The organism is Acinetobacter pittii (assembly GCF_022449185.1).
Lineage (GTDB): Bacteria > Pseudomonadota > Gammaproteobacteria > Pseudomonadales > Moraxellaceae > Acinetobacter > Acinetobacter pittii_I.
In genome coordinates this window covers 1-57,671 of the sequence record NZ_JAKUKO010000011.1, presented here as the reverse complement: position 1 = coordinate 57,671, position 57,671 = coordinate 1, and the positions used below count along the sequence as shown (strand labels likewise).

The 57,671-nt window shown below is 39.2% G+C and carries 53 protein-coding genes, 4 tRNA genes and 1 rRNA gene (1 of these 58 running past the window's edge); 14 read left to right on the top strand and 44 right to left on the bottom strand.

Annotated elements, in window-relative coordinates; genetic code table 11:
• On the top strand, nt 1-387 hold the 3' portion of the coding sequence (locus MKX14_RS17690) for a LysE family translocator (RefSeq protein ID WP_240283111.1). 222 nt of this gene lie to the left of the window's left edge; 387 of the gene's 609 nt are visible here — the last part of the coding sequence; its start codon lies off the left edge, out of view; its stop codon occupies nt 385-387.
• 102 nt (nt 388-489) lie between these two features.
• On the opposite strand, the gene MKX14_RS17685 is transcribed toward MKX14_RS17690, so the two are convergent.
• The 5 genes from MKX14_RS17685 to MKX14_RS17665 all read right to left on the bottom strand — a co-directional run bounded on the left by MKX14_RS17685 (nt 490) and on the right by MKX14_RS17665 (nt 5,953).
• Nucleotides 490-1,743, bottom strand: a complete 1,254-nt coding sequence (locus MKX14_RS17685; RefSeq protein WP_240283110.1) for a DcaP family trimeric outer membrane transporter — start codon at nt 1,741-1,743, stop codon at nt 490-492.
• A gap of 109 nt (nt 1,744-1,852) precedes the next feature.
• Nucleotides 1,853-2,899 carry an AbrB family transcriptional regulator gene (gene abrB, locus MKX14_RS17680; protein ID WP_240283109.1) on the bottom strand — a complete coding sequence of 349 codons (1,047 nt, stop codon included), beginning with the start codon at nt 2,897-2,899 and terminating at the stop codon, nt 1,853-1,855.
• 49 nt (nt 2,900-2,948) lie between these two features.
• Nucleotides 2,949-4,448 (bottom strand): tripartite tricarboxylate transporter permease, encoded by a 1,500-nt coding sequence (locus tag MKX14_RS17675; protein ID WP_240283108.1) that lies wholly within the window; start codon nt 4,446-4,448, stop codon nt 2,949-2,951.
• 12 nt (nt 4,449-4,460) lie between these two features.
• Nucleotides 4,461-4,907, bottom strand: coding sequence for a tripartite tricarboxylate transporter TctB family protein (tctB, locus tag MKX14_RS17670; protein ID WP_080947829.1), 447 nt, complete (start codon nt 4,905-4,907; stop codon nt 4,461-4,463).
• Between the two features lie 53 nt (nt 4,908-4,960).
• Nucleotides 4,961-5,953, bottom strand: a complete 993-nt coding sequence (locus tag MKX14_RS17665; protein WP_046813230.1) for a Bug family tripartite tricarboxylate transporter substrate binding protein — start codon at nt 5,951-5,953, stop codon at nt 4,961-4,963.
• Nucleotides 5,954-6,704: 751 nt separating this feature from the next.
• Between MKX14_RS17665 and MKX14_RS17660 the strand changes: the two genes are divergently transcribed.
• The 6 genes from MKX14_RS17660 (at nt 6,705) to tcuB (ending at nt 13,804) form a co-directional block, all read left to right on the top strand.
• A complete protein-coding gene (locus MKX14_RS17660; RefSeq protein WP_240283107.1) occupies nt 6,705-7,634 on the top strand; it encodes a LysR family transcriptional regulator in 930 nt (309 codons plus the stop codon).
• A 278-nt stretch (nt 7,635-7,912) separates the two neighbouring features.
• Nucleotides 7,913-9,223, top strand: a complete 1,311-nt coding sequence (gene citA, locus MKX14_RS17655) for an MFS transporter (protein WP_240283106.1) — start codon at nt 7,913-7,915, stop codon at nt 9,221-9,223.
• Nucleotides 9,224-9,314: 91 nt separating this feature from the next.
• A complete protein-coding gene (locus MKX14_RS17650) occupies nt 9,315-10,109 on the top strand; it encodes a substrate-binding domain-containing protein (RefSeq protein ID WP_046813226.1) in 795 nt (264 codons plus the stop codon).
• 132 nt (nt 10,110-10,241) lie between these two features.
• A complete protein-coding gene (locus MKX14_RS17645) occupies nt 10,242-11,171 on the top strand; it encodes a LysR family transcriptional regulator (protein WP_240283105.1) in 930 nt (309 codons plus the stop codon).
• Nucleotides 11,172-11,274: 103 nt separating this feature from the next.
• Nucleotides 11,275-12,681: an FAD-dependent tricarballylate dehydrogenase TcuA gene (gene tcuA, locus MKX14_RS17640; RefSeq protein WP_240283104.1), complete on the top strand. Its 1,407-nt coding sequence runs from the start codon at nt 11,275-11,277 to the stop codon at nt 12,679-12,681.
• A complete protein-coding gene (gene tcuB / locus MKX14_RS17635) occupies nt 12,671-13,804 on the top strand; it encodes a tricarballylate utilization 4Fe-4S protein TcuB (protein WP_240283103.1) in 1,134 nt (377 codons plus the stop codon). The genes tcuA and tcuB overlap by 11 nt, the downstream gene beginning before the upstream one ends.
• A 78-nt stretch (nt 13,805-13,882) precedes the next feature.
• Here tcuB and MKX14_RS17630 read toward each other — a convergent pair whose 3' ends face one another.
• The gene (locus MKX14_RS17630) at nt 13,883-14,416 is read right to left on the bottom strand and encodes an HPP family protein (protein ID WP_005042963.1); all 534 of its coding nucleotides are present in this window, start codon (nt 14,414-14,416) and stop codon (nt 13,883-13,885) included.
• A gap of 97 nt (nt 14,417-14,513) precedes the next feature.
• Here MKX14_RS17630 and MKX14_RS17625 point away from each other — a divergent pair, with 97 nt between their 5' ends.
• Together MKX14_RS17625 and MKX14_RS17620 are read left to right on the top strand one after the other, a co-directional pair.
• Nucleotides 14,514-15,062 (top strand): TetR/AcrR family transcriptional regulator, encoded by a 549-nt coding sequence (locus MKX14_RS17625; RefSeq protein WP_240283102.1) that lies wholly within the window; start codon nt 14,514-14,516, stop codon nt 15,060-15,062.
• A gap of 14 nt (nt 15,063-15,076) precedes the next feature.
• Nucleotides 15,077-15,736 carry a VOC family protein gene (locus tag MKX14_RS17620; protein WP_240283101.1) on the top strand — a complete coding sequence of 220 codons (660 nt, stop codon included), beginning with the start codon at nt 15,077-15,079 and terminating at the stop codon, nt 15,734-15,736.
• A gap of 86 nt (nt 15,737-15,822) precedes the next feature.
• Here the strand turns inward: MKX14_RS17620 and MKX14_RS17615 are convergent, their stop codons facing one another.
• From MKX14_RS17615 to gcdH, 3 genes are all read right to left on the bottom strand, one after another.
• The gene (locus MKX14_RS17615) at nt 15,823-17,052 is read right to left on the bottom strand and encodes a CaiB/BaiF CoA transferase family protein (protein ID WP_240283100.1); all 1,230 of its coding nucleotides are present in this window, start codon (nt 17,050-17,052) and stop codon (nt 15,823-15,825) included.
• Nucleotides 17,053-17,104: 52 nt separating this feature from the next.
• Entirely contained in the window at nt 17,105-18,427 is a 1,323-nt protein-coding gene (locus tag MKX14_RS17610; protein ID WP_240283099.1) for an MFS transporter, read from the bottom strand.
• A 226-nt stretch (nt 18,428-18,653) separates the two neighbouring features.
• Nucleotides 18,654-19,874, bottom strand: a complete 1,221-nt coding sequence (gene gcdH / locus MKX14_RS17605; protein WP_005111988.1) for an acyl-CoA dehydrogenase — start codon at nt 19,872-19,874, stop codon at nt 18,654-18,656.
• Nucleotides 19,875-20,119: 245 nt separating this feature from the next.
• Between gcdH and gcvA the strand changes: the two genes are divergently transcribed.
• Nucleotides 20,120-21,067, top strand: coding sequence for a LysR substrate-binding domain-containing protein (gcvA, locus tag MKX14_RS17600; RefSeq protein WP_240283098.1), 948 nt, complete (start codon nt 20,120-20,122; stop codon nt 21,065-21,067).
• A gap of 104 nt (nt 21,068-21,171) precedes the next feature.
• Here gcvA and MKX14_RS17595 read toward each other — a convergent pair whose 3' ends face one another.
• On the bottom strand, nt 21,172-22,347 hold the full coding sequence (locus MKX14_RS17595) for a zinc-binding dehydrogenase (protein WP_240283097.1): 1,176 nt from the start codon (nt 22,345-22,347) through the stop codon (nt 21,172-21,174).
• A gap of 403 nt (nt 22,348-22,750) precedes the next feature.
• Here MKX14_RS17595 and add point away from each other — a divergent pair, with 403 nt between their 5' ends.
• On the top strand, nt 22,751-23,746 hold the full coding sequence (gene add, locus MKX14_RS17590) for an adenosine deaminase (RefSeq protein ID WP_240283096.1): 996 nt from the start codon (nt 22,751-22,753) through the stop codon (nt 23,744-23,746).
• Nucleotides 23,747-23,958: 212 nt separating this feature from the next.
• Here add and MKX14_RS17585 read toward each other — a convergent pair.
• From MKX14_RS17585 to rpe, 14 genes are all read right to left on the bottom strand, one after another.
• Nucleotides 23,959-24,035 (bottom strand) — tRNA-Pro (locus MKX14_RS17585).
• 4 nt (nt 24,036-24,039) lie between these two features.
• Nucleotides 24,040-24,115 (bottom strand) — tRNA-His (locus tag MKX14_RS17580).
• Nucleotides 24,116-24,148: 33 nt separating this feature from the next.
• A tRNA-Arg gene (locus MKX14_RS17575) sits at nt 24,149-24,225 on the bottom strand.
• A 56-nt stretch (nt 24,226-24,281) separates the two neighbouring features.
• Nucleotides 24,282-24,358 (bottom strand) — tRNA-Pro (locus MKX14_RS17570).
• A gap of 142 nt (nt 24,359-24,500) precedes the next feature.
• The gene (gene nadA, locus MKX14_RS17565; protein ID WP_002115913.1) at nt 24,501-25,565 is read right to left on the bottom strand and encodes a quinolinate synthase NadA; all 1,065 of its coding nucleotides are present in this window, start codon (nt 25,563-25,565) and stop codon (nt 24,501-24,503) included.
• A gap of 144 nt (nt 25,566-25,709) precedes the next feature.
• Nucleotides 25,710-26,930: a bifunctional glutamate N-acetyltransferase/amino-acid acetyltransferase ArgJ gene (gene argJ / locus MKX14_RS17560; RefSeq protein ID WP_068529833.1), complete on the bottom strand. Its 1,221-nt coding sequence runs from the start codon at nt 26,928-26,930 to the stop codon at nt 25,710-25,712.
• A 133-nt stretch (nt 26,931-27,063) separates the two neighbouring features.
• A complete protein-coding gene (gene ogt / locus MKX14_RS17555; protein ID WP_068529835.1) occupies nt 27,064-27,543 on the bottom strand; it encodes a methylated-DNA--[protein]-cysteine S-methyltransferase in 480 nt (159 codons plus the stop codon).
• A 12-nt stretch (nt 27,544-27,555) separates the two neighbouring features.
• On the bottom strand, nt 27,556-27,876 hold the full coding sequence (gene sugE, locus MKX14_RS17550) for a DMT family transporter (protein WP_013198888.1): 321 nt from the start codon (nt 27,874-27,876) through the stop codon (nt 27,556-27,558).
• 150 nt (nt 27,877-28,026) lie between these two features.
• Nucleotides 28,027-29,022: a cation transporter gene (locus tag MKX14_RS17545; RefSeq protein ID WP_240283095.1), complete on the bottom strand. Its 996-nt coding sequence runs from the start codon at nt 29,020-29,022 to the stop codon at nt 28,027-28,029.
• A gap of 28 nt (nt 29,023-29,050) precedes the next feature.
• Nucleotides 29,051-29,806 (bottom strand): copper resistance protein B, encoded by a 756-nt coding sequence (gene pcoB, locus MKX14_RS17540; RefSeq protein ID WP_046813423.1) that lies wholly within the window; start codon nt 29,804-29,806, stop codon nt 29,051-29,053.
• Nucleotides 29,793-31,727 carry a copper resistance system multicopper oxidase gene (pcoA, locus tag MKX14_RS17535; RefSeq protein ID WP_240283094.1) on the bottom strand — a complete coding sequence of 645 codons (1,935 nt, stop codon included), beginning with the start codon at nt 31,725-31,727 and terminating at the stop codon, nt 29,793-29,795. Before pcoA ends, pcoB begins: the two co-directional genes overlap by 14 nt.
• A 41-nt stretch (nt 31,728-31,768) precedes the next feature.
• Nucleotides 31,769-32,164 (bottom strand): hypothetical protein, encoded by a 396-nt coding sequence (locus MKX14_RS17530; protein ID WP_108008845.1) that lies wholly within the window; start codon nt 32,162-32,164, stop codon nt 31,769-31,771.
• 103 nt (nt 32,165-32,267) lie between these two features.
• The gene (gene supH, locus MKX14_RS17525) at nt 32,268-33,089 is read right to left on the bottom strand and encodes a Cof-type HAD-IIB family hydrolase (RefSeq protein WP_046813420.1); all 822 of its coding nucleotides are present in this window, start codon (nt 33,087-33,089) and stop codon (nt 32,268-32,270) included.
• Nucleotides 33,090-33,445: 356 nt separating this feature from the next.
• A complete protein-coding gene (gene rpe, locus MKX14_RS17520) occupies nt 33,446-34,132 on the bottom strand; it encodes a ribulose-phosphate 3-epimerase (protein ID WP_046813419.1) in 687 nt (228 codons plus the stop codon).
• Between the two features lie 184 nt (nt 34,133-34,316).
• Here rpe and MKX14_RS17515 point away from each other — a divergent pair, with 184 nt between their 5' ends.
• Nucleotides 34,317-34,589: a DUF2218 domain-containing protein gene (locus MKX14_RS17515; protein WP_004703774.1), complete on the top strand. Its 273-nt coding sequence runs from the start codon at nt 34,317-34,319 to the stop codon at nt 34,587-34,589.
• Here MKX14_RS17515 and fghA read toward each other — a convergent pair whose 3' ends face one another.
• The 6 genes from fghA to nudL form a co-directional block, all read right to left on the bottom strand.
• Entirely contained in the window at nt 34,590-35,435 is an 846-nt protein-coding gene (fghA, locus tag MKX14_RS17510) for an S-formylglutathione hydrolase (protein ID WP_240283093.1), read from the bottom strand.
• Nucleotides 35,404-36,855: a C13 family peptidase gene (locus MKX14_RS17505; RefSeq protein ID WP_240283092.1), complete on the bottom strand. Its 1,452-nt coding sequence runs from the start codon at nt 36,853-36,855 to the stop codon at nt 35,404-35,406. The genes fghA and MKX14_RS17505 overlap by 32 nt, the downstream gene beginning before the upstream one ends.
• A gap of 136 nt (nt 36,856-36,991) precedes the next feature.
• The gene (locus MKX14_RS17500) at nt 36,992-37,783 is read right to left on the bottom strand and encodes a class I SAM-dependent methyltransferase (RefSeq protein WP_240283091.1); all 792 of its coding nucleotides are present in this window, start codon (nt 37,781-37,783) and stop codon (nt 36,992-36,994) included.
• 11 nt (nt 37,784-37,794) lie between these two features.
• The gene (gene tsaB, locus MKX14_RS17495) at nt 37,795-38,460 is read right to left on the bottom strand and encodes a tRNA (adenosine(37)-N6)-threonylcarbamoyltransferase complex dimerization subunit type 1 TsaB (RefSeq protein WP_240283090.1); all 666 of its coding nucleotides are present in this window, start codon (nt 38,458-38,460) and stop codon (nt 37,795-37,797) included.
• A 134-nt stretch (nt 38,461-38,594) separates the two neighbouring features.
• Nucleotides 38,595-39,122 (bottom strand): gamma carbonic anhydrase family protein, encoded by a 528-nt coding sequence (locus MKX14_RS17490; protein WP_078210186.1) that lies wholly within the window; start codon nt 39,120-39,122, stop codon nt 38,595-38,597.
• Nucleotides 39,123-39,144: 22 nt separating this feature from the next.
• The gene (nudL, locus tag MKX14_RS17485) at nt 39,145-39,771 is read right to left on the bottom strand and encodes a CoA pyrophosphatase (protein WP_079284346.1); all 627 of its coding nucleotides are present in this window, start codon (nt 39,769-39,771) and stop codon (nt 39,145-39,147) included.
• A 114-nt stretch (nt 39,772-39,885) separates the two neighbouring features.
• On the opposite strand from nudL, the gene MKX14_RS17480 reads away from it, so the two are divergent.
• Entirely contained in the window at nt 39,886-40,434 is a 549-nt protein-coding gene (locus MKX14_RS17480; RefSeq protein ID WP_002115876.1) for an NUDIX hydrolase, read from the top strand.
• 56 nt (nt 40,435-40,490) lie between these two features.
• Here MKX14_RS17480 and filF read toward each other — a convergent pair whose 3' ends face one another.
• From filF to filA, 6 genes are all read right to left on the bottom strand, one after another.
• On the bottom strand, nt 40,491-42,500 hold the full coding sequence (gene filF / locus MKX14_RS17475; protein WP_240283089.1) for a putative pilus system protein FilF: 2,010 nt from the start codon (nt 42,498-42,500) through the stop codon (nt 40,491-40,493).
• Between the two features lie 13 nt (nt 42,501-42,513).
• Entirely contained in the window at nt 42,514-43,746 is a 1,233-nt protein-coding gene (gene filE, locus MKX14_RS17470; protein ID WP_240283088.1) for a putative pilus assembly protein FilE, read from the bottom strand.
• Between the two features lie 17 nt (nt 43,747-43,763).
• The gene (gene filD / locus MKX14_RS17465) at nt 43,764-45,428 is read right to left on the bottom strand and encodes a putative pilus system OmpP1/FadL family transporter FilD (protein WP_133482202.1); all 1,665 of its coding nucleotides are present in this window, start codon (nt 45,426-45,428) and stop codon (nt 43,764-43,766) included.
• 12 nt (nt 45,429-45,440) lie between these two features.
• On the bottom strand, nt 45,441-46,619 hold the full coding sequence (gene filC / locus MKX14_RS17460) for a putative pilus system protein FilC (RefSeq protein WP_240283087.1): 1,179 nt from the start codon (nt 46,617-46,619) through the stop codon (nt 45,441-45,443).
• A gap of 45 nt (nt 46,620-46,664) precedes the next feature.
• Complete coding sequence (gene filB / locus MKX14_RS17455) at nt 46,665-47,498, bottom strand: putative pilus system C39 family peptidase FilB (protein WP_014208424.1); 834 nt, start codon at nt 47,496-47,498, stop codon at nt 46,665-46,667.
• A gap of 299 nt (nt 47,499-47,797) precedes the next feature.
• Nucleotides 47,798-48,649 (bottom strand): putative pilus system protein FilA, encoded by an 852-nt coding sequence (filA, locus tag MKX14_RS17450; protein WP_240283086.1) that lies wholly within the window; start codon nt 48,647-48,649, stop codon nt 47,798-47,800.
• 357 nt (nt 48,650-49,006) lie between these two features.
• On the opposite strand from filA, the gene pabB reads away from it, so the two are divergent.
• Nucleotides 49,007-50,359, top strand: coding sequence for an anthranilate synthase component I family protein (gene pabB / locus MKX14_RS17445; RefSeq protein WP_046813604.1), 1,353 nt, complete (start codon nt 49,007-49,009; stop codon nt 50,357-50,359).
• Between the two features lie 3 nt (nt 50,360-50,362).
• Here pabB and hisC read toward each other — a convergent pair whose 3' ends face one another.
• The 8 genes from hisC to rrf form a co-directional block, all read right to left on the bottom strand.
• Complete coding sequence (gene hisC, locus MKX14_RS17440) at nt 50,363-51,448, bottom strand: histidinol-phosphate transaminase (protein WP_108008829.1); 1,086 nt, start codon at nt 51,446-51,448, stop codon at nt 50,363-50,365.
• A 70-nt stretch (nt 51,449-51,518) separates the two neighbouring features.
• Nucleotides 51,519-52,808, bottom strand: coding sequence for a histidinol dehydrogenase (hisD, locus tag MKX14_RS17435; RefSeq protein WP_240283085.1), 1,290 nt, complete (start codon nt 52,806-52,808; stop codon nt 51,519-51,521).
• A gap of 106 nt (nt 52,809-52,914) precedes the next feature.
• A complete protein-coding gene (gene hisG, locus MKX14_RS17430; RefSeq protein WP_005071248.1) occupies nt 52,915-53,598 on the bottom strand; it encodes an ATP phosphoribosyltransferase in 684 nt (227 codons plus the stop codon).
• On the bottom strand, nt 53,598-54,854 hold the full coding sequence (gene murA / locus MKX14_RS17425) for a UDP-N-acetylglucosamine 1-carboxyvinyltransferase (RefSeq protein ID WP_046813606.1): 1,257 nt from the start codon (nt 54,852-54,854) through the stop codon (nt 53,598-53,600). The genes hisG and murA overlap by 1 nt, the downstream gene beginning before the upstream one ends.
• Nucleotides 54,855-54,860: 6 nt before the next feature.
• Nucleotides 54,861-55,112 (bottom strand): BolA family iron metabolism protein IbaG, encoded by a 252-nt coding sequence (gene ibaG, locus MKX14_RS17420; RefSeq protein WP_002115399.1) that lies wholly within the window; start codon nt 55,110-55,112, stop codon nt 54,861-54,863.
• Nucleotides 55,113-55,250: 138 nt separating this feature from the next.
• Nucleotides 55,251-55,589: a ribosome hibernation-promoting factor, HPF/YfiA family gene (gene hpf, locus MKX14_RS17415; protein ID WP_046813607.1), complete on the bottom strand. Its 339-nt coding sequence runs from the start codon at nt 55,587-55,589 to the stop codon at nt 55,251-55,253.
• A gap of 167 nt (nt 55,590-55,756) precedes the next feature.
• A complete protein-coding gene (rpoN, locus tag MKX14_RS17410; protein ID WP_240283084.1) occupies nt 55,757-57,205 on the bottom strand; it encodes an RNA polymerase factor sigma-54 in 1,449 nt (482 codons plus the stop codon).
• 391 nt (nt 57,206-57,596) lie between these two features.
• A 5S ribosomal RNA gene (rrf, locus tag MKX14_RS18355) occupies nt 57,597-57,671 on the bottom strand; the annotation flags it as partial.

The following is a 57,671-nucleotide window of genomic DNA, read 5'->3' as shown; positions in this document are numbered from 1 at the left end:
TATATTGGCGCGCTTTACCTGATCTACATTGGCTATAAAACTTTTACTCAAAAACCAGTTTTAGACACTGCGGCTTTAAATTCTATAGGTACTTTTCAAGCCATAAAATACGGCTTTTTTACCAACGCCCTGAACCCAAAAACCACGCTATTTGTGATTAGCACCTATACGCAAATTGTGAGCTTAACCACGCCTAAAACCATTCTTTTGGCTTATGGCTTTTTTATGTCATTTGCCCATTTTGTATGGTTTTCACTGGTCGCTGTGCTGTTTTCATCCATGCTACTGAGACAGAAAATGTTAGCCAAGCAAGTACAGATTAATAGGGTCATTGGCTCAATTTTATGTGTATTAGGCGTGATTCTAATTTTTACTAAGTTTCAGTAAAGGCACTTGATTGCTAAAGCGATAATAAATACAGAGCATCGCTTTAGCTTATTTTGTTCAATAGATTAAGACATTACATGACTTAACCATATAATCGCTGATCTAAAATTCATATTTTGCCATCATTTCTATACGCTTATCTTTTCCTACTTGCTGGCTGACAGTGTTACGCTCACCATAGACATATTCAACCCCAAAAGTTATTGGTTTATTGGGTTTAAACATCAGATTCGCCCAACTCTGTTGTAACTTTTTATTGGCATCTTTTGTTATTAGGTCTTTATCTTCATAGATCAATGCACCATGACCTATTGTGCCCCTTAGCTTTTCATTAAATTGATAAGTAAGACCCAATTGAAATGCATCAAAATCAATTAATTCGACATCATCCCCGTTTTGAATATGACGGACATTATCTGAAGTTGCCAGTAATAACTTATTGTCTCCAGAAACATGCGAATAGTTGCTATTAAATAATAAGGATGGCGTGATTTTATAGCGAAGACCTAATGCAGCACCCCATCCCGTTTTAGTTTCATCATTTTCATTGCGTAGACGGACTTCTTGGATCAAACCACGTGCGGTCATTACACCTTTGTCCGTAGCAAATTCATATTTCAATTTACTCGCCAGTAAAGGCAGACGGTTCTCGTCATTGCCTTTTTCTAAGCTGAAGAAATAAGAGGTTGATGCATTAATTGGCCCAGAATAACGCACCATTGGATTACGATTAGTACCACCACCTAATGCGGTATTTGAATCTAGCATTTCTGGTGCTGTTTCAGTTGAAAGAAAAGTAGACGTCGTTTGACCAATCAACCACCGATCATAGTTTAAATACACATGTCGCAGACGGGCATTGTCTTTATTTGTCCCACCACGGAAATCTATTTCAATTTTCCCTTTTAACGTCTTTTTCCCTACGCCAGTATTAAAATCTAAACCAATACGAGAGGCATTGACGGTCGAATCCAAGCGATCTTCAGTCGATTTTTTATCAGGATCACCTTCTAGTAACACACCATTAATGCGGTTAAACATACCTTTCCCACCTTCAAACTGATAGGCAGTATCAGCACGAACAAAGCCATACAAATTAACATTGGCACCGGATTTTGTTTGCCATTTGAATATAGCTTGAGTATTTTTTTCAGGCGGCGTGATAACACTTGCCGTAGGTACGTGTGGAACCTGTACGCTATTTGTAGGTATTGCTTGCTGAGCCTGAAGCATTTGTCGGAGTTCATTCACTTCTGCACGTAACTGTTCAAGTTCACTACTCTGATTGGCATGGGTAAATGTAGTAATCGTCGTCAAGCTAACGATTAGTACTGTCTTAGGTGAGTTAAATTTCATTTTGCATTCCTTTGTTTTATTTCAATAAAGCGTGCTGTTCATCCATTTATAAAAATTCTAGATATAGTCTCCCCTTAAATAGCTTTTCAGCTCTTTAAAAATGTCTTACTTACTTTTTAGATTTAAAAAACAATTGCAGACTGTATTGATAAAAAAAGCGTGTAGTGAGAATGACGAAAATTAATCTTGAGAGTTGAAAGGAAACGACGATGGGTACTGCGAGTCCGAGAGCTTTAGCCATCAGTGACATTTCTGCGATGCCTCCAGGTGAAAGCCCTAAAATCAAGATTTGCTTTTCTGTATGACTTAAATTAACCAGTAATAAAGCAACGCTGATCGATAACGCTAAAGCCAACAAATTGAATATGACTGTGATTCCGATAAATTTTTTATTTTTCCTTAAAAAGCTAAATGGAAATTTGCTACCGAGTGACCAGCCGATACAGACTTGACCAAAGGCAGTAAACCACTCAGGCAATTTCATCTGAAGTATTCCACAAAATGACAATAACCCAATAATGGCGAGTGGCCCCAAAATCCATGCATTTAGAATATTAAAAAATTGAAAAACCTTACCCACAAATAGAGCCAGACAAAACAGTAAGACGACCTGAAAAAAGCTAAATTGATCCGACACCGGTATCTTTAAACCAGTCCATTCGACATGAAAATAAAGCTCCATAAAAATTGGAACCAGCACAACCAAAATCACAATTCTCAAACTATGGGCAGCAACGACTTTCTCAACTTGAGCTTGATAGCGTTCTGCAATATTCACCATTTCACTAGCACTGCCAATTGCAGAAGAAAACCATGCGGTGGCCCAATCCACCCCATTGATTCGATATTGTAATCCGGCCAGTAATGTACCCAACACAAGTGACCATACCAACCCGATTAAGATAAAGCCCCAATATGCCGCCACTGCCTGTACCAAAGCTGGTGAAAAGTATAGGCCTAAGGCCATACCAATAATGGCCTGCCCTATAAGTCGCCAGCGCGGGTCACACACTAATGGGTGTCCAACGCTACCGAACAATAAGGCCGTCAATAAAGGTCCAAGCAACCAAGGTAAAGGAACGTGCAAGTATTTGGCAATTAAAGCTCCGAGTAGAGCAATTGCTAAACCTTTTATATTTAAGCTTATTTTTTCCATAATTTTGAGCAAAGATAGTAAACATCTGCTTACTATTTTTGCTATCCCGTTAAGCTTTATGTTTTTTGATATATAAGTACTTACGAACAATTGGCAAGATCAATAATAATCCTGACATAATCCAAAGACCCATACTGATATTCCCGCTCCATAAGATGCCAAGATCACCTTGAGAAATTGACAAAGCACGGCGCAGATTCGATTCCATCAACTCTCCAAGTACAAAACCTAAGATTAATGGTGCCAACGGGAAATCAAATTTTCTTAGAATATATCCAAACACCCCCAAGCCGATACATAACAGCAAGTCAAAGATGTTGGTATGAATAGCGTATACTCCCACAAAGCTGACACTTGCAATAATCGGGATCAAAATATAATTAGGAATACTTAGCATACGTGCAAAGAAACCTACTAATGGTAAATTCAATACCAACAGAATGATATTTCCCACCATAAGTGATGCAATCAGTGACCAGACCAGTACAGGTTCTTGAGCAAATAACTGGGGACCTGGCGTTATGTTGTACATAAGCAATGCGCCCATCATTACCGCAGTCGTCCCAGAGCCAGGTACACCTAGTGTCAACATGGGTACAAATGAACCACAAGCCGCAGCATTGTTAGCACTTTCTGGTGCAGCAAGCCCACGTAAGTCACCTTTCCCAAACTTGCTACTATCGCTTGCGATCTTCCGTTCAGTGGTATAAGCCATCGCACTTGCAACCGTTGCTCCTGCACCCGGTAAAATTCCTGAGAAGAAACCGATCAATGCACCACGGATAATAGTAGCCAGTGAACTGAGGAATTCTTTTAGATTAAATAAGGTACGTTTGCCTTGTTTTAATGCAACTTTACCAATTGTGGTACGTTCAAGTAGTAATAAAATTTCACTTACACTAAATAAACCAATCACTAAAGTCGTAAAAGCAATTCCATCACTTAACCCCACACTGTTAAAGGTAAAGCGATATACCCCTGTAATTGCATCCATACCTACAGTTGAAAGTGCTAGGCCCATGAGTGCCATAATTAAAGTTTTAAAAGGTTGCGTACTGACCAGACCCGTTAAACAAACAATAGCAAAGACCATCAGCGCAAAATATTCAGCAGGACCAAATGCAATTGCCCATTTCGCCAATATAGGAGCAAACAATACAATTCCAATAAAGGCGACAGTACTCCCAACAAAGGAACTGACCGATGACAAAGACAATGCAATTCCTGCCTTTCCTTGCTGGGCCAAAGGATAACCATCTAACGTGGTCATAATGGCTCCAGCATCTCCTGGCACATTTAACAGAATCGCTGAAATACGCCCGCCATATTCACAGCCCAAATACACTGCTGCCAATAAAATCAATGCACTATCTACGGGTAAACCTAGGGCATAAGCAAACGGTAGTAAAATTGCTACCCCATTAATAGGACCTAAACCTGGTAATAAACCAACAATCGTTCCAATAAATGCACCAATAAAGGCAATTAAAAGATTCTGTGGTTGCAAGGCAACCCCAAAGCCTGTCATTAAAAAACTTAATACATCCATATCGGGTCATCCTTAACCAAAAAATCCAAGAGGTAATGGCACATCCAAGAAACGGTCAAACATATAGTAGGTGCTCATACTGAGTACCAAGCCTGTCACCAAAACTGGTATGGTCTTGCCATGGAAAAGTTTGCCCACCGCAATCGTCATCAATAGAGTGGCAACAATAAAGCCTAGCCATTCAAAAACTAATGCATATAGCGTTAAAGCCACCACACACAACGCTAATTTAAAGATTAGATGCCTTGTCCAACCCAACTCAACGGGTTCAAACATAATGGCAGGACGTACTGTTAGATATATTGCACTCGCTGTAATTAATCCCATTAATAAAATAGGAAAGGCTTTAGGTCCTACAGGATCGTAGGAAATAGGAGCTTCAAAACCGCTTGCATAGATCAACAAAAATAATCCGCAAACTGCAATAATGGCCGTAAGAATCCGTTCAGATTTCATCATCTATCCTCAAAAAAAACTGAGCTGAGAAACAGCTTCTCAACTCAGTCTATTTATTAATTTGATAATTTATATTCTTGCGACAACTGGCGCATTTCCTCAGTCTGCTTATATACATAAGCAGAGAGTTCTTCGCCTGTTAATTGAAACGGAAGTAAATCTTGTTTTTCACGGACTGCGTTAAATTTCTGGTTAGCCATCATTTTATCGAAGGCATTTTTCCACCAACCATAGGCTTCATCACTGACCTTTGGCCCCATATAAAAACCACGGATGACTGGCCACTCAATGTCATAACCCTGCTCTTTTGCAGTAGGTAATTTTGAGAACTTCCCGTCTAAACGCTTATTTGCAAAAACTGCTAAAACTCGAATATCACCAGACTCTAGATGTGAACCAATTTCACTGACATTACCTACCCCAACTTGAATATGCTGCCCCAGTAAGGAAGTCAGTACTTCGCCTCCCCCTTCAAGAGCTACAAATCTTAAATCGGCTGGTTTGATACCGGCTTTTTTTGCCAACATTGCTGTTTGCATCCAGTCTTGACCACCTACACTTCCAGCTCCCCCAAAAGTAATTGTCTTTGGGTTTTCACGTAGTACTTTCACTAAATCATCAAGATTTTTCAGTGGTGAGTCTTTGTGTACCGAAACCAAACCATAATCGACAGCGACGCCAGACAACCATTTCACATCTTTTTCAGTGAAGTGTCCGAATTTTCCTTGTGCCAAGTTCAAGAGCGAACCAGTAGAAAATGCAACCACGGCATTATTATTAGCAGGATCACTGTTTACGATTTTATTATAGGCTACAGCACCTACTCCACCTGGCATATAAGTTACGCGTATTGGATCTTTGAGCTGATCTGTTTGTTTAAAGCCAGATTGAATCAATTTACAGGTCATATCAAACCCGCCCCCCGGCTTGGCTGGGGCTATACATTCCGGACGTTTTGGCTGACCAGCTTCTTTAGAGGCATTTCCTGAACCACACCCAACCATGGTCACACTGACACATGCTAATGTGAGTAATTTTAAATTTTTCATATTAACTACATCCTTATACCGTATTTCATCTATTCATCTTTTGGTTTTACCCATACGCATTCTCGGCCTCCTTGGCACGAACATGTTTATGGGAATGAGTTTTTGACAAAGTTCGCGGTCGCTTTGTTACAACGAACGTATTAATGCTGCGTTACAGTAAAAAAATTATGAGTAAAGCGATTAAAAGAAATAACTAAGCAATGGAAAAATCATGACAATCAACAAATATACAGCCAGCAATTAAATCTATTTACCCACCAACCAAACCGTCCTAATAATCAAATGAGTCAGATCTTCATTTGTTTTGACCAATAGTTATCAAGTCTTTTTCTTTACTCGCGAACCTAATGCATCATGCATTTAATATTCTCCCTTTCGAATTTGAGAAAATTAAAGCACAGAATAAGAAATTATCGTGATACCAATAATTTAAAGGGGGCATTAGTAAAATTAAATAGGTTAGAAATTCTAGAATATGAATTTATGAGTAGATTGACTGTGACATTAGGTTCAAAGAGGTGTGATTACTTTTAGACTACTCATCAACTCGGGTTCTTTCATAATTCAAAATAAATATTCAATCTTTAAATGTTAATCAGTAACTAAAATGAAAATTTTATTGTGTTTAGATGCTCAAACTGAAAATGATTATGATAAGAATGGGTGATCATTTATAAGAGAATATACAACTGTTAATATACAAAGAATTTATGAAGTTTGATGCTTATTAAAATTAATATGGAATTTACATATGGAAATCAAGCAAATAAAGTATTTTTTGACGGTTGTTGAAGCAGGCAGTATTGGTAAGGCTGCCCAAAAACTTGATGTTGGCGCTTCTGCGATTAGTCAGCAAATTAGTAAGTTAGAACAAGAGTTGAGCATTCGCTTATTACAGCGTAATGCTTTTGGTGTGACCCCAACTCCCGCTGGCCTTGCTTTTTTAAAGCACTCTCAACTTATTTTGCGTCAAGTAAACTTCGCAATAGATGCTGCGCATTCAGCACGGCTTTCTGGTCATGTCAGTCTTGGTTTTCCGCCAACTATTACTGCTTTAATTGGCATCCCTTTAATGAAACTAATGTCTGAACGCTATCCGGATATTCGTTTAGAAATTGTGGAAACGCTGTCAGGTAACCTGATTCAGTCTATTAACTCACGCCAGCTTGATATTGCCATTATTTTTACCAATGAAATTGATAAACAGTGGTCGATCCAACCTTTAGTACGCGAGCAAATGTATTTAATGGCACGAAAGGAAGTGCTAGAAGAACATGGCCTTGCCGAATGCATCAAAAGTGGCGTTATTCAGTCTCAACAAATTGGAGACCTTCCTTTAGTATTACCACGCCAGCGTCATAGTTTAAGAAAGTTGCTTGAGCACAAGATTGGTCAGCTTAATGTCGTCTATGAAATTGATGGCCTACACTTACTCATGGACAGTCTAATTCACCTCGACCTTGCCAGTGTCCGCCCAGGTAGCGCTTGTCTACAAGAGTACAAACATAAGCTTCAATTACTCAAGTTAGTAGAACCCGAAGTTGAGCGAATCAATTATCTGGTCAGCCTTGCCGAAGAAGAATTATCACCTGCTGCACTTGCTGCAAAGTCAGCCATTAAGGCCTGTGTGAAAGATTTGATTCAAAACCAGATTTGGCCATGTTCTGAAATTATTTTATAAAGAGTCATTAATTTTATTAAATACCTAATTAATTTTGCCCTCTCACTCCCTCCTTATTTTTGAGATTACATTTTCGTCCGAATGATAAGTGGTTTTCTGCTTATCGAAATATAGATGTGTAGTTTGAACTGGAAACAAGGCATCACATTTTCCAACAAGGTCGTCTGTAAATCTCCTGCCAAACTCATTTGCTCTTTAGATTTATTGATTGAATCGATTTTAGGTTCGACCTCGAAAATCGTGAATGTTTCCATTCTGTCAGGCCAAGGAGGTCTCCAATGGATGTCGTGAATAACCGTAGGGCTACTTTTAAAAAAATATTAAATGTAACGAGTGGCAACTTTTTAGAGCAGTACGACTTTTTTCTTTTTGGTTTCTATGCCACTTATATTGCAGCAAAATTCTTCCACTCTGAAAATGAATATGTCTCTTTAATGATGACATTTACCGTATTTGCTGCGGGCTTTCTGATGCGTCCTCTCGGCGCTATTTTTTTAGGTGCTTATGTCGATAGAGTGGGCCGTCGTAAAGGTCTTATTGTTACCTTAAGCCTTATGGCAATGGGAACCATCTTAATTACCTTTATCCCAGGTTATGAAACCATTGGTATTATCGCACCAATTTTGGTGGTCATTGGACGTCTATTACAAGGCTTCTCGGCAGGTGTTGAATCTGGCGGTGTTTCTATTTATCTAGCAGAGATTGCAACGGATAAAAATCGTGGATTTATCACAAGCTGGCAGTCTGGCAGCCAACAAGTTGCTGTTGTGTTTGCCGCATTACTTGGCTACTGGCTCAACACCATTTTAACTACGGCTCAAGTGGGTGAATGGGGCTGGCGTATTCCGTTCTTAATTGGTTGTTTGATTATTCCTTTAATCTTCTTGTTCCGTCGTACCTTAGAGGAAACTGAAGACTTTAAATCGCAAAAGACTCATCCTTCAACAAAAGAAATTTTCAGCACATTGGCGAGCAACTGGCGCATCGTCCTTGCGGGTATGATGATGAGTGCAATGACCACAACCACGTTCTACTTTATTACGGTTTACACCACAGTGTATGCAAAACGTACTTTAGAAATGTCAGTAACAGACAGCCTTTTAGCAACCGTGTTTGTTGGTTTGTCTAATTTCTTCTGGTTACCAATGGGTGGTTTGCTTTCAGACAAAATTGGTCGCCGTCCAGTACTAGTCGGTATTACCACACTTGCTCTCTTTACAAGTTATCCAGTTCTAAGTTGGTTAGTGAGCAACATTAGTTTTTCAAACCTTCTAATTACGCTTGCTTACTTCTCGTTCTTCTTTGGTATGTACAACGGAACCATGGTCGCAACACTTGCAGAAGTGATGCCGAAACGTGTGCGTACAGTTGGTTTCTCTTTAGCATTCAGCCTTGCAGCCGCTATTTTTGGTGGTATGACACCAATGGCGTGTACCTTCCTTGTAGAAAACACAGGAAACCCAAGTACCCCTGCTTTCTGGCTCATGCTTGCTGCGGTCTGTAGCCTCATCTCAAGCTTGTATCTATGCCGCGGTTCTAAACAGAAAAATACTGACGCGATTGCTGAACCTGCAAAAATTAGCGCTTAAAACAAACTAAAACTTAACCTGAAATTTTAATGAACAGTACGGCAGATCTTCAGTTTCCGTACTGCGTCTCTTGCAACTAAAGTGAGGCATTATGAAAAAATCCCCTATCTTCATGACTATTTGCCTAGCTAGTGCGGGCTTAGGATCAACACTTGCTAATGCAGATACAATCGAAGTGATTAGCTCAGGTGGTTTTTATTCATCTATGGAAAAACTCATTCCAATATTTGAAAAGCAAACTGGTCACACGGTTCACCTCTCATCTGGTTCATCCATGGGTGCGTCACCAACTGCAATCCCAAACCGTCTTGACCGTGGTGAACGTTTTGACATGGTGGTATTGGCTGCTCCAGAACTAAAAAAGCTTGCAGAAAAAGGTTTTGTAGACCCAAATTCACAAAGTGCATTAGTGAATTCAAGCATTGGTATGGCTGTGCCTAAAGGTGCACCAAAGCCAGATATCAGCTCTGCAGAAAAATTTGAAAAAGTTTTATTAAATGCCAAGCACATAGGCTATTCAGCAAGTGCGAGCGGTACACATCTTGAAAAAGATGTTTTCCCAAGCTTCCCGCCTGTCGAGTACAAAGTAATTTCGAGTAAGGCAGAAAAAGTAGTGGGTGACCGCGTTGCAAAACGTATCGCCGAAGGCCAGTTTGATATTGGTTTCCAGCAAATAAGTGAAATCAAACCTTTTACAGGCAAATATGGTCAAGTTGAATTAGTCGGTCCAATTCCTGCACCGTATCAAAAAGTGACAGTATTTGCGGCAGGCATTGGTAAAAACTCGGAACATGCAAAAGTCGCAAAAGAGTTAATTAAATTTGTGAAATCGCCACAAGCAACACAAATTATTGAAGAACAGGGTCTTGAGCAGGTTAAAGAATAAAAGCTCTAAAAGGTAACATCTTGAGGTGATGTTGCCTTTACTCTATTGCAAGTTTACTCAAAGCAATAGAACAAAAACTATAGCGATAAACCAGTGTAGAATTAATCCATAAAGGTTAATGTAGTATTTGCCGTGGAACTTAAACAATTAAAGTATTTTATTGCAGTGATCGAGTCAGGAAGCTTGGGTAAAGCTGCAAAAAATCTCGATATTGGAACTTCTGCATTAAGCCAGCAAATCTCAAAATTAGAAAGCGAGCTTTCTATTCGCCTTTTACAACGTACCGCTTTGGGTACGGTTCCCACCCCTGCGGGTTTAGCTTTTTTTCAACAAGTACAACTGGCACTTAGACACCTAGACCATGCTATAGATTCTGCGCATTCTTCGCGTTTAAGTGGTCATGTCACCGTCGGTTTTTCGCCGAGTGTCGCGTCGGTTATCGGCACCCACTTTTTAAAACTCATGAGAAACCGTTATCCCGACATTAAAGTCCGTTTAATTGAAGGCTTATCGGGTGACTTAAAAGCTTTAGTTAATGCAAGGCAACTCGATGTTGCCATCATCTTTAGTGACGATGTCGACCCACAGTGGGCCATACAACCTTTAGTCAAAGAACAGATGTTTTTAATCTCACCTAAAGAAGTGTTGAGTCAGTACCACCTTGAAAGCTGTATCGACACTCAGACCATTAACCATTCAGAGCTTAAAGAACTCCCTCTGATTTTACCAAGTCAACGACATGGACTGCGTTTACTGCTCGAACAGAAAATTCATCAGCTTAAAGTGGCCTATGAAATTGATGGACTGCATTTGTTAATGGAAAGCATTAGCCAACTCGAAATGGCAACGATTCAACCTGCGGGTGCATCGTTAAACTCACGGCAAGACTTATGTTTACTGCGCGTTGTAGAACCTTCTATTGAACGTATTAACTATTTAATTAGTCTCTCTGAAGAAGAGCTCTCGCCTGCCACCTTAGCCACGAAGGTGGTGATTCGTGCCTGTGTAGCAAACTTGATTAATGAAAAGCGCTGGCCCGGTGCGGAACTCATAAACACTTAAGCCATTAGTGTTTATTTTTACTAAACACCCATTCAAGCTTAGCCTCTCACTTCACCTTTCCTTTTAAAGCTACATTAGCCCTAGCTGAGAAAGGGAGAAATCCATGCATGATGTGATTGTAATTGGTGGTGGGAATGCCGCACTGTGTGCCGCGCTCATGGCAAAAGAAAGTGGCGCTTCTGTACTGGTAATAGAAGCAGCGCCCAAAGAGTGGCGTGGTGGTAACTCACAACACACTCGTAACCTCCGTTGCATGCATGACGCTCCTCAAGATGTATTGGTTGACGCCTATCCCGAAGAAGAATATTGGCAAGACCTACTTAAAGTGACTGCGGGGAAAACCAATGAGCACTTAGCCCGTCTGGTCATTCGTAGCACGGCGACCTGCCGCGACTGGATGCGTAAACATGGTGTGAATTTTCAGCCACCGCTATCGGGTGCTTTGCATGTTGCACGTACTAATGCTTTTTTTATGGGTGGTGGTAAAGCCCTCATTAATGCGTACTACCGTAGTGCCCAAGAACTTGGTATTGAAATTTTATACAACACAAAAATTAAAGATCTAAAGTTAAACCAAGGACATTTTGAAGCTGCAATTGCTGAAGATGGCCGTGTGTTTAAAGCAAAAAGCTGTGTCTTGGCCGCAGGTGGTTTTGAGTCAAATTTAGAATGGTTAAGAGAAGCATGGGGACAAAATGAAAACGGCGAATGGCCTGCCGATAATTTCATTATTCGCGGAACCCGCTTTAATCAAGGCAACTTGCTCAAATTTATGATAGATCAAGGTGCCGATATTATTGGTGACCCATCGCAATCGCACTGTGTCGCCGTAGATGCACGCGCACCGTTATATGACGGTGGTATTTGTACTCGTATTGACTGCGTTTCCTTGGGAATTGTGGTCAATAACAAAGCTGAACGTTTTTATGATGAAGGCGAAGACTTCTGGCCAAAACGTTATGCGATTTGGGGCCGCCTTGTTGCTAAACAACCCCAGCAAATTGCTTATTCGATTATTGATTCAAAAGCCATTGGTCGTTTTATGCCACCTGTATTTGCTGGCGTAAAAGCAAATAGCATTCAAGAGTTAGCCGAAAAAATCGGGCTAGATGCCAAAACCTTATGCCATACCGTAGAAGAATTTAATCAAGCCTGTGTGCAAGGCACCTTTAATCATACCGTTTTAGATGACTGCACCACCGAAAATATTGTTCCCAACAAAACCCACTGGGCCGTTCCTCTCGATCAACCACCTTTCTATGCCTATGCCCTTAAACCTGGCATTACCTTTACCTATTTAGGTTTAAAAGTCGAAGACGATGCTGCTGTGCGTTTTAACAATAAGCCAAGCCGCAACCTGTTTGTCGCAGGTGAAATGATGGCAGGTAACGTACTTGGTCAGGGTTATACCGCAGGTGTTGGTATGTCGATTGGCACAACCTTTGGACGCATTGCCGGAAAAAATGCAGCCCACTATGCACTTTCACAAGGAGTTGAACATGAATGCTAATAGCAAAGCCCTAATTCCAGTTGTTCAGCTCTCTGACCATGAGCAAGAAGTCCAAAGAGCCCTACAGATTTGTAATGCTTGTCGCTACTGTGAGTCTTTTTGTGCTGTATTTGCGGCCATGACCAAACGTCTTGAGTTTAACCAAGCCGATATTCATTACCTCGCAAACCTGTGCCATAACTGTGGTGCGTGTTTACACGCTTGCCAATATGCCCCACCGCATGAGTTTGGCGTAAACATTCCAAAAGCGATGGCGCAAGTACGTTTACAAACTTATCAAGAATTTGCGACCCCTCAGCCTTTAGGTCGACTTTATAAATCTGTGGGTATTCCTTTTGTTTCAGTGTTAACACTTATTTTCTTTTTTTGCATGTTAGCCGTAGTGTGGTACAAAGGCACCGACCTGTTTGCAGGCTATCAAGGTAATTTCTATGCGATTTTCCCGCATAACTTTTTAGCACTATTGTTTGGAGCGACCTTTACAGTTGCGATTGTTTTGCTCGGTATCGGGATTAGTAAATTCTGGCGACAAACCTCAAAAGTCATTCATGGCAAAGTTGAAAAACCAGACCTAGTTCAAGCCACCCAAAATGTATTAACACTTAAATATTTAGATGGTGGACATGGCAAAGGCTGTAATGAGCAAGATGACCGTTACACACAAATCCGCCGAGTGTTCCATCACCTGACGTTTTATGGCTTTATGCTCTGCTTTGCAGCTACAGGTGTAGCGACTTTATATCATTATTTTCTTGACCTACATGCACCTTATCCTTACCTAAGCTTGCCTGTCATTTTAGGAACTTTGGGTGGAATCGGCTTAGTTGTTGGACCATCCGGTTTGCTCTATTTAAATCTTAAACGTCATCCGTTGCATGGTGACCGTGAGCAAAAACCTGTAGATCGAGGCTTTATTTTCCTTCTACTTATCGTTAGCGCTTCAGGGCTAGCACTTATGGCATTTCGCAATACCCCTTACATGGCACTTTTACTGATTTTCCATTTAGCCACGGTCATGACGTTCTTTATTACCATGCCATTTGGAAAGTTCGCACATGGTTTTTACCGCAGTGCTTCTTTACTCAAATTTGCCATCGAAGAACGTATTTCCAAGAAGTCATAATTTCATTCAAAAGTATTCACTATCTTGGCGTAGTGAATACTTTTATTATTTTTAAGCTTAAAACACTTCATACCTTGCCTATTTTTTACTATTTAAAATTCCCAAGCCATACATTGGCCACTTCGTACTCGCTTTAATATTATTAATCAGCATCGCTACCAAAACCAAAGACACTGCGCCGACCAAAACAGGGAAAATTAAGAAACTCCACTGGTAATGTATGCTGCTCGCGGTCAACAAAATAACCAAAGGATTGGCCCCAGCAGGTGGATGAACGCACTTAAATACTTGCATGAGTGCAATGGCACAGCCCACTGAAAAAGCAATTGTAAAAATGGAAACACCGACAAATTTTAGAAAAAACAAACCCACAAAAGCCGAGATAAGATGCCCAAATATGATATTTCTCGGCTGTGCCAAAGGTGACTGCGACACTGTATAAAGCAGTACACAAGTCGCACCAAACGGCGCCATGATAAAAATATTGTGTGTGAGCTTACTCAACCACAACAGTATAAAAATACTGAGCGTACCTCCAACAAGGCTTCTTAAGACATCAACTTTAGTGGGCGATGGAGCCAGTTTTTCTTTGCCATAAAAAATAGAGAACATGGTTTTTTCCTCAAACAAAAAGTTGCTTTTTAAAAAGCATATAGATAAAATTCTAAATAGTACAGATCTGTACTATTTTATTTTTTGGAAAAGTTTTATGTCAAAATCTGCCTTAAAAATATTAGATACAGCCGAGAAGTTATTTAATGAAAATAGTTTTGTCGGGGTTGGCGTTGACTTGATTCGCGATGAATCCGGTTGTTCCAAAACCACCATGTACACGTACTATAAAAATAAAAATCAACTGGTTCAGTCTGTGCTCGTTGCACGTGATGAAAGGTTTAAGCAAAGTCTTTTAGGCTATGTGGGAGATGCAACGGGGTTAGAGGCCATCAATAAAATTCTTGACTGGCATACCAATTGGTTTAGGCAAGATTTTTTTAAAGGCTGTTTATTTGTAAGAGCGGTCGCTGAATCTAACCAAAATGATCAAGACATTATTTCTATTTCTAAAGCCCATAAACAATGGATTAAAGTATTGATTGCACAAAACTGCAATATACCCAATGGTGAAGCTTTATCTGAGCTGATCTATACGGTGATTGAAGGGCTAATTAGCCGCTTTTTAGTCGATGGTTTCGATGAAACACTTGCGACAAACATGAAAAACTCTATTAATCAATTATTTAATATTCATCAACATTAGCATGAGAACTTAAAATGGAAGTGGACCATATTTTTATTTGTGTACAATCAGGCGCTCCCGAAGCTGAAACTTTAAAAAAATTCGGTCTAACAGAAGGTTCATCCAATAAGCACCCAGGTCAAGGTACCGAAAACAGACGATTTTTCTTTAAAAACAGTTTTATCGAGTTAATCTTTTTAAATAATCCAGAAGAAGCCTCAAGCGATCTCACCAAACCAACTCTGCTTTTTGAACGACTGAGTGCTCAAGATAATATCGCGTCCCCTTTTGGTATTTGCTTTAGACCTAAAGATAAAGATGATAACGGCGCAAAATTTCCTAATTGGGTTTACAAGCCAAGCTATTTACCAGCCAGCTTAGAAGTAAATGTTGCCAAAGACTCTGTTGTATCTGAGCCAATGTGGTTCTTTCTCTCATTTGCTTCACGACCAGACCTTGCTGCGAAAGAAAAACAACAACCACTTGTGCATAGCAAAGATTTATCAGAAATAACCGCAATCAAAGTTTCTATTCCAAACCTCGAACAGCACCCTACTTCGTTACTGTTCAATACGCTTGATGATTTTGAAATCACCGATGGAACGGAGCATTTAATGGAAATCAGTTTTGATCATGAACCTCAAGGAATAATTCATGATTTCAGACCAGAGCTGCCACTTATTTTTAAATATTAAGGCTCTTATTTTCCAATAAAAAAACTGTGATTTATTGCAAATCACAGTTTTCATTAAAATTGAATAACATTAAAAGCGGCAATAGCTTAAGCAATTTTTCCATCAATAATGCCTTTCTCTTTTAATGCAACAAGCTCTTCTGCTGTTTTAAATCTCGATAAGATTTGAGCAGTATGTTCACCAAGTTCTGGCGGCGCATGATGATATTCAACTGGAGTATCAGATAACTTGATTGGTGAGCCAATGGTTTGGAAGTTTTCATTTAAACGATGAGGAATATTGACCACCAAATTGCGATGTACGATTTGTGGTTCAGCCAAAGCATCTTCAATAGAGTTGATTACACCTACGGGAACTTTAAGCGCATGAATCATGTCGACCCATTCTTTGGCAGTTTTCTGCAAAAAGTGCTCGGACAATAAAGGAATCAGTTCATCTCGATATTTGACACGGTCTTGGTTGCGTATAAACTTTTCATTTTCGAGCAACTCTGGATAACCAATCGCAATACACAAATCTTTAAACTGTTTGTCATTACCGCAAGCAATAATAAATTCTTTATCTTTAGCCTTAAAAGTTTGATACGGCACAATACTTGGGTGTTGATTGCCCATGCGCTGTGGGGCTTTACCCGAAGCTAAATAGTTCATTCCCTGATTTGCCAGTGCCGCGACCTGCACATCAAGGAGTGACATATCAATATACTGACCGCGTCCCGTGTGCGAACGTGCAATCAAGGCAGCTTGAATGGCAATGGTGGAATATAGACCAGTTTGAATATCTACAACAGCCACTCCAACCTTTTGTGCACCACCGCCTGCCACATCATCAGGCTCACCAGTAATGCTCATTAAGCCAGACATACCCTGAATAATAAAATCATAACCGGGTTCTTCTGCACGTGGGCCATCTTGCCCAAAACCAGTAATCGAGCAATAAATAATATTTGGGTTCAACTCACTTAATGACGCGTAGTCCAAACCATATTTAGCCAAAGACCCTGTCTTATAATTTTCAATGACAACATCGGCAGTCTTGGCAATTTCATAAATTAAGGCCTGACCTTCGGGTGTGGTTATGTCTACCGCAACCGAATATTTATTACGGTTGGTACACTGGAAATAACCAGATTCACGGGTCATGTTTCCATCTTGATCGGGCATCCATGGTGGACCCCACATACGGGTATCATCACCTACTCGAGGACGTTCAATTTTAATCACTTCTGCGCCAAGGTCTGCCAAGATTTGCCCACACCAAGGTCCTGCAAGTACACGACTTAAATCTAAAACCCGAATTCCTTGTAATGCACCCATAACGATACCCTTATCTTTTTAGAAGGTGCTCAATGCACCTCCCTGTCATTGTTTATGATTGTCTTTGTGGGTCGTACTGACGATCTTTAATAAATAAGCCCGGCAATACACCCGCAACAAAATACGCAGCGCCCATCACAATAAAGGCCATGGTAAACGTACCGCCCGATGCTAAGAAACCAATGGTAGCTGGTGCAATAGCGGCCCCGACACGACCAATGTTATAAGCACCGCCAATGGCTGTTCCGCGTACATCAGTTGAAAAACTTTCAGCCATATAAGTCGCGTTCACACCGTATGGAATGCCATATAAGAAGCCAAAGGTAATTAATAAATACAAAATATTGTCAGGGGTATTGAAGAAAATAATGATTGGCAAGAACACGGCGCTGGCTATTGTTCCAAACACAAAAACAGCACGGCGGTTAAATTTGTCAGCAAGATAACCCGCTAAAATTTTTCCTAGAATCATTGCAGTATATGAACCCACCATGTAACTGGTTAAGTTTTTAAAGTTCATATGCACTTCTGTTTCTAAATAACTTGGCATCCAGTTGTTAATGCCGTAATAACCAAACTGTAAGAAGAATGCCGTAGTCATCCACAACAAAAACATCTTGCGGTGCTTAAAGTTATTAAAAATTTGCTTATAGATACTGCCACTTTTCGGCTTTTCAGCCACCACTCTTTCTTTAGGCTGTCTGTTGCCTTGCAAACTTTCAATTTTGGTGAGCTGCCAAGATTTTGGCTCTGGCACAAATCGTTGTAGGAAAATATTTACAAAAGCAGGCACCACGGTCAGGAAGAACAAAACACGCCAGCCATGATCTGGAATAATCGCGCCAGCTAATAGCGTCGCAGCAATATAACCTACAGTCTGGCCCGTCTGTAATGTGCCCAAGACCGTTGTACGGTAAGTGGTGGGCACATATTCAGCCATTAAGGTATTACATGCCATATAGAGTGCTCCAATACCCAAAGCACCTATAAAACGTAAAGCCATAAATTGCTCGAAGCTTTGTGTAAAGCCCAATAAACAGGTCGCTACCGAAAAAAAGGTTACCGAGTTCGCAATGGTTCTTACACGGCCAAACTTGTCACATGCCCAGCCACCCAAAATTCCGCCAATACCCATACCTGCTAAAGAAGCACTACCTAAGGCACCCGCTTGAAAGGTACTTAAACCAAACTCTGCCTTTAAACTGGTCAAGCTATAAGACAACAGCATAATATCTATGCCATCGACTACCATTGCAAAATAGGCAAATAACAACGCCCATTTCCATGTATTTGGTCCAATCTTTTCATATGTTCCAAGGTTACTTGGAAATGTATTTCTTAATTCTTTCGATATTACTTGAACGTCATTGTTCATCTTTAGTTCCTCATTTTCCCAAATGAGTCATCGATAGCTTACTTATGTTTTCTGTATGACTTAATCTTCTATATTTTCATAATCTTACGTTTATTTTTAAGTACACAGAGGCACATCTTTACATGAGTATCCTTACGATGAATCTTGTCATTTTCCATAAATTTTTGCGTAAAAATCCCTAAAGGTGCTCTCGAAAGAACACCTCGATCTGTTACAAATGAATGAGTTAGTTACTAAATGCGGCTATGCCTGTTTGTGCACGACCTAAAATCAAGGCATGAACATCATGTGTACCTTCATAGGTATTTACGACTTCAAGATTAACCAAATGACGTGCTACGCCAAACTCGTCACTAATACCATTTCCACCCATCATGTCGCGCGCCATACGAGCGATATCAAGCGCCTTTCCACAGTTATTACGCTTAATTAAAGATGTCCCTTCAACTGATGCAATACCTTCATCTTTCATACGGCCAAAACGTAAAGCTGCCTGTAAACCCAAAGCAATTTCAGTTTGCATATCTGCCAGTTTCTTTTGAATCAACTGATTTGCAGCCAACGGACGGCCAAATTGTTTGCGGTCCATGGTGTATTGATGTGCAGTATGCCAGCAGAACTCGGCAGCACCCATTGCGCCCCATGCAATACCATAACGGGCACTATTTAGACAGGTAAATGGGCCTTTTAAACCTCGAATTTCAGGGAACGCATTCTCTTCAGGTACAAATACGTTATCCATCACGATTTCACCTGTAATCGATGCACGTAAACCAACCTTGCCATGAATGGCAGGTGCAGATAGACCTTCCCAGCCCTTTTCTAAAATAAAGCCGCGAATATCACCCACGTTACCTTCAGCAGAAACTTCTTTTGCCCAAACGACAAATACATCGGCAATTGGACTATTGGTAATCCACATTTTTGCGCCAGTCAAACGATAACCACCGTCAACTTTTTTAGCACGTGTAATCATACTGCCTGGGTCTGAACCATGGTCAGGTTCAGTCAAGCCAAAACAACCAATGTATTCACCAGTAGCAAGTTTAGGTAAGTACTTCTGCTTTTGCTCTTCGGTACCAAATTCATGAATCGGAACCATGACCAATGAGCTTTGCACGCTCGCCATAGAGCGGTAACCCGAATCGACATATTCAATTTCACGTGCAACCAAACCGTAACTCACATAGTTCAAACCCGCGCCGCCATATTGCTCAGGAATGGTTGGACCCAGTAAGCCTAGCTCTCCCATTTCACGGAAAATAGATGGATCTGTTGTTTCATGACGAAATTGTTCAAGTACACGTGGTTGCAAACGTTCTTGGCAATAGGCGTGAGCAGCATCACGAATCATGCGCTCATCTTCGGTAAGCTGTTGCTCAATTAAAAATGGGTCTTGCCAGTTAAATTGAACTTTTGCTTTTTTTGTTGTCACCATGTGATTCATCGCATCCTCTGCTTGATTTGATCTTCTTTATTTAACTCGATGTTATGCGTGAAAAATGCAGTAATCAAACGATAAATGTTCATGCAGATATGCGACTTACGCATATTTAAAATAAGATGCATTAAATTTAGATATTTAATTCGTTGTATTTAATTAAAAATGGCTTATTTTTATACTAAACTCTGCTCTCTGCATTTAGGTCATATGCTGTTTTGAAATATGACGACAAATAAAAGGATTTATTTATGCGAAGAAGCATCCCGTCCATTCAGGGTCTAATTTGCTTTGAAAGTGCAGCAAAACATCTAAGTTATACCTATGCTGCACAAGAGTTATGTATTACCCAAAGTGCAGTCTCGCGCCAAATTCAGCAGTTAGAAGATTTTTTGGGCGTTGAACTCTTTATACGTACTCGGCATGGTGTTGAACTCACCATTGCTGGTCAGCAGTATTTTAAAAGCATTAAACCCTACTTATTAGGCTTAGAGAAATGTACGGCCGATGTGATTTCTCATAAAGGTTTAGGTGGAACATTAAAGTTAGGTGTAGTTCCTACCTTTGCAACGCGCTGGCTGTTACCCAAGCTTCATCTTTTAAATCAAAAACATCCTGAAATTACGGTTCATTTAGAAACCAGTACTAAACCTTTTTTATTTAATGACAACATTTTTGATGCTGCGATTTTTGCAGGTACCCAGCAGCAAATTGACCACTGGCCCGGCATACAAGCACATTATTTAATGGATGAAGAAATTGTACCTGTATGCTCACCAAAACTCATCGAAAAGTATTTTCCAGATGCAGTGATGATCAATGAAAATACCTATGATCTAAGCTCTGAAGATTTACTGAAAATTCCCCTGCTACAACAAACCACTCGACCTAGTATTTGGCAAGAATGGTTTCTGACCCATCACATGCAGCACCCGAAACCTTTTGATGGACAACGCCATGAGTTATTTTCAATGCTTGCGGTTGCTGCCAGTCATGACATGGGAATGGCACTAATTCCGCAAATGTTGATTGAGTCTGAACTACAAAAAAAGGAACTGGTGATTGTTTCTAATAAAAAACTAAAAGGTAGTCGAAAATACTATCTTATTCACTCAAGCCAAGATGTATCACCAACCATCCAGAAATTTGTTGACTGGATTTACCAAGAACTAGAACAACTAAAGAGCAATACAAATTAGCTCAGCAGCTTTGATTTGTGCCAAATATTGCGATCTATAAAAATAAAAAAAAGATTGTGATTAATCAAATCACAATCTTTTAGTTAAGCATAAATGACTTTGAATTAATGACTCATCAATTGAATATCTGAACCGCTACGTTTAGGGTCAATCAAAATTTTGGCATGCTGTTCAGGATCACGTAATGCTTCAAATGCATTAGTAACACCTTCTAAGCCAACAACACCGGTAATGAGCGGTGAACAGTTCACTTTACCTTCTGCAATCATGTGTAGCGCATCTCGGAACTCAAGCGGTGTATAGCCCAACACAAACTGAATTTCTAACTCTTTATTAATTGCAAGTGCGGGTTCGATTTTGTCACTTTGCATGCAGACGCCCACCCCAACAATTCGGGAAAATAAAGGCGCCCCTTCAATAATCTGCTGTAAAACACCCGGTACGCCCACACATTCAAAAATAACAGGACGTTTTGGCAGAGCACCCAATTTATCAATCATGCGCCATCCATGCCACCAAGGTAAGCGTGTCGCTTGCAACTTATCAAACAGTCCCATGCCCATGTTAATGGCATCAGAAACATTGCCAAGCAAACCAAACTCTTTCCAGTTGGCAAATGGTGATGTCTCTTTAGGGTCTACCACAATATCCGCACCACATTGCTCGGCAAGCTTACGACGGTTTGGAGAAAAGTCACTGGCAACTACAGTTTTAACACCAGCCGCTTTAAGCATTAATATGACACCTAGCCCAACAGGTCCACAGCCAATCACAATCGCAGGTTCACTAGTTTTTACACGGCTACGGCGAACAGCATGCAATGCAACCGCCATAGGTTCAGTCATGGCAGCACTATCTGCATCTAGACCGTTGGGTACTTCAAACATCAAGCTTGATTGAGCCAATACTTGCTCGGCATAGCCACCCGAAGCATTTGGGGAAAGCCCTGTAGATAAATAACCATGCTGATCAACGTTTAAAAGCGGCATTGCACAAACGAGTGTATCCGCTTTAAATTTATGACGTGTTTTTGGACCATAATCTAAAACCTTGCCACAGAACTCATGTCCCAATACAAACGGATCTGTAGACTTAGCTAAACCATTAAACCCGACACGTGCCGCTAAATCATGCATGTGGTCGCAGTGATGCTGCATATGTAAATCTGAACCACAAATCCCACATCGAATCACTTCCAATAAAACCTGCCCTTTTGCAGGAATTAAGTTCGGTTGGTCCACGACTTGCAACGTTGCTTGATGACAAAGTACCGACTTCATTTGAGCGCTTCCTATTTCTTCTTTTTCATTTACTTGCCAGAAATAGATTTCTACAGATAAATTAATCGCTTTATCAGTTTGGTCTTTAGCAAGCCTTTATTCATCTTTACAAGTAAAAGGCAAAATACCAATGACCATTCTTCAGCCAATCCACTCTTGAAGAGTCAACAAAAAAACAGGCTCAGCGAAATTAAAAACAATAAAAATCTTGGTGCTTGTATCTTACACAGACTGCGTTGTCTTCTTAGGCCAGAACAATGTCATCAAAATTAAAACTTATACAAATATAGTAAGTTCAAAAAACTCAACTCAACGCTTTTCACAAAAACATAGCAAATCCAAACTTTTATCAGCAGTCTTAAACAGGCATGATGAATTAATAGTAACAGACAAGAAGAAATCCATGATTACAAAAACACTTCCACTTACAGATATACACCGCCATCTTGATGGCAACATCCGCATTCAAACCATTTTAGAATTGGGGCAACAATACAATCTAGATTTGCCTGCTTACGACATTGAATCTTTACGACCACACGTACAAGTTATGGATAACCAACCTGACTTATTAAGTTTTTTATCTAAGCTCGATTGGGGCGTAAAAGTATTAGCCAGTTTAGATGCCTGTAAGCGTATTGCATTTGAAAATATGCAGGATGCTGCCCAACAAGGCCTAGACTATGTAGAGCTGCGTTTTTCACCGGGTTATATGGGAATGTCACATCAACTTCCCCTTGAAGGTGTTGTTGAAGCAGTTATTGCTGGTGTGAAAGAAGGCAGTCAGGTGTACGGAGTAAAAGCGAATTTAATTGGCATTATGAGCCGTACTTTTGGTCAAGAAGCCTGTGAAAAAGAATTAAATGCCCTACTCGCCCATAAAAATGATATTAAAGCACTGGATCTTGCTGGAGATGAACTTGGTTTCCCGGGCAATTTATTTATTGATCACTTTAAAAAAGCGCGTGATGCAGGTTGGCACATTACGGTACATGCAGGTGAAGCTGCTGGCCCAGAAAGTATTTGGCAAGCTATTGAAGAATTAGGTGCCGAACGAATTGGACATGGCGTTAAAGCAGTTCAAGATTTAAAACTTTTAGATTATTTAGCTAAACATGAGATTGGTATTGAATCTTGCCTTACCTCAAATATTCAAACCAACACAGTGCCTTCTTTAGCAGAGCACCCATTAAAGACTTTTTTAGAACATGGTGTGCTTGCTACCATTAATACGGATGACCCAGCGGTAGAAGGCATTGAAATACAGCATGAATATTTAACTGCCGCCCCATTAGCGGGTTTAAGCCCTGAGCAAATTTATACAGCTCAAGAAAACGGCCTAAAAATCGCATTTCTATCAGATCAAGAAAAAGATGAGTTAAGGCAGAAATATCAGTAACAGAGAACAGAGAACAGAGAACAGAGAACAGAGAACAGAGAACAGAGAACAGAGAACAGAGAACAGAGCTTATATAAATAAGTTCAAATATTGGAGTGTGTATGAATTAAAATTTAAATATATAAAAACAAAAAAATTCCTTCTACCTGTAAGACTAGAAGAAATTCTTTTCAATATTTGGGATATTTTTAAAGCTTGAACACTTTTAAATATGGTCGGAGCAGTAGGATTCGAACCTACGACCCCCTGGTCCCAAACCAGGTGCACTACCAGGCTGTGCTATGCTCCGAAATTGGGGTGAATGACGGGATTCGAACCCGCGACAACTGGAATCACAATCCAGGGCTCTACCAACTGAGCTACATCCACCATCAAATAAGTTCTATGTACCAAGCTACCAAATGGCGCGCCTGACAGGATTCGAACCTGTGACCATCCGCTTAGAAGGCGGATGCTCTATCCAACTGAGCTACAGGCGCTTAACCGATGATGCTTATCATGCGATACTTCGCCGATCTTAAAATATTATTTTAAGTGGTCGGAGCAGTAGGATTCGAACCTACGACCCCCTGGTCCCAAACCAGGTGCACTACCAGGCTGTGCTATGCTCCGATCTATCTCAGCTTTTGCTGTATCGCACATCGTGCGGTACGGTGTGCATTCTAGGCGCGACGCCCTCAGACGTCAACACCTATTCTCAAAAAAAGTTAAAAATCCTTATCAAATGTATATTTAACAAGCATTTTGAGGTTTTTTAACGTTTTAACGATGCACTAAAGGCTAACATTCGATCTAAAGGCATTTTGGCACGTTCAGCAAGCGCTGGATCGACGTGTATTTCCTGATCACCTTTTTGTAAAACTTCTAAAATTCCGTCAAGTTCATTCATTGCCATCCACGGACAGTGAGCACATGAACGACAAGTTGCCCCCTCACCCGCTGTTGGCGCTTCAACTAAAATCTTATTGGGTACTGCTTGCTGCATTTTGTAGAAAATACCGCGGTCTGTTGCCACAATGAGTCTTTCGTTTGGCAAAGTCTGCGCAGCTTTAATGAGTTGAGACGTACTACCTACCGCGTCTGCAATTTCTACAACTGACTCTGGTGACTCAGGATGTACCAATACAGCAGCATCTGGATACAGTGCTTTCATGTTGGCAATACCACGCGCACGGAATTCTTCATGCACAATACATGCGCCATCCCAAAGCAACATATCTGCACCAGTTTTCTTCTGAATATAGCGACCTAAGTGCTGATCTGGTGCCCAAATAATTTTTTCACCCAAGCTGTCTAGATGCTCAACAATTTCGACCGCGCAGCTTGAAGTCACGACCCAATCTGCACGTGCTTTAACAGCAGCAGATGTATTAGCATAAACAACTACGGTGTGGTCTGGGTGCTGATCACAAAATGCCGTGAACTCATCAACTGGGCAACCCAAGTCGAGTGAGCAGGTTGCTTCAAGTGTCGGCATTAAAATTGTTTTTTCAGGAGACAGAATTTTAGCTGTTTCTCCCATAAATTTGACCCCAGCAACAACTAGTGTTGAGGCAGCATGATCTCGTCCAAAACGGGCCATTTCTAAAGAGTCAGAAACGCATCCACCTGTTTTTTCTGCAAGTTCTTGTACTTCAGGGTCGCAATAGTAATGAGCAACAAGGACAGCATCACGTTTTTTGAGCTCTGCTTCGATCTGTGCAAACTTTTGTTGTTTTGCTTCTTCACTTAAGCGATTGTCTTTTGGCTCACCTAAACGGTCTAAATGCGCTTGTACAATGTTTTTTGCATCGTTGGCAATTAAAGTCGCATCACTCATAAAACGTCTTCTCTATCCTTCATGCTGGCATACCTGCTCGCATATAACGTTACTGCTTAAATGATTTATGGATTGAATCATTTAATATCAAAAGATGGGGCTAATAAAAAAGCCTCTTTGTCGAGGCTTGATTATAACTGATATTTAAGAACGGTAATCAGCATTAATTTTGACATAGTCGTAAGATAAGTCACAGGTATATACCGTGTCTTTGGCCTGACCACGTCCTAAATCAACACGGATGGTAATTTCGGTTTGAGCCATAACACGCGCGCCCGCTTCTTCGGTATAGTCCTCAGCTGCGCCACCATCTTTACAGATTTGTACATCGTCTAACCACACTTGAATTTTAGACACGTCTAAGTCTTTAACCCCTGCATAGCCAATCGCAGCTAAAATACGTCCCCAGTTCGGGTCCGATGCAAAGAGTGCAGTTTTGACAAGTGGTGAATGGGCAATGCTATAAGCAATATCACAACATTCTTGAGTATTTGCGCCGCCTTCTACAGCAACAGTAATAAATTTCGTCGCACCTTCACCATCACGGACAATTAACTGTGCTAAACGATTCATTACACGAGCAAGAACTTCTAACACTTTAGCGTAGCGTGCATCACTGTCTAATGTGATTTCAGTACCACCTGCCTGACCTGTTGCTACGAAAATACAAGAGTCATTTGTTGAGGTATCACCATCAATCGTAATACGATTAAATGAATGCTCAACCGTGGTCTTTAATAGCTTTTGTACTAAATCACGGCTAATAGGTGCATCTGTTGCCACAAAACTTAACATGGTTGCCATGTTCGGGCGGATCATGCCAGCGCCTTTACTAATACCTGTCATGGTATAAGTAATGCCATCAAGCTCAAATTGTTCAGATGCGCCTTTAGGTACAGTGTCTGTGGTCATAATGCCAGATGCAGCATCATTCCAAGCCGCGTCTTGCAGGGTATTTAACGCAGGCTGAAGACCGGCAAGTAAGCGCTCCATTGGAAGCTGCTCACCAATCACACCTGTAGAAAACGGAAGTACTTCAAAACTGTTAACTCCTGCAAGCTCAGCTAACTTCGCGCAAGTATCCTGAGCATTTTTCAAACCTGTAGGTCCAGTACCTGCATTGGCATTACCCGTGTTAATTACTAAATAGCGCGGATTACCTTCGGCAAGATGAGCTTTAGAGACATGAACAGGCGCTGCACAAAATGCATTTTGAGTAAATACACCAGCAACATTTGAACCTTCTGCAAACTCAAAAATGACTAAATCTCGTCGGTTTTGGTAACGTACATATGCTTCTGTTGAGCCAATTTTTACACCTTTTACCACATGCATTTGTGGCATTGTTACGTCACCGACAGCCATTTTTAGAACATCCAAAGTTTGTTGAATAAGATCAATATTTCAAAAAAAGCGATGCAGTAAAGCACCGACCTTATGAAATATCATAGTGGACAGCTTAGTAGAAAAGTCTAAAAAAATCGAGCGCAAAAACGGCTCATTGTTGCTCTAGTTTTAATAAAATATCTTTCTTATCAAGCCCACCAGCAAAACCAACTAATGCCCCACCCGCACCAATGACTCGATGACAAGGTGCAATAATGGAAATCGGGTTTTTGCCATTTGCCGCGCCAACTGCTCTCACCGCTTTTTCATTGCCAATTTGAACAGCAATATCTTTATAACTTCTTGTTTCACCATAAGGGATGGTCAGTAAAGCAGCCCATACTTGTTTTTGAAATGCAGTCCCTTCGAAATCTAACGACAATGTAAATTCACGGCGTTTGCCTTCAAAATATTCTTTTAATTGTTGTTCCGTCTTTAATAAAACTGGATGCTCAAGTTGTTCGACCAGCTCGGCCAGTCGAACACGTTTTGGATTTTCATTGTCCCAGAGTATTGCCACCAAAGCATTTTCATTCGCAACTAGTTTTAATTGCCCAACAGGCGAATTGATATACTTATAAGACAGCAACATAGTTTTATTCTCTTAGGAAGGCGATGAAATTTTCATTAAAACCAAGCCTGACACAATCAATACAGCGGCAATCATTCTCATAGCGCCAACAGGCTCATGAAGAAAGAAAATACCGACTAGAAATGACCCGATTGCGCCAATTCCTGTCCAAACCGTATAAGCAGTACCAAGCGGTAAAGTTTTCATTGACATTGAAAGCAGAATTACGCTCAAAATCATAAAAACTACGGTAATAACACTAGGGGTTAAACGTGTAAAACCTTCAGACATTTTCATAGAATATGCCCAAATGATTTCAAATACACCTGCTAAAATTAAAATAGCCCAAGCCATAACATTCACTAATTTTTATAGTGTCAGGTCGTCCCGACATGATTACCCATTATGGGGGAGGTCGTTCCTCCTTTATGTGAGGACTCAGTTTACTTTAAAATAAAAAATGAAGGCAAACCCCTATCTAAAGCTTGCCTGTTTTAGAAAATATTATTCGTTTTTTAACTTTAAAATTTTTCGTGCACCATTTAAAACAAACAAAACAATAATTAATCCAATCATTAAATCAGGATAACGCGAACCAGTAATGGCAACCAATATCCCTGCAATAATGACACCTAAGTTAACGATGACATCATTTGCAGAAAAGATATAACTCGCCTTCATATGTGCCCCGCTCTCCTTATGGTCTCTCATTAAATAAAGGCAACTAATATTGGCCGCAAGAGCTAATCCGCCAATTAAAATCATGAGAATTGAAACAGGTTCACTGCCATAAATAAAACGGCGCAATACATCAATTAACACAATCATGGCTAAGCCAAACTGAAACCATCCTGAAAGATGGGCAGCCTTTAATTGCGCATTTAGATTTTTACCCACCACAAATAAAGCAATGCCATAAATTGCAGCATCAGCAAACATATCGAGCGAATCGGCAATTAATCCTGTAGAGGAAGCGATGATGCCGGCCATAAACTCAATGACAAACATGACGCCATTAATCAGTAACAACCATTGTAAAACTTGCTTTTGTGCTGAATTCGTTGAAGAGCTAGCTTGAACCTTTTTAGGTTTTTCAACAGGTTCATAATGTGGCTGTGTTTGTTGTAACTCGGCTCCTAATCCTAAACGCTGTAAACTTTGAGTAATCATTTCAGCTGGAAGACTGTGATAAATCGCTAAATGACGCGCTGGTAAATCAAAATGAAGTTCTTGAATATCGTCATTGTAAGAGGCCAAAGCCATCCGCACCATTTGCTCCTCGGCTGCACAGTCCATGCGAGGAATATGGTAATAACTTACCCATTGGCTCTTTTTAGCCACAGGTTCACTAGGCGTGAAACACTCCTGAGACAACATGCTTGAGCATCCGCAGTTAGAGCTATTTTTACTTAAATGTATTTGATTCTCTTGTTTTTCTAAAGCCATCTTTGCACCATAACTGACACAAAAAACAATGCCATTAGTATAAACCAATGGCATATGTTTAAGCTTACTTTTTGTTCAGCAATTAGAATTTTAGTGTTAACCCAGCTCCATAATACCAACCATGTTCGGAGTCGGTTCCAGTTTGCCAAGCAGTTTGTTTTAAACCTTTTTCATAGCCGTAACCAACATCAACAAATGGCATGACCTTTTTGTTGATTTCATAACGGGTTTGAAAACCAGCTTGTAAACTTGATAAACCTGTTTTACTTGCATAGCGAGATTCGTCTTGCAAAACGACATCTGCTTTTAAATAAGGTTTACCAATTAACTTTTGGGTAAAGAGCAAGTCCCTTTCCGTTTCTAAACTTAACTTCCATAGCTGGTCTTCACCTGCATAAAGATATGCATCGGTTTCAAAAAAGTAAGGCGCCATGCCATGTAAGCCCACTACACCAGCCCAGCGTTCTTGCTTTTCATCTTCGCGTTGCAAACGTTCGTAGTTTACACCGGCCTGTACATCCCAATAGTCAGCTACATTTCGACTATAAAGTACTGAACCGCCATAATTGGCATCTTCTGACTCTGCTTTTTCAACGTGGGCTTTAATGAACAATTTATTTTCATCCGTTCCCACCCAAGTTTCTAATTCAGAAGAAAAACTACCTTCTCCTTCTTCATTTTGAGTCCAGCCAGTATCAATTTTTGTTGCTTGATAAACCTGTCCGCCATGTTCACGTAAATGATCATGAGTTAAAGGCTCTTGAGCAAAAGTAAATACTGATATGCTCGAGAAAGCACCGCAATATAACATTTGAGAAAATAACTTAGTGATGCGCATGACTAGCTCCTTTCTCATTTTCAGATTGAACAGGTGATTGAGCTTGAGCAGGTTGTTGTCCATCATTCACTTGAGCAACAATCAATTTATTCATCATTCCCGCGCTCATGTGGTAGAGCAAATGGCAATGAATTGCCCATTCGCCTAATGCATCGGCTGTCAATAACGCAGTAACGGTTTTTCCAGGTGGAACAATAAGGGTATGTTTATTTGGTAAGTTTTCAGCTTGCTGACCATTTTCCAACTGCATAAACATGCCATGTAAATGCATTGGGTGAGCCATCATACTGTCATTCACGAACTTCAAGCGAATACGTTCGCCATACTTAACTTGTAATGGCTCAGCTTCATTAAATTTCTTGCCATTAATGGTCCAGATATAACGCTCCATGTTGCCACCTAAACGAATAACTAATTCACGTTCTGGTGCACGCGTGTCTGGCTGAGGTGTTAAAGATTGCAAATCACTATATTGCAGTGCCTTCATACCCGCTGGTGTTGAAGCATTTGCCCAGCCATAAACTGGCTCATCCTTTTTAGTCTTATTGTCAGCTTGAATCGGCATCTCATGATTCATATTCATCATAGCGTGGTCATGCTCGCTAGCTGACATTGCCTGCATATCATGCTTCATTTCAGACATCGCTGACATGTCGTGCTTCATTTGCATCATAGAATGATCATGTCCGTCAGATGACATATTTTTCATGTCATGATCCATTTTCATCATCGTAGAATCATGATTAGGATGGCTCGCCTCTTGTTTCATTTCAGGCATGGACGACATGTCATGCTGCATGTTCATTTGATGGCCAGCATGTTCACCATTTCCATCCCCATGACTCATGCCCATATCATCCATAGTTAACAAAGCGCGTGGACGTGGTTCTGGCATTTGAACTGGGCCTAGAGACTGTGCATTTTCATTATGCAAAGTACCGATAGCAAAACCACTACGGTCAATAGACTCTGCTTCAATCTGATAATTTTCTTGTTTAGGCTCTACAATGACATCATAGGTTTCAGCTGTACCAATACGAAACTCGTCAATTGCAACAGGTTTGACTGGCTGCCCATCTGCACTCACGACAGTCATTTTTAAATTTGGAATTCTGACATCAAAAAAAGACATTGCTGAAGCATTAATAAATCGTAATCGAACCTTATCGCCAGCTTTAAAATTAGCTGTCCAGTTTTGCTCTGGTGTCTTGCCGTTAACTAAGAAGGTATAACCCGTCACATCAGACATATCGGTTTTTAACATCCGCATCTGATTCCACATGGAACGATCTTGCCAAGTTGCCTTTAAGCCTTGTGTTTTAACTTGCTTCAAAACATCAGATACGGTTTCACGGCGGTTTTGATAATACTCAGCAGATTTCTTTAAATTCTTTAAAATACTATCGCTAGAAGAGTTATGAAAATCTGAAAGCATCACCACATAATCACGGTCAGTTTTTTCATGCGCCGCTACGGGTATTTTTCCTTTTGGATAAATCACGAGTGGTCCATATAAACCATCTTGCTCTTGGCCTTTACTATGCGCGTGATACCAATAAGTGCCGTTTTGTTTCACCTTAAAGCGGTAAACAAAATCTCCGTTTGGCGCGATTCCTTTAAAACCATTGAAACCAGGCACACCATCCATTAACCCTGGCAGTAACAACCCATGCCAGTGCAAAGATGTATCCTGATTCTTTAACTGATTATGAACATGAATAACAGCATCATCCCCTTCTTCAAACTCAAGGAGTGGTGCTGTAAATTTTCCATTTACGGTAATTCGTTTAAGGGGTTTGCCCGTAACATTGACCAGTTGTTCATTAATATTAAGGTGATATTCCTTAATTGCTGCGAGTGACCATGGTGAAACCAATAGTCCAAATACAGCGACTAAGCTGCTAATCGTTTTATGAGACATTGCTGTGATCCTTTTTAATTAAAAAAATAAGTAAATAAGGATCAAGCTTTAGGAGGACGTAAAATCTCTTGCCAGTATCCGGCTAAATGCTGAGCCTGATAAATACTGCTAAATTGATATGAAATAGGAATAAATGGGGATTGAACGTCAGGTACAGCTTGCTGCAGAGCCAAATTTACCATTTGGCAATGGACTGGGTTACAGTCCTGACAATGCTCACCATGCGAATGAAGAGACTGAGTCATCTTTTGATGACATACGGTCTGATCATTTGCTTGAGTATGCATATTGTTATGCGAAGATTTTTCACTATGACACGGCATAGTATGAAGATCATGTTGCATAGGCGTCTGTGCAATAGACACACCACTCCACCCAATGACCAAAGCCATTAGGAACACAAACCAAGCATACTTGCGTAAGTGTTGTAGAGCCATTGTGGTTTATCGCCTAGAGCCGATGAGTGATCTTAATGCCATTAGCATAACGAAGTTTTAAAAGAGATACAATTTTCTATCTTAAATGCTTGTTATAGGGCAATTAAGCAAATGGAGGTTGATGTTGAAGGACTAAATCAATCACCTCTAATGCACCTTCTTGCTCATTACTTACAGTGATATAAGGTGCCACAGCTTTTAATGCTTCAATAGCATTTTCAACCGCAAACCCATAACCTGCTGCTTTGATCATCTGGATATCATTATTGTTATCGCCAATCGCAACCACTTGATTGGCTTCAATCTGCCATTTTTGTAGTAATAGCTTCAAACCATGCGCTTTATGTTGATCTGGAAGAATCAAATCAATAAAACCAAAGCCACTAGAAACAGGCACTAAAACCTTATCTGCTACGAAGCTTTGCTTCTGAAAATGTTCAAAAATTGCAAAACTTTCGTTTTCCTGAGCAGTAAAAGTAATTTTACACACCAGATCATCTAACGCATAAAAGTCATCGATAACTGTCAGTTTTTCAAAATATCGGGCAACTTTGGCATAGTCTTCTGCATTCATGCTTCTATGCACGTAAGCACTTTGTTTTCCACAGATCACCATTGTTGAGGTATATGAAGGGTCAATCACTTTTAGAATCTTACTAAATTGTTCTTTGCTTAAATGGGCAAAAGCGAGTTCTTGCCCCGCATCTACAACATGTGCGCCATTTTCTGCAATAAAAGCAATCTCATGATTAATTTCTGGAAAATAGGTAACAAGTTTTGCAAGTTGATTACCACTGGCAACCACGAAATGAATATTATTTTGTTTTAGTTGTTCGTACTGTTTTAAAAAACGTGCTTTGTTGTACTGCTTCTTAGAATTAAGAAAAGTCCCATCCATATCTACCGCTAAAATTTTTATCGTCATTAATTATCTAAATCTCTTACTAAAATCTTATTAAACCAAATTTAGCTTTATTTTTCATGACACTTTTACAGTTTTATACTTATCTATCTCTAAAAAATTTTCACACAGAGCCGTATCGTTTTTTGCACAGGTTATTTTTTAGCAAAGCTCAATAAAAAATCAGATAATAAAATATTCAACACGCATAAAAAAAGAACGCCAAAACGTTCTTTTTTCATACATTTCGCTTAGAGAATAAACGGTTGATCTAATTTTGTTTATTTTACCAACATCTTATCCATACGGTTATCAACACAGTTATCCATACAGTTATAAACAAAGTTATCCACAATCTTATTCTCAGTTCGACAAACTTTTTAAGCGTCTACACTACCTACTTTAGCAAGCTCTGCACGCATTTGATCAATTACAACTTTATAATCTGGTTGACCAAAAATAGCTGAACCAGCAACAAACATATCTGCACCCGCTTCTGCAATTTCACGGATATTTGCAGGGCCAACACCACCATCAATTTCTAAACGGATATCACGACCACTTGCATCAATAATTTTACGCGCCTCACGTAATTTTTCTAAAGCCATTGGAATGAACTTTTGTCCACCAAAACCAGGGTTTACGCTCATAATTAAAATCTGGTCAACTTTATCAAGTACATAATCTAAATGGTGTAATGGCGTTGCTGGGTTGAAAACCAAACCTGCTTTAGCACCACCAGACTTAATCAGCTGTAATGAACGGTCAATATGGTGAGATGCTTCTGGGTGGAATGTAATAATATCTGCGCCTGCTTCTAGAAAATCACCAATAATACGATCAACTGGAGATACCATTAGATGCACATCGACAGGAGCTGTAATCCCATAGTTTTTTAAAGCCTTACATACACCTGCACCAAAAGTTAAATTTGGAACATAGTGGTTATCCATCACGTCAAAATGCACTACATCTGCACCTGCGGCTAACACTTTGTCTACATCTTCGCCTAAACGAGCAAAATCGGCAGATAAAATAGAAGGAGCAATCAAATAAGGCTTGGACATAGGTGGATGACCTGGCTAGAAATTTAAGGAGAGGCTGAAAATTATAACAAAAAAGAACCTCCTTGACCCGCTCTTCCTTGCCTAAATCACAACATTTCAAGCTTGCAACGTAACGTTGCTATTATAGAATGCCAAGTGCCATACGAATTTGTTAAGGTACATTAAACCAATGTGAGGATTGATAATGAAAAGTACGACTCATCTATTAACAAATGATGGAAAACGCATTGCAAAACGTCTCGTTAACCATTGGAAACATAAGTTTGAAGTACAAGAAACTGAGCAAGACTTTAAAATCTTAATGCCTACAGCAACCATTACACTTGCACCTCAAACAGAGCAGTTAAATGTTGCTATTGATAGTCAGTTAGATGACCACGACCACTTGGAAAAAGTTGTCCTTGATCATCTAAACCGCATGGCTCAACAAGAATTTGAGGTGGAATGGCAACACTAATTAGCCAGCGACCTTTTCTAATTGGATCGCATGGAACTGTAAGTGCTCATCCATAAAGGTCTGGATAAAGTAATAACCATGATCATAGCCAGCATGTTGTCTTAAAGTTAAAGGCTGTCCTACTTTTAAACATGCTTGCTTAAATTTTACAGGGTGAAGTTGTTCATAAAATTGATCATCTAATCCCTGATCAACCAAAATTTCGCTAAAAACTGCACCATTTTTTAAGACTAAAGCTGTGGCATCATGAGCCAACCAGCTCTCACGATCTGCGCCTAAATAATGGTTAAATGCTTTTTCGCCCCATGCACATTCGCTTGGTGCACAGATCGGTGCAAAAGCAGATACCGACTTAAACTTGTCAGGATATTTAAAAGCCAAAGTTAATGCGCCGTGGCCGCCCATTGAATGTCCAAAGATACCAACTTGTTGAGCGTTTACAGGAAAGCTTTTTAAAATGAGTGGATATAACTCATCAATTAAATAACTTTCCATTTGATAATGCTCAGACCAAGGTGTTTGTGTAGCATTAATATAAAAACCTGCGCCTTGACCTATATCCCAATGATCCCCAGCTGCGACTTGTTCTCCACGAGGAGAAGTGTCTGGGGTAATCAATATTAGGCTCAGTTGTGCTGCCATATGCTGTGCATGTGCTTTAATGGCAAAGGTTTCTTCAGTACACGTTAACCCAGCTAAGTAAAACAGAGTTGAGCAAGCTTTACCCTCTAAAGCTGCTGGTGGTAAATAAACACCAAACTTCGCTGGTCCTTTTAAATAAGAAGATTCAAATTGGTATATACGCTGCTCGCCCTCAAAGCAGCGGTTTTTTTGCAGGAGTTGCATCGTTTTTAGCCTCTGTTTTTGTTTGAGCAATATCTACACTACCCGTACTTTGCTGTGGGAAAAGATATTTTTCCAACTGAGGTAGCATAAGTTCCATATTTTTACCGATCATCCACTGAGGTTCTGAAGGTTCTACACCTTGAGCCACTTCCCATTTGGTTACTGTTTGCTTAGCTGTGTTAAACGAATCTTTCATCGACGATTCCTCTCGCATAGCCAAATCAAAGAAAGCTCGACCAAAATAGGTATAGTCAGCTTCGTTATTACACCCAAAAGAAGTTTTATCAGCGGCAGATGCAGTAATAATTAAAGTATCAGGAGACTGTAAAGCAGGAATAAAGCTTCCTGAATAGCAGGCTGAGATAACAATCACACGCCAGCGAATACCAGATTTATCAAGTGTTTCACGCAACCATTTCGGGTCTACTTGCCCTAAATCTAATGGTGCATTTTCAATTTCGAAGTGATTCTGTTCACCGTGTGAAGTCATATATAGAAATAGGACATCACTATCACGGTTCATTTGCTGCCCCATACGGCGTAGGGCTAACTCGATACTAGTTTTCGAGGCAATCGGAATTTCTGTGCGGGTATCTGGGTTATTGACCAACATCATCGAACGACCAATCGTTCCAAAACGTGTGTCAAACTGTTCTTTAATACGGACCACTTCCGATTTAAAAACATCTTGGTAACTATCGCCAGCAACTCCTAAAAAGTACCAATGGCTTTTGGCGAGCTCACCATATTGAACTTGCTCTAAAGAATCATTTAATAGTTTACTTTGCGCATAAAAAGCATCTTCAGTAAACGTTGGGGCCGTATCTTCTACTTTCCAAATCGGTTGATCTTTTACAGAAAGTTGCCAAACCACCATCGTTGCAATAGTCGCAACCATAACCAGTGCACGTTCCCACCATGGCCACTTAAGCTCACGTGAGAAAACCCAAATGACCGCTAAACTTTGCCACACAAAAAGTGCGACAAACAGCCCCGGTAAAATACCGTTATAAATAGCATCAGGAATAAAGTTTAGATAACCATTAGATCCCAAATATTGAATTAGACATTGGATTAATAAAATATTGGTATCTAAAACCAACCACAGTAAGGCTGGAACCAACATTAAACGAGGCTGATTAATACGCTGCGATAAGAAAATACCAACAATCAGCGCAATAAAAGGCCAGAGTGCATATCCAATTAGGCCTTGTGAGTTGAAGTCGCCGATTTGACCAGCTACAAGCCAGCTGTAAAGAGAGTTAGTACACCCCCCTAAAATTCCCCAAACAATAAGCTGAAGAATAGATGGATGTACAATCTGTAAAGAACGTCTTGACCCCAAAAACAGCCACATTCCGGCAATTTGGTTGCTTTTAAAATCATGCCAAAAATTAATGGAGGGTTTAAGATCAATCATAGAAGGTTTTCAAAAATTTCGTTTTTGACAGGCATCTTAAGTGTATGCCTGCTAAGAATTTTAGCAATCATGCTTTTGAACTATATCACATATATTTGTACATTATTCAAGCAATAAAACCTAACCTTACATAAGCCTACTGAAAATACGCATCAAAACGACAAGCATCTCCTTGCCATTGATGAGCTGGCTCTTGATTCGCCAAGAAAATAGCATGGCGCGGTCGTTTAACGACTACACGTTTAGCAACTTTCTGTGCCAAAACCAGCAAATTATCCCCCAAATCCATCTCACCATCTTCGGGTAAAAGAAGATGTAAAAGCTGCATTTGTTTTTTGACTTGAGCTTGTTTTTTTATTGCTTGTTGATTCTGGTCGCGCTGTGGGAACATCGGGTCAAGATAGACTACATCAACCGTTTTTGCTTCTTGATGTAATTGCTGTAAATAGCTTCCAGAGTCAGCAAAGATCAATTGAATACGATCCATAAATTGACTTAAGAATGGATCACGTTCCGCCTGAGCTTTCGAATCTTCAAGTAAAGTAAATAAAATCGGATGGCGCTCAACGAGCTGGATTTGGGCACCTAGATAAGCCATAAGTAAGCTGTCATGGCCTAAACCCGCTGTTGCATCAACCAGTACCGGCTTTTCACCTAACTGACAAGCACGGGCAATCATTTCCGATTTAAGACTTGCACGTTTTAAACGTGGAATTTCTGCTTTCCAGTCGGGCTGCATTTTCATGCCATTAGCAGATAACCAAAGTCCGTTTTCATCTACAGAAAGGGCAATTTCAGGATTAAAGCGTAAAAATCGCGCATTCAGCTTTTCAATTGGCTGTAAATCGACAGTCACACCTCTAGAACAAAGCACAACTTGGTAGTGCTGTGCTTGTTCTTGAAAATCTTCTTCAAAATATATATGCATGAGTACTGCCTTTATTTTGCTTTACCCTGATCCGCTATCTTTTTCCACACATCATCACGTAAATAAACTGGCAAAGCATGTTCGGCATCCACCCATTGCTTTTGTGCAGCATAGACACGTGCAATAGAAGCAATATCCTGTGCAGTTGCAGTGATTGTTTGATGCTCTGCATCAGCTTGAAGTAACTTTGCGCCCGAACCAATTAAGCAATGTTTTGCATAAGCTGCTGCTGGCTCGTAGCCCATTAATTTTTCTTCATCAATACACTGCATAATTCCTTGTTCATCTAGAACAAAACTTGCAATGTAAACTTCGTTCATACGTGCATCGAGCACCGCAGTCACCTGCTCCAAACCTTCAAGTCGGTATGCCGCTTGTGCTAAAGCTTGCAATGTAGAAACTGGAACCACAGGTAAATCTTGTGACCAAGCTAAAGCTTGGGCAACAGCAGCATTAATTCGAACACCACTAAAAGAACCGGGCCCACGGCTAAAGGCAATCGCATCCAAACCAGCAACTTCAAGACCTGTTTGTTGTAGCCCTTGCTCAATCATAGGCAAAATGGTCTGGGTTTGTGCTTTCGCCCGCGTATCGAGTTGAAAAAACAGTTCTTGGGTTTCATCGACTAATGAAATAGAACACTGCTCATTTGCAGTTTCCAACGCCAGCAATTTCATGCACAACCTTAGTATTAAATCAGATTAAAAACGAGGGTTATGATACTCCACTCGGCTCTGATAGGCGAGTTGTTCTCTTTCTAAATAAAAATGCCAAGCTTGTGCTTGGCATAAAATATTTTGCTAAAAAAGAGTTAAAAGTGGAATTCTTTTAAATCTGCATAGCTTTTAAAGTGCTCAGCATAATGCAATGCACTCAAACGTATTTTTGCAGCGCCATCTTCATCTAAAGTTTTGACAATTTTGCCAGGTGAACCCATCACCACTGAATTATCTGGAATCACCTTTCCTTCAGGAATTAAAGCATTAGCACCGATAATACAATTTTTACCAATCACCGCCCGATTTAAAATTACGGCGTTCATACCAATCAAACTATTATCACCAATCGTACAACCATGCAGCATGACTTTATGCCCAACCGTGACATATTCACCAATGTTTAGCTCAAGTCCAGCATCGGTATGCAAGACAGAATTTTCTTGAATATTAGAGAAATCACCAATCCGAACGACACAGTTATCAGCACGAACTACCGCACCAAACCAAATACTGACCTGACGACCTAGTTCCACCTGCCCAATAAGCGTTGCAGTTGGAGCAACCCAGCCATCCCATGGCTCATGTAATGCTTTTGGGTGCTGTCCTTGATAGCTATACATCATAATTTATCAATCCTGATCTTTATTTTTTATGAGAAAACTTTGGCATTCCAAAGGTTGGTGAGTTAAGTAAAAATGGCCAATCTTTTTGATAACCCAATCCATATTTAAACAGAGCAACCAACATACGAGCAGTTAAACCCCAGATAATTTCATTATCAATCTGTAAGCTTGGGAAATATAAAGACTGATGAGCATACCGTACTTCATAGGGTGTCGGACGTGTTTCAATAAGTTGCTGTAACGGGACAAAGAAAATTCGATCAATTTCGGTAGGCTGAGGTATTAAAGTCACCTCAGGGGGAATAAGCCCAACGATGGGTTTTACAGACAAACCACTTCTTGCACGCTGCATCGGTAAATCACCTAACAACTGTACATCAAACGGATTTAAAGCCGTCTCTTCTTGAGCTTCTCTTAGCGCTACAACAATATTACTCGTATCACTGGGGTCACGCTTTCCACCAGGAAAAGAAACTTCCCCCGCATGGTTGTTCATATGTATTGAACGGCGTGTAAGCAGTACCTTTGGATCATTCTCATTTGTAATTGCAATGAGTACTGCTGCTTGTGCTTCTTGTATGCGGGTGGAAAAGCGCAATCTTTGCTGTAACTTTTGTGTTAGCAAGTGCTCTTCCATACCTTTCACCTATTATTCTGTCTCTCTTTTCATCATATCTGAAAATCAAAGTTAAGGAATAGAGTTGATGCGTAAGTCTAAAAATTCAGTTATGCTGAGGCATCTCTATACTCGATGATAATTATGAGTTTCTGTGTAGCGTGTGGGCATAAAACCGAACAAAAAATTCCTTTAGGTGATCATAAAGTACGCCGTGTTTGTACTCATTGTGGAAATATTCACTATGAAAATCCCAAAGTAATCTGCGGTGCCTTAGCTTTATGGGAAGATAAAGTATTACTCTGTCGTCGTGCGATTGAGCCTCGTTATGGCTTGTGGACTTTGCCTGCTGGCTATATGGAATTATTCGAAACCATGGAACAAGGTGCAGCACGCGAAACTCGTGAAGAAGCAGAAGCCGAGATAGAAATAGAACAACTTTATTGCATGTACAATATTCCACGTATTGGTCAAATTTATGTTCTTTTCAAAGCACAGCTGAAAGATGGAATTTTTGGTGCTGGTGAAGAAAGCATCGAAAGTCGGTTGTTTGAAGAGCATGAAATTCCATGGGGTGAGCTTGCCTTCCCTAGCGTCGAACACACACTAAGACATTATTTTGAAGATCGTAAGAAACAAGTTTTTCCAACACATCTTGAAACTTTGGGGACTCGTTTAGACCATACAGGTTAATCACTTGAATCATAAAAAAGACCGCATAGCGGTCTTTTTTATTTGTCTTTTATTTTTTAAGATTTAGTCTTAATTGCATTACAAGCTGGAATGGACTGATTGGCTAGTTTAATAGACACCGTTCCAGACAAGCGCTGAGCCAAAGCTTTCTCATCATCTGTTGGTGCTGGGCTAATATCCTTAATATTATTATAAACAGCTTGATAGAAAGCATAAAGATTAATCCAACGTGCAGTTTTGTTTTCATAATCACTTAAATTAATACTATTACTACTGTTTTGACCTGCTAATAAGTTATAGAGGTTAATCTTGGCTCCATTTACCGAAATTGAATCATTTACATTATCATCTGGATTAGTATCCTGTCTCACCACAGAATTAAGACCCATCAGGATCCCATTAAGGTTACCTAGCTGAGGATTCGATAAAATCATACGAACAGTAATAGAGCTATCATTATCCGATGACTCTGTTCCACCAGTCGTACCAAGTCGGTATTGTTGCACACCATTACTATCAATTAAGCTGTTGTCTGTTACTGTTGCACATTGACCAGACATATCGGTTGCAGTCGCATTTGGTTTAATATCCGTACGAATATTTCCTTTTTCATCAACAACAATACCTAAATCGACAGGAGCGATTCCTGTAGTATCAAATCTGAATGTTAAAGTTGCATATAATGGGAAGATATAACGTTGGCCAGAACTCACGTTAGCTGCAGTTTTAAAAATTTCTTTTCCAAGATAACTAATCGGATTGGCTTTAATAATATCAAGTGAACCCTTATAGTTTTCTGTGCCTACTGTTTGACGCCATAATCCATAATGCTGAATATTTCCTGCCGTCGAACGTGTTAATTGTTTATAAAAACCTTCACTACCCGCAACAGCATAATCGTTCAGAAATTTACCTTGATAGATTTGCAAATCATTATTTGCATTGCTATCAACAGTTAAACGTAATGGCTGAGTCGATTGAATATCTTTTGAAATTGGGTTAAGCCAGCTATTTTGTTGAGGAGCAACAAGCATTTGCGTTGGTTTTGCTTTAGTCCACAATAAAACTGGTGGAGCAACACCAGTCACGTTTCCTTTATTATCTTTATATAAAGTAGCATCACCACGCCATTGTAGGCCATAACCCATTGCATAACCTTCACGATCAGTCAGCATGAACATGTTAGCCATCATATGACGTAAATTAGTCGTAGATTTATTAAAGCAATCTGCTAATGCCTGATTACAGCCATAAAAACCGAGTGGTAACGGTGAACTAACAGGATTTACAATACCCGCATAAGTCGCTTCATTTGCCTGAAATAATGCAGCATTTGCCAAATTCGTTACTTGAACTACGAGTGCATAAGCTTGTGCATCTGACACTTTGCTTACATCCAACCAAGGTTTTAAAAGAGTTGCATATTGTCCATTCTTCCATTCCGTTGCAGTTATATCTTGTGTCAAACTAGTCAACAGATTTTTCTTATCTTGAGTAAACTGGGTTGGTTGCAAATCACCCACTACATTATCACCACGTTCAACACCAATACTTTGGAATAACTTAACTAAAGCCATAGCCACTTTAATAGTTGGATCAGCGTTACTCATTGAAGCTGGAGGTTGTCCAGTTAATGCTGTTGCCATATCCAAAACAGTTAAATGTGTTGTCCCGTATTTCCCGAGTGTATCGAGTTTTATCGTACCTAACGCAATCTTGTGAGTATCACTGCCTTGTAGATAAAGCGTAATAGTTTCATCTGATTTGCTACTACTAATACTACAAGCACCACCCACTGAATTACCAACCAATTTAGTAATGTAACGCTGATTAGGTGATAAACTACAATCAAAGTTCAGTCCAGCAACTGGATAATTTAATTCAAAGTTTAAACAAGACTCGTCTGAAACATTAGCGGCTTTACAATCCAAATTAGTAGTTGGAATCTCACCTCCACCTTGTGTAGGATCCTCATTAATTGTTGAGCCGCCGCCACCGCAACCATTTAATACGATTGCCAATGTGGATAATGCGAAAGGTAATAAAAAATTTTTACTCATCATCATTCCTATTTATTTTTTAACGTAATACCGAAATTTTAATTTGTCCCTGATTAGATAGTTCTTGATCCGGCATATCTACAGCCGAAGATAAAGGTGTTAACATAATATAGTGCGTATGTTCTGGCACTTGTAGAACACCTAAAATCGATGCATGTTGCAAAATCGTCGCAGGATACGACTTACTTTTAAAACCGCTAGCACCTTCTAAAACACAACCTTTTTCATCCAAGAAAACAGCGAGGGGCCAATAATATACAGGCTTGTCATTGGTTGTGGCATAGGAAGCTACTTGTATATTCTTAATCGAAGCATCTACTTTTACGACTTCATATTCAAACTTTTCTTTAAGAGGTTTTCTCGGCCATAGCGCAACTTCTTTATTCTGGCTTAATTTCTTAATTGATTTGTTATAGCCTTTAATAAAACACAAATCATTTTCAAAAGTATTTGCTAACTCTTTGTGCGAAAGTCTCACATAAGTAGGAGCCAATACCACAGAAGAGACTTGATCTTCTTGAGATCGATGCAATACATTATCAAGGATAGACTGACCAACACCTTTTTTACGCTCAATAGATTCAGTACGACCTAAACCATCAGGCATAATATAAAAACGTTTTTTTCCTTCTAGATTAAACTCTTGATTCTCTAAATATTCATTATTAACGTATTCCACACCATCAATGGTAGTGTACTTCGTCTCATCGTTTTTTGGTGCTACTAGTGCTGATGAAGTAACGACATCCTTAGATAAAGGTTCAACTGAATTCAGTTCTACTTTTTCTTCAACCTTTCGTTGGGAAGCAGAATCATTTATCACCGTTTTTTCTTTAGTAATCGCTAAACTAGACTTTTGATTAACAGTTTGTGATTCTTCTTTGCTTATTTTTGTCTGTTTTGAAACTGTAGATTGTTTCTTTATAGAAACAGTTGGTGCAGTTGGTGCAGTTGGTGCAGTTGGTGCAGTTGGTGCAGTTGGTGCAGTATTAGACGATTTCGTAATTACTTTAGGCAATTCTTTTGATTTTAAGGATGTTTCTGGCAATACTTGCTGTTCTGGATTATTCGTCTTTATCTCTGGATTTGTTAATATCTTAGACGGTGTAACGGTTCGTTCCACCCTTTTACTCGGAACAATCATTGGTCGACCATCAGGACCAATAATTGTATAGAAACCATCCGCATAAATAGCAGAATTACTTGCTATTGCAATAAAAAAAATCGCAATAGCAAATCTAGGTCGAGACATCCGTTCACAATTTAATTTTACCATTTTGTTCTATAATTTAACCCGAGTACTGTAACTTTGGTATTGGTTTTAACATCCAAACCGGCATAAGGGTTTAACAGGATATTATCAACTCCCGTTTTATTAGATAAGGTACTGGTCCCTGCTGGAATATTATCGCGGCTACGTAAGAAACCAACTGAAAGATCCAAATCTGTATCTGCATCAAATCGATATCCAATACCCAAACCAAATAATTGCGCATTATTAATTGGAATCATGGTATTACGTTTGTCATTTGGAATAGCACTAGCTCGAGGTTCATAACCAACACGTAACTTTAAGCGATCTGTTGCTGAATACTCTAAACCAATCCCCCAACTCCATGGTGAGGTAAACTTTAAAGGTAAACCTAATGAAGCATCTGTTACATCATTTGATAAAAGTTTGGCAACTTTTAGTAAAGTAATTTGTCTGTCAAATTCAAATTTGAACTTATCCCATGCAGAATAGTCTGTCCAACCCACATCAAAGTTAACTTGTAAATCAGGGAATATTTTATATTTAATCCCTGCTTGAAAATGTGCAGGATATTCCAGATCCATTGCGGCCAGTCCAGACTCAGAGTTTGGTACATTTCCTGGTAAACCAAGAATAGCAGCCAAAACCTGACCTGTAGCTGAGGAGTTTAGGCCTTTAATTAATTCTTGAGGGGCCTTAGCATTATTAATCAGGTATTTCCCTTTCAAACGCATCTTGGCAGCACTTTGATAGACCATACCAAAGCCGAACTCATCCGTTGGTTCCCACATTAACCCCAAGTTATAACTTGGGCTTAAAGACTGCTCCATGGAAACTTGTAGAGAACCCATTTTATTAAAAGGGTTCATTCCTTCTTGAGTATTGCATAGACCAAATAACAATAAATTAGTAATCATATCGTTATTGTCTTTGAAAGGCCCGCATACTACGTCATCAACCATACGCAACACCCCAATCATATCATTGGGAAATCGCAAATCTGTTTTCATAGCAAGAGCATTATAAGACATCCCCACAGAGGCACCGATCGACAAATGATCATTTACTTGATAACCAAAAGAGGGAGACAGATAAGTAATCCGCTCAACAGCAACTTGCTGGCCCATAAAGTTTCCAGCGTTACCATTTTCAGCGCCAAAACCTGCAATTAAAGGTGCATAAATTGCAGTAGCATAGGTCAGCTTTGAACCAGGTGGTTTATAGGCAATTCCTGCGGTAGGAGCAGCGAGTGGATAACCCTCCCCTAAATCAACCATTTTTTTTAGAATCGGCACATATAGGCTGGCATATTCAACATCGCCACGTACAGGCCCCTTAAAATCAGTACAAATATTGGCTGTGACTTCTGGACCATCATTACAAACAAGCGGGTCATCTGAGTAGCCAAAAACGTTATAACCAGGGGGTGCTGAGAACTCACGCTGAATATCAAAGTTTGCTAAAATTCCTTGCACATCTGTCTGTAACCCATCAATTTTTGCTAAAGCTGCTGGGTTAAAGTGAATTGCACTAATACCAGGCGGATCTGCGGTTACAGCATTTCCCATCGATAGTGAACGAATATCAACAGCTAGGTTTTGTCCTAATTGAGCATTGGCAAAGCTAGAAAAACCGGAGATCACAATTGCCACCGTTAAAGGACATAATTTAGGATATTTCACCTGCCTATCTCCTTATTTTGTTTTTTTGCCAAAGCCTATAAAATCTAGCGGGAAAGATAGACCAAGCGAAACATCTGGTGCATCTTCGGTTAAACCAATACCCACTGTGCCATTAACAATTGTTTCAGGTGAAACACGTACACCTAAAGCAAATGACAACATCGCGCTACTTTGGTCCGGCGACTTATATGTCTCACCTTTCTCAAACTGAAATTCTGCATCCATGTTAAAGCTTTGTTGATATGACATGGTTAAAGACACATCATAGTTAAACGAGTAAGCAAAACCGAATGAGAAACCACCACTAATGCCGGGGTCAAAAGATGTTAACGTCCTTGAACCACGTGCCTGATTTAAACCCGTTTCTTTAAAACCATAATTGGCAGATGCTGAGGCAAATAAAACCACTGGATCGATATATTTACGGGTACTTGCTCCCACTCCAACAGAGTAATATCCTTTACCGGTTGAAAGCTCATCTAAACCAATTTCGTAAGGACTATCCCCAGTTTTTGTTGATAGGTTACCAAATAACACTAATGGTAAACGGCCTTGTTTTAACGGGAAAGGTTCCCAGCGTGCCCCTAAAGAAATATCACCTAAGCCCGCTGCAGTTGTATCCCTAACAATTTCAGACTTGGCAACGAAAGGAACTGTTGCAGATAACGTTAAATTGTCCAAGACCCCATATTGAACGGTAAAACTATTCGTTAAAGTATGGTTCGCATCTTCTTCAATACGTAAACGGTTGAGTTGAGAAGAATTATCAGCTAAAGCTAAATCAATTCGAGTATCACGATAATAGGTATAATCGAGATCGTAATAAGCAGAAAATACGCCTCTTTTAATCAATGAATATTGGCGCTCATTTGAAGTAAATACTTCTTGCAAATTTGTTTCTTGAGTCGCATCACCTTCTTTTTTCTGTAATGCAGTAGCAGCTTGATTAGCTCCAGTATTTACTGCCTCAACAGGAGTAGGTTCAGTAGTTACAACGTCTGTAGCTGGAGTTGTACTCGCTTCTTGAACTGAATCAGTTGCTGGTATTACTACTGATCCCGTACTCGCTTCAGAAACAGCTGCACTGTCTTGTGTTTCAGTTTGTGTGACTTGATCATTTGCATAAAGTGTACCCGTAATGGCACTCATACTTAATGCCAACACACTCATCTTCATCCATCGATTATTCATGTTTCTTCCCACCTAATGTATTTATTTTACTCAATTCATACTTGATTATTTACGCTTATAGTAAAGACGCATATACGTTTCAATTGGCTGATTATAGGTTGCAGAATTTGGGTCTTTATCTAGTACCCGGCGCATGGTTGACGCTTTATTTGCTAAACGGTCATAATTGAATGTTGGATATTGCACATCCACAAAGGCATAACGGTTAACAGTTGCATCTTCCACATGACGCATATCTGAGTCTTTTAAAGCCAATAAGTCTTTACGTTGAGATTCAGGAACAGAAACGACAAATAATGTATTGTTATCCCAGACCTCTTTAAAACGATTTTCATCAAAGCTGATATTCCCTAATGCAGGGTCAGCAACATACACACGTCCATCTTTATAAGCTTTATATACGACAAAATGCTTAAAACCAGCATAAGAAATTGGAACAATTGCAGGTTGTCCAAGATTGACTAAATCAGAAAACTCCCCTCGATAACCACCACTATCCAAACCAATAGCAGTTACAAAGCGCTTCATATCAAGTAATGAGAAGCTTCGGCGTTCAATAATACGTTGATATTCACCATACTGTAGTAAACCACTCATAGTCTGCTGTTCAGTCAAACTTGTTCCCACATAACCATTTAAAAGTGTAGTAAGAGCAGCTGAACCACAACTATAGTCATAAGCTTGTCGAACAATACCTCGGAACTGATCTTCTACAGCTGGTTTAATCTGAACTGGTTCAATATGATTACGGCGGAAAGATAAATTACGTGAATCGGCAGTCTCTGTATAATAAACAGTTCCCGGCGGCTTTTTTTCTATTTCGAAGGCTTCTGTCGCAAAGTAATATATCAATGCTGAGCCTAAAGCAATCTCTAACATAAGCACTTGTTCTAAATGGTGGCCTAACCGGCCTTATTCATTTTATTCTTAGAGCAAAAGCTCTACATCCCTGTGTGTTGAAGATACCTTTTTTTTTTGAAAAAAACAGCCTTTTTTTACTTTTTTTTGATGAACGTTTAGTTTTATAAAAATAGAGAGACTTGTGTGATTAATTTAAATAGATTTTTAATTTAACAGCTTATTTTTATCAATAAAAAATATATTTTTATATAGTTAAATTAGTTAATTAATAAATAAAAAAGCGCGTAATAAACGCGCTTTTTTATGAAAAACTCAGATTAGTGACCAGAGATTGTAATTGTAGAAGTTCCTACATTTAAACCCTGAATTTCAACGTCACCAATTGAAGCAGCTGTACTAGAACCTAAACGTACACCTTGTACATAAACATTCATACCTTGTGCACTATTATTTTGAATTTTCAAGCCAGTTGGTACAACTGAAATATTAGCATCAACATCTAAATCACCAGTTGTGTTACCAGCACCGCGAACCATAACTTTATCCAAGAAAATCTCACCACCACCTGCTGCATCGTTAATACCGAAGTTAGATAATGTTAAACCGCCTTGTAAGCTTGAATTTACTTTGATCATTGCACCTTGTGGAGTAGAACCCAATTGTACATTCGCTGAAATCGCACCTAAAGATAAGTCTAAACCAGAGATAATTTCAGTTGGAGCCGTTTCAGTAATACCACGTACAGCTGTTGTTGTATTTAACGTACCAGAAGTACCTACACCAATAGAACCAACACTTACATTAACAGCACCAACATTTGCAGCAACATTTAAAAACGCGCCGTTTGCGCCTGAAGCCCCGACGCTATCAATTTTAAGATCTAATAGGTTTGCTGTTGGATCTACTTGAGTAACACCTACACCACTTACTACAATCGCACCAGCTGTTGCTGCAGCGCCAGCAATACCTGTAGCAGGGTCTAAACCATCGTTATCATGAATAAATACTTTATCGATAGAAATACCGCCAGCACCTAAAGCGATACCGATGTTAATACCATCTTGACCTGTAGCAGCACTAAGTGCAGCATCGTCCATTGACTGCATTGCCATTGCATTTGCACTGATAGCTAAAGAAGAAACTAAAGCAAGTTTAGTGAACATTTTCATTGAGCACTCTCCCAAGAGCATTTATTTTTTGACTTAACCACTCTCATTGTCTCAAATTGCATTTTTCTTTATATGGCAACCGAAACTTCCAATCCTTGAGTAGTTTTGCTTAGCAATTACTAAATTACAGCTACGTTAATTTTTGTTCAACTACTGTAATGCATTTTTTGCCAATTACCCGACAAACGGTACACTCAAATTTTTCTACATGGATCTTGTTGGACACCATAAATTATAATCTAAAAATTTAGTTCATTTTATCAGCAACAAGGGTTCTTAATTAAAAGACTTTCTCCTGTTACACCATAACTTGTAGTAAACTAATCACTTTCTCATTAACCATCCTCTTATTCAAAAATGTCACAGTTAAAGAAAAAAATCTCTTTACATAGTAAAAATGCTGCCGATATTTTAAAAAAATTAGACGGATTAACTGGGCTTATTTACTTAAATGACAACAACAATCCAATTATTGGTTTTCTTCCGCAAGAATATATTATTATTCAAAATGAAAATTATTTAGAATTTGAGCGCCAAAATTTAAATGAATATAGAAATACATTAAAATCAAATCAACTCTTAAATTTTATTAAATTTAAAGAAAACAATTTAAACAAAGACATTAAATCAACAACAAGTTTTATGGGTGGTTATATTGGTTTTATTAGCTATGATTTCAGTGCTCATCAATTTATTAATGGACAAAACCAGATACAACCGTCTCTATTCCTAGGGCAATATCGATCTTTTTTAAAATATATAGATAATAATTGGTACTTTTTCAGTGATGAAGAAAATGCAATTGATCTATTCTCATATATTGAAAATAAAATAGAGAATTTTAGCTCTAATAACTCTAAAAATACATTTGAATTAAAAACCACTATTCAACCAAGATGGTCTAAAAAACAATATTTCGATGCTTTCTATAAAATACAAGAATATATTAAAGCTGGAGATTGCTATCAAATTAATTTAACCCAAGAGTTTAAAGCTAAATTTTTAGGATCCTTATTAAATAAAGCTAAAGATCTATGGCAACTTACAAATGCTCCATATGCAGGTTATTTAAAATTAGACGATTTTGAATTATTAAGTTGCTCTCCCGAACTTTTCATCGAATTCAATCAAAATAAACAAATTAAAACTAGACCTATTAAAGGCACAATGCCTCGCTATGAGAATGCAGAAAAAGATTTAATTTCTAAACAAACCTTAAAAAACTCTCAAAAAGACCAAGCAGAAAACGTGATGATTGTCGATTTATTACGTAATGATTTGAGCATTTATGCCAATACAGGATCTGTAAAAACAACAAAATTATTCGAGATTGAAAGTTTTAATCAAGTACATCACATGGTAAGCGAGATCGTTGCGACCCTTAAAGATGATATTAATCCTATGCAAATGCTGCTCTCTGCCTTGCCAGGAGGTTCAATCACAGGAGCTCCCAAAATTCGGGCAATGCAGATCATTGAAGAGTTAGAAGGTTCACCACGAGGAGCATATTGCGGTACTTTGGGATATTTTAATTTTGATGGTACTGGTCGTTGGAATATTCTTATTCGTAGTTTTCAACAATATCAGAATCAGCTTTCTTTATGGGCAGGTGGTGGTATTACGATTGCATCAAATGCAGAAGCAGAATATCAAGAAAGCTTAGATAAAATCTCTGCTATGCTGAACTTGATGAACAGCACAGCAGAGTAAAATTTAGAGAATATCTTCTTTTAATGTCTGTACTAAACGCTCATTTTGCTCATCAGTTCCTACAGTAATTCGCAAGAATTGATTAATACGAGGCTTATTGAAATAGCGCACAATAATACCTTGCCCACGTAATTGCTGTGCAAGCTGACCTGCATCATGCGATGGATGTGAAGCAAAAATAAAGTTTGCTTTAGAAGGTAAAACTTTAAAGCCCAAAGCAGTTAATTCATCTACTAGCTTTTCACGACTCGTAATAACTTTTTGACATTGTTCTTCAAAATAATCCTGATCTTCAAAAGAAGCCACAGCCGCAGCAATAGCAAAGCGATCAATTGGATATGAATTAAAACTATTTTTTACCGCTTCAAGTGCTGCAATCAAGTGTGACTGAGCAATCGCGAATCCGACACGTAAACCTGCTAAAGAACGCGATTTTGAAGTTGTTTGGCACACGACCAGATTCTCATAGCGATTTACTAAACTCACCGCTGATTCTGCACCAAAATCAACATAAGCTTCATCAATGACAACCACCCGATCTGGATTCGCTTTTAAAATTTGTTCGATTTCTGCTAAGCCTAGTGCAATACTGGTTGGAGCATTAGGGTTTGTAATAATAACCCCGCCATTTGGTTGCACATAATCTTTAACTTCTATCTCAAAATTTTCATTGAGCGGAATTTCTTTAGTCTTTGTACCAAAAAACTGACTATAAACTGGATAAAAGCTATAAGTGATATCTGGATAAAGAATTGGTTCATCTTGAAGAAAAAATGCTTTAAAAATATGAGCAAGCACTTCATCTGAGCCATTACCGACAAAAACTTGTGAAACTTCAATATTCTGTTGCTTAGCAATCGCATGTTTTAATGCCGTAGCATCTGGGTCTGGATATAAACGCAATGCATCAGCCTGATGAGTTAAAACAGCTTGAACTGCTTCAACTACTTTTGGTGATGGCGGATATGGATTTTCATTTGTATTGAGTTTCAATAAATTCTGAATTTTAGGCTGTTCACCAGGAACATACGGTTCTAACTCACGAACTTCTGGACTCCAAAAGCGCATTTGTGCTGTAGATACAGTCATAGTCTTATCTCAAAAAAGGGCTGAAATTCAGCCCTGAGTAATAATTAAAAACACTACAAGGTTTAAAAGCTTATTGATAACGATAGCGAGCTGAGCGTGCATGGGCATCTAAGTTCTCTTGAACAGCTAATATGTCGGCTGTTTTAGCTAACGATTTGACTCCATCTTTCGAACACATAATTAAGCTCGAGCGTTTTTGGAAATCATAAACGCCTAAAGGAGAAGAAAAACGAGCAGTTCCAGATGTCGGCAATACATGGTTTGGACCCGCGCAATAGTCACCGATCGCTTCAGGTGTATAACGTCCCATGAAAATTGCTCCAGCATGACGAATCTCTTCGCTCATTGCTTCGGCATCATCTAAGCACAGCTCCAAATGCTCTGGTGCAACCTGATTAATCAACTCAACTGCTTCTGCACGGTCTTTGACTAATACCAAAGCACCACGGTTTTCAATTGAAGTTCGAGCAATATCTGCCTTTGGCAATTCATTTAAATGCTTTTCAATTGCCAACTCGACTGCATTAAGCAAAGCTTCATCTGGAGTTATAAAAATAGCTTGAGCCACAGTGTCATGTTCTGCTTGTGATAAAACATCCATAGCCAACCAATCTGCATTATTTTCACCTTCTGCATATACTAAAATTTCAGAAGGTCCAGCAATCATATCGATACCGACTTGACCAAATACAGCACGTTTAGCAGCTGCTACAAAACGATTTCCAGGGCCAGTAATTTTATCTACAGGTGGAATGGTCTGAGTACCATAAGCAAGAGCTGCTACAGCTTGAGCTCCCCCAATGGTGAATACTCGACTCACTCCTGCAAGGTAAGCCGCAGCTAGAACCAATGGATTTAGTTCACCGTTTGGTGCAGGAACAACCATAATAATTTCAGGTACACCAGCAACATGGGCTGGCACTGCATTCATTAAAACTGAAGATGGATAAGAGGCTAAACCACCTGGTACATAAATACCCACACGGTCTAGAGGTGTGACTTTTTGTCCCAGTTTATTACCCAAATCATCTATATAAGTCCAGCTCTCTTGTTTCTGAGCTTCATGAAATGAACGAATACGCTTTGCTGCTAACTCTAGAGCATCACGAATTTCTGGACTTAAATTATCAAAAGCAGTTTTAAGTTGTTGTTGAGATAATTCCAAATCTGAAAATTGATGTGCGGGATGTCGATCGAACTGTTGAGTAAGCTTTAAAACATGATCATCACCATGCTGACGAACATCAGCAATAATTTGATCTACTGTTTGCACTAAATTAAGATCATTCACAGTTTCAAATGCTAAAAGCTCAGCAAAAACCTGTTTGAAGTTCTGATCTTGAGTCGATAAACGTCGCATCAATTTACCCACAAGGCGGAAAAGAAAAACCAAGTTTACTCTTTTTCTAGGCGCTTGTGGGCATCATCTGAAGCAACTATCACAAAAGCGTGATGGGAAATTGCTTTTAACGTGATTGAACAGCTTGCTCAAGCTGTGAAATGATTGGGTTTAATAAAGTTTGCTTACGTTTAAAACTAGCTTTATTTACAATTAAACGTGAAGAGACTTTGCAAATCTCCTCTAATGGCTCAAGACCATTCGCTCTTAGCGTATTACCAGTATCGACCACATCGACAATGTAATCACCCAGACCAACCAAAGGTGCCAACTCCATAGAACCATAGAGTTTGATCACATCGACTTGCTCACCTAAGCTTGCATAATACTGACGAGTAAGATTGACGTATTTCGTGGCAATTTTTAAACGGCCTTTTGGTCGTTCCATTCCCACTTTACCAGCAGTCATTAATTTACACTTAGCGATTTTCAGGTCAAGTAGCTCATATACATGCTGAGCGCCATGTTCCATCAACACATCTTTGCCTGCTACACCTAAATCTGCTGCGCCATTTTCTACATAGGTAGGCACATCAGATGCACGTAAAATCAAAATACGTACTTGCTTATGCGTAGTAGGAAAAATCAGTTTGCGGGACTTTTCCGGATCTTCGAGCAAATTAATACCCGCTGTAGCTAGTAAAGGTAACGTCTCTTTTAAGATACGTCCTTTACTGAGTGCCAAGGTCAAACCATGATCAAAATTGCCCATCACATCAAAATTAGGATCATCGTTTCTTACATCATTCATTAACTTACTCGCTTAATTTTGGCACCTAAACCTTGAAGTTTCTCTTCGACATGCTCATAACCACGGTCAATATGGTAGATACGGTCAATTAAGGTATCTCCTTCTGCCACTAAAGCTGCCAAAACTAGAGAGAACGAAGCACGCAAATCTGTTGCCATTACAGGTGCAGCCTGTAAAGTTTCTACTCCAGTCACGACAGCATCATGACCTTCAACCTGAATATTAGCACCCATGCGTGACAATTCAGGAACATGCATAAAACGATTTTCAAAAATCGTTTCAGAGATAGTTGCAAATCCACGACCAATAGCATTTACAGCCATAAGCTGAGCTTGCATATCTGTTGGAAACTCTGGATGTGGCAAAGTTCTAAAACTTACAGCTTTAGGGCGTTTACCTAACATATCAAGTTCGATCCAGTCATCACCACGAGTGACTTCAGCACCCATTTCTTCAAACTTATCTAAAACGGATTCAAGTAATGCAGGGTCAGTATGTGTAGTTTTGACACGACCGCCCGTAATTGCCGCAGCTGCCAAATAAGATCCCGTTTCGATACGATCAGCTACCACAGCATATTCACAGCCATGCAAACTTTCTACTCCAGTTACAACAAGAGTATCAGTATCAAGTCCTTCAATCTTGGCACCCATTTTAATGAGCATTTGAGCAAGGTCAGTGATCTCAGGCTCACGAGCAGCATTACGAATTGTCGTAACACCATCAGCCAGTGCAGCAGCCATCAAGATATTTTCAGTACCACCAACGGTAACCATATCAAAAACAACTTCGCCGCCTTTTAAACGACCTTCGACTGAAGCATGGACATAACCATTTTCAACTTCAATATGTGCACCTAAAGCTTCTAAAGCTTTTAAATGTTGATCAACTGGACGTGATCCAATTGCACAACCACCTGGTAAAGAAACTTTCGCATTACCGTAACGCGCTAATAATGGTCCTAAAACCAAAATTGAGGCACGCATTGTTTTTACTAGTTCATAAGGAGCAAATTGATTATCTAAAGTAGAGGTATCAGCTTTTACTGTGTCATTTTCATAGCTGATTGTGATCCCTAACCCACCAATCAACTTGACCAAAGTATTTACATCTTTAAGATTTGGAACATTAGTGATTGTAATTGGAGAGTCTGCAAGAATAGTTGCAGCAAGCAATGGTAAAGCTGCATTTTTAGCACCAGAAATGCGTACTTCCCCTTCGAGCTTAACACCACCCGTAATTAAAAATTTATCCATTAATATTTAAGCTCCGAAAAGGCTTGCTTTACGCCATTCATCTTTGGTCATTGCACGAATTGTTACCGCATGAACTTCGCCACTTGCAATATAAGTATTTAATGGTGCATAAACTAATTGTTGGCGAGCAACAGTACGCTTACCGTCAAATTGATCATCCACAATACGGAGGTCAAATTTTCCGGCCTGTCCGCTCACCGCTACTTCCGCTTCAGGGAAAGCTTCTTTTAAAATTTGAGTGAGCTGTTCACTATTCATTGCAGAGACCTCTGACACAACCTAAGGTGTAAAACGAAGTATTTTACTATAACTTTTTCAAAGAATTCAGTACGTGTTTATATTTTATCAATAAAAAAGAGGCTATTTTTCAAGCCTCTTTTAATTATATAAAACTTATTAAATAGAAACAGCAACTTGCGAATAAGTGCACTGCATTTTCCGATATTTTAATAATTGTTTTTTTAATTTTTCAGTTAGTTTTTTAATTGAAGTATACATGTCATCTGCTGCTGCCTGAGCAAACAGCTCAATTCCTGGCAATCTTATAATAGCCTCTGCAACATGGTTCGAACTACCTTTATGAGAGCGCTTATCAATTTGATGATCTTTTGTTAATTTAATCTGCATACTATTCACCTGATCTAAGTGTTTTGTTAACTGATTAAATTTTGATTTAATATTTTCTTCTATAGCTGGTGTAATTGCTAAATGATGTCCACGAATCGTTATTTGCATAATTCTATCCCTCACCTTTTTTAGGTTATCTAAAGAAGAACCAAAACGATTTAATGCTATCAAAAAGAAAACTTAGAACAATTAAACCATTTTAGTTACTCTCTTGGTGAAAATGAAATTTCATTATTTCGTCATAATGAATCTCTAGAATAGCCATACTTCAAAATTCAGATCAAGACTTTTCTTTCAGATGACGAAGGAATATGTAACGATTCTCGATATTTTGCGACCGTTCTTCGAGCCACTTCAATTCCTTCATCCTTTAACAATGTAGCAATTACATTATCTGACAAAGGCTTACGTGGATTTTCATTTGCGACTAGTTTCTTAATCATTGCCCGAATTGCGGTGGAAGATGCCTCTCCCCCTGCTGTTGTTCCTACATGGCTAGAGAAAAAATATTTCAACTCAAATAGACCACGAGGCGTAAGCATATATTTATTTGTAGTTACACGAGAAACTGTTGATTCATGCAATTCGACTTCTTCTGCCACGTCTCGAAGAACTAGCGGCTTCATTGCTTCAGGGCCTATTTCCAAAAAAGCTTTTTGATGCTCTACAATACAAGAAGCTACTTTTAATAACGTTTTATGCCTTTCATCAATGCTCTTGATAAAGTTTTTTGCCTCAAGCATTTGATTACGTAAATATAAATTATCCTCACTCTGATCTGCTCTACGAATCATACTAGAGTAAAAAGAATTAATTCTTAATTTAGGGAGTACATCTGGGTTTAACTGAACCTGCCAATGTGAATCTTTTTTTGAAACTACTACATCGGGAATTTGATAATCAGACTCTTGCCTATCAAATTCCATACCAGGATAAGGTTTTAACGTTTTTAAAAGATTGATTGCAAACTTTAATTGGTCTTTCGTTAAACCAGTTTGTTTGAGTAATTTATTAAGATCATTGGCTATCAAGAGCTCATAATACTCTAATAGTTTTTTTGCCTCGTTTATATATTCAACATCTTTGGGTAAAAATTCGAGCTGTACCTTTAAACATTCCGCTAAATTACGAGAACCAACCCCTAACGGATCAAGTCTTTGAATATGTTTTAAAACAACTAAAACCTCATCCTCTTCAATCTCCTCCTCGATATCCATTTCATTCAACAGTTGTTGTGCTGCTAAAATTATTTCTTCTATTTCAGCATCCAAGAAACCTTTATCATCTAATGCATCAACAATACAATAAGCAATCAATTGATCTATTTTAGAAAAATGCAAAAGATTAACTTGTTCTAAAATATGTTCCTTAAGAGATAATTGAACTTGGCGATTATCCTCTCGCTCTTCAAATTCTGGAGTAGCCAAAGCTGTTGATTGATGGGTATAAACATCATCCCATTCTGTATCAACGGGTAAATCATCAGGCAAATGGTCTGCATTTAGCTCAGTCGTTAAGTCATTCGACTCTTTATTTTCTAATGCAGACAGGTTCTCCGTTAGTGATTCTTCTTCTATTTTTTCAAGTAAAGGATTACTATCTAGTTGAATCTGAATTTCCTGTTCAAGCTCTAAACTAGAGAGTTGTAACAAACGAATCGCCTGCTGCAATTGAGGTGTTAACGATAGAGAATTCGCTACTTTCAATCCAACAGATAATTTCATATATTTCATTTTCCATAAAACAAGCAAAAATCATGCCTATTCAATATTTATAACATATAGTCTCCATTTGTCATACATATCCAACTGAAATTTGTAGAAGAAAAAAGAGATTTTTTCAATTATAAAAATAATCTTATTAAATTAATTCTATCAAACATGGTTCTCATATAAAGTCAGACACGAAATCTTGTTATAAAAAGTTAATTAGGAAGAGCTAGCCCTCTTTTAATTTTGTCTAATTGATTACTCTTCGATTGTATAGTTTTTTTCTATTAAATTTAAAGATTTCAACTCATAGCTTACTATTTTATATTTATTCCCCACACATATATTTTTTATCACACATAAAGAAACACCCCCACTCATTAGAATGGGGGTGTTTGGAATAATGAGCTGGCGATGACTTACTCTCACATGGGTAACCCCACACTACCATCAGCGCTAAGAGGTTTCACTTCTGAGTTCG

What these genes read in the sequence shown, in the direction of transcription:
- MKX14_RS17545 (WP_240283095.1), bottom strand. Translation starts at nt 29,022, where the DNA reads ATGCCATTGGTTTATACTAATGGCATTGTTTTTTGTGTCAGTTATGGT.
- gcdH (WP_005111988.1), bottom strand. Translation starts at nt 19,874, where the DNA reads ATGAATCACATGGTGACAACAAAAAAAGCAAAAGTTCAATTTAACTGG.
- filA (WP_240283086.1), bottom strand. Translation starts at nt 48,649, where the DNA reads ATGAAAATGTTCACTAAACTTGCTTTAGTTTCTTCTTTAGCTATCAGT.
- gcvA (WP_240283098.1), top strand. Translation starts at nt 20,120, where the DNA reads ATGCGAAGAAGCATCCCGTCCATTCAGGGTCTAATTTGCTTTGAAAGT.
- MKX14_RS17610 (WP_240283099.1), bottom strand. Translation starts at nt 18,427, where the DNA reads ATGAACAATGACGTTCAAGTAATATCGAAAGAATTAAGAAATACATTT.
- MKX14_RS17620 (WP_240283101.1), top strand. Translation starts at nt 15,077, where the DNA reads ATGGAAGTGGACCATATTTTTATTTGTGTACAATCAGGCGCTCCCGAA.
- MKX14_RS17675 (WP_240283108.1), bottom strand. Translation starts at nt 4,448, where the DNA reads ATGGATGTATTAAGTTTTTTAATGACAGGCTTTGGGGTTGCCTTGCAA.
- tcuA (WP_240283104.1), top strand. Translation starts at nt 11,275, where the DNA reads ATGCATGATGTGATTGTAATTGGTGGTGGGAATGCCGCACTGTGTGCC.
- hpf (WP_046813607.1), bottom strand. Translation starts at nt 55,589, where the DNA reads ATGCAAATAACGATTCGTGGACATCATTTAGCAATTACACCAGCTATA.
- abrB (WP_240283109.1), bottom strand. Translation starts at nt 2,899, where the DNA reads ATGGAAAAAATAAGCTTAAATATAAAAGGTTTAGCAATTGCTCTACTC.
- argJ (WP_068529833.1), bottom strand. Translation starts at nt 26,930, where the DNA reads ATGGCTGTCGGTGACGTAACAATGCCACAAATGCATGTGGTAAAAGGT.
- MKX14_RS17660 (WP_240283107.1), top strand. Translation starts at nt 6,705, where the DNA reads ATGGAAATCAAGCAAATAAAGTATTTTTTGACGGTTGTTGAAGCAGGC.
- MKX14_RS17625 (WP_240283102.1), top strand. Translation starts at nt 14,514, where the DNA reads ATGTCAAAATCTGCCTTAAAAATATTAGATACAGCCGAGAAGTTATTT.
- hisD (WP_240283085.1), bottom strand. Translation starts at nt 52,808, where the DNA reads ATGCGACGTTTATCGACTCAAGATCAGAACTTCAAACAGGTTTTTGCT.
- MKX14_RS17515 (WP_004703774.1), top strand. Translation starts at nt 34,317, where the DNA reads ATGAAAAGTACGACTCATCTATTAACAAATGATGGAAAACGCATTGCA.
- MKX14_RS17650 (WP_046813226.1), top strand. Translation starts at nt 9,315, where the DNA reads ATGAAAAAATCCCCTATCTTCATGACTATTTGCCTAGCTAGTGCGGGC.
- murA (WP_046813606.1), bottom strand. Translation starts at nt 54,854, where the DNA reads ATGGATAAATTTTTAATTACGGGTGGTGTTAAGCTCGAAGGGGAAGTA.
- ibaG (WP_002115399.1), bottom strand. Translation starts at nt 55,112, where the DNA reads ATGAATAGTGAACAGCTCACTCAAATTTTAAAAGAAGCTTTCCCTGAA.
- supH (WP_046813420.1), bottom strand. Translation starts at nt 33,089, where the DNA reads ATGACGATAAAAATTTTAGCGGTAGATATGGATGGGACTTTTCTTAAT.
- pcoB (WP_046813423.1), bottom strand. Translation starts at nt 29,806, where the DNA reads ATGCGCATCACTAAGTTATTTTCTCAAATGTTATATTGCGGTGCTTTC.
- tsaB (WP_240283090.1), bottom strand. Translation starts at nt 38,460, where the DNA reads ATGAAATTGCTGGCGTTGGAAACTGCAAATGAGCAGTGTTCTATTTCA.
- nadA (WP_002115913.1), bottom strand. Translation starts at nt 25,565, where the DNA reads ATGAGTGATGCGACTTTAATTGCCAACGATGCAAAAAACATTGTACAA.
- fghA (WP_240283093.1), bottom strand. Translation starts at nt 35,435, where the DNA reads ATGCAACTCCTGCAAAAAAACCGCTGCTTTGAGGGCGAGCAGCGTATA.
- MKX14_RS17500 (WP_240283091.1), bottom strand. Translation starts at nt 37,783, where the DNA reads ATGCATATATATTTTGAAGAAGATTTTCAAGAACAAGCACAGCACTAC.
- filB (WP_014208424.1), bottom strand. Translation starts at nt 47,498, where the DNA reads ATGTTAGAGATTGCTTTAGGCTCAGCATTGATATATTACTTTGCGACA.
- rpe (WP_046813419.1), bottom strand. Translation starts at nt 34,132, where the DNA reads ATGTCCAAGCCTTATTTGATTGCTCCTTCTATTTTATCTGCCGATTTT.
- hisC (WP_108008829.1), bottom strand. Translation starts at nt 51,448, where the DNA reads ATGACTGTATCTACAGCACAAATGCGCTTTTGGAGTCCAGAAGTTCGT.
- MKX14_RS17505 (WP_240283092.1), bottom strand. Translation starts at nt 36,855, where the DNA reads ATGATTGATCTTAAACCCTCCATTAATTTTTGGCATGATTTTAAAAGC.
- rpoN (WP_240283084.1), bottom strand. Translation starts at nt 57,205, where the DNA reads ATGAAATTATCTGTTGGATTGAAAGTAGCGAATTCTCTATCGTTAACA.
- citA (WP_240283106.1), top strand. Translation starts at nt 7,913, where the DNA reads ATGGATGTCGTGAATAACCGTAGGGCTACTTTTAAAAAAATATTAAAT.
- tctB (WP_080947829.1), bottom strand. Translation starts at nt 4,907, where the DNA reads ATGATGAAATCTGAACGGATTCTTACGGCCATTATTGCAGTTTGCGGA.
- filE (WP_240283088.1), bottom strand. Translation starts at nt 43,746, where the DNA reads ATGTCTCGACCTAGATTTGCTATTGCGATTTTTTTTATTGCAATAGCA.
- hisG (WP_005071248.1), bottom strand. Translation starts at nt 53,598, where the DNA reads ATGAATGATGTAAGAAACGATGATCCTAATTTTGATGTGATGGGCAAT.
- sugE (WP_013198888.1), bottom strand. Translation starts at nt 27,876, where the DNA reads ATGGCTTGGGCTATTTTAATTTTAGCAGGTGTATTTGAAATCATTTGG.
- MKX14_RS17480 (WP_002115876.1), top strand. Translation starts at nt 39,886, where the DNA reads ATGAGTTTCTGTGTAGCGTGTGGGCATAAAACCGAACAAAAAATTCCT.
- MKX14_RS17595 (WP_240283097.1), bottom strand. Translation starts at nt 22,347, where the DNA reads ATGAAGTCGGTACTTTGTCATCAAGCAACGTTGCAAGTCGTGGACCAA.
- MKX14_RS17665 (WP_046813230.1), bottom strand. Translation starts at nt 5,953, where the DNA reads ATGAAAAATTTAAAATTACTCACATTAGCATGTGTCAGTGTGACCATG.
- MKX14_RS17530 (WP_108008845.1), bottom strand. Translation starts at nt 32,164, where the DNA reads ATGGCTCTACAACACTTACGCAAGTATGCTTGGTTTGTGTTCCTAATG.
- tcuB (WP_240283103.1), top strand. Translation starts at nt 12,671, where the DNA reads ATGAATGCTAATAGCAAAGCCCTAATTCCAGTTGTTCAGCTCTCTGAC.
- ogt (WP_068529835.1), bottom strand. Translation starts at nt 27,543, where the DNA reads ATGTTGCTGTCTTATAAGTATATCAATTCGCCTGTTGGGCAATTAAAA.
- pabB (WP_046813604.1), top strand. Translation starts at nt 49,007, where the DNA reads ATGTCACAGTTAAAGAAAAAAATCTCTTTACATAGTAAAAATGCTGCC.
- pcoA (WP_240283094.1), bottom strand. Translation starts at nt 31,727, where the DNA reads ATGTCTCATAAAACGATTAGCAGCTTAGTCGCTGTATTTGGACTATTG.
- filF (WP_240283089.1), bottom strand. Translation starts at nt 42,500, where the DNA reads ATGATGATGAGTAAAAATTTTTTATTACCTTTCGCATTATCCACATTG.
- MKX14_RS17615 (WP_240283100.1), bottom strand. Translation starts at nt 17,052, where the DNA reads ATGGGTGCATTACAAGGAATTCGGGTTTTAGATTTAAGTCGTGTACTT.
- filC (WP_240283087.1), bottom strand. Translation starts at nt 46,619, where the DNA reads ATGAATAATCGATGGATGAAGATGAGTGTGTTGGCATTAAGTATGAGT.
- MKX14_RS17490 (WP_078210186.1), bottom strand. Translation starts at nt 39,122, where the DNA reads ATGTATAGCTATCAAGGACAGCACCCAAAAGCATTACATGAGCCATGG.
- MKX14_RS17685 (WP_240283110.1), bottom strand. Translation starts at nt 1,743, where the DNA reads ATGAAATTTAACTCACCTAAGACAGTACTAATCGTTAGCTTGACGACG.
- add (WP_240283096.1), top strand. Translation starts at nt 22,751, where the DNA reads ATGATTACAAAAACACTTCCACTTACAGATATACACCGCCATCTTGAT.
- MKX14_RS17630 (WP_005042963.1), bottom strand. Translation starts at nt 14,416, where the DNA reads ATGTTCTCTATTTTTTATGGCAAAGAAAAACTGGCTCCATCGCCCACT.